This window comes from Thalassobaculum fulvum, from assembly GCF_014652915.1.
Lineage (GTDB): Bacteria > Pseudomonadota > Alphaproteobacteria > Thalassobaculales > Thalassobaculaceae > Thalassobaculum_A > Thalassobaculum_A fulvum.
On the sequence record NZ_BMZS01000003.1, the window covers coordinates 445,703 to 501,461 of the forward strand.

The window sequence follows — 55,759 nt, forward strand, 5'->3', positions numbered from 1 at the left end:
CGAGGCCCTCGAGAACCTCGATGTCCTTGGCGGAGTAGTCGTCGGCGCGCGCGGCGGAACTTGCGAAGAGGTCGGCCATATCCGGTCGTCTGCAGGTCGGAGAAGGGCTATCGGCCCGTGGGCGTCGAGTTTATCCTGTGGGTGCGCTCAGCGCGAGTGCAAGATATGGTGTGAAGATGGCAACAGCAGGACGAGACGATTCCGGGCGCCAGCCGCGCGGCGAGATGGAGATCCGGACGATCGCGATGCCGGCGGACACCAACCCGAACGGCGACATCTTCGGCGGCTGGGTGCTCAGCCAGATGGACATCGCCGGCGGCCTGACGGCGGCCCGGCGGGCCCAGGGCCGGGTGGCGACCGTCGGGATCGACGCCATGACCTTCGTCCGGCCGGTCGGCGTGGGCGACGTGATGTGCTGCTACGGGCATGTCGAGAAGGTCGGCACCACCTCCATCACGGTGGCGATCGAGGCCTGGAAGGTTCTCTGGTTCGAGCGTCGCGAGGTCCGCACGCTGGTGACGGAAGGCCGCTTCACCTACGTGGCGATCGACGACGACGGCCGCAAGCGGCCGGTCGACCGGTAGCGCGCCGTCACGATCCCGTGCGCCGGGGTCCGCCGGCCGCCGTGACCGCCTAGACTGGTCGCCATCGTTCGAACCGTGCGGCACGAGGCCGGTCATGCGTTTGCATATGGTTGCGGCAGCCCTGCTGGTGCAGGTTGCCGGGGCCTTCGGCGCCGTCGCTCCGGCCGCCGCCGGGGAGGCCGACGTGGTCGGGGTCGAGATCCGTCCGGACGGGCCGGGCCTATGGTGCTTCGACGTCGCGGTGCGACACGACGACACGGGCTGGGAGCACTACGCCGACAGGTGGGACGTGGTCGGGCCGGACGGCACCGTGCTCGGCACCCGGGTCCTGCTGCATCCGCACGAGACAGAGCAGCCGTTCACGCGCAACCTGTCGGGTGTCGCCATCCCGGACGGGGTGACCTGGGTGACGGTCCGGGCACACGACAAGGTGCACGGTTACGGGGGCCGCGAGGCGACCGTCAGCCTGGCGCGCTGACCGGGCCGGCGGCGACCCGGGGCGTCGCACGCCAGTGCAGCCATTCATTGACGGCCGCCTGTCGGAGGCGCTCGCCCGCCGGGGTGAAGCCGGCGCGCACGGCGTGCGGCAGGCGCTCGGCGATCCCGGGGCCGGTGACGTCGAAGTAGAGATGGATGCGGTCTTCGCCGGACAGATTGAAGACCCGGTGCGGGTATCCGTACTCGCCGTAGTACAGGCCGCCCACCGGCCAGTGGACGCGCTCGTGGCAGAACTCGGTCACCGCGTCGGGACCGGAGCGGATCGGCAGGTGAAGGCGATAGCTGAGGGCCGACGGCGGCACCGGGTCGTAGTGCCAGTCCAGCAGGTCGCCCGGTGCCAGCCGGGCGATCACCACCGACCCGACTGTGCCGCCGAACTCCTCGAACAGCGCCGTGAGCGCCGGGAGCCGGTCGAGCGCGGGGCAGGGCCGGCCGGACCGGCCGGGCCCGGTCGGCGGATACGACACCCAGATCGACGACCACGACCCGTCCCAGCAGTCGTGCTGCCGTTCGGCGTCCGGCGTATCGTCGATCAGGTCCAGGACCTGCTCGACGATCGGGGCGAGCGGGGTATCGACCCTGACCGGCCCGGATAGGGCGGGTGCGTCGGTCCGGGTGAGCGCCTGGAAGCTGGTTTCGGGGGCGATGGCCGCGGTTGCCGCGGGGGTGCTGCGCTGCTGTGGCATGCCACGACCGTAGCACGAAGAAGCAACGGGCCGTCCCGAAGGACGGCCCGTGCCGAGAACGATCCGGGGAGGGATCAGCTCGAGTAGTACATCTGGAACTCGATCGGATGCGGGGTGTGCTCGAACGCGTACACCTCCTCCATCTTGAGCTCGATGTAGCCGTCGATCTGGTCGTCGGTGAACACCCCGCCCTGGGTCAGGAACGCACGGTCCTTGTCCAGGTTCTCGAGCGCGTCACGCAGCGAGCCGCAGACGGTCGGGATGTCGGCCAGTTCCTCCGGCGGCAGGTCGTACAGGTTCTTGTCCATCGGGTCGCCCGGATGGATCTTGTTCTGGATGCCGTCGAGGCCGGCCATCAGCATCGCCGAGAAGCCGAGATAGGGGTTGCCCGCCGGATCCGGGAACCGGACCTCGACGCGCTTGCCCTTCGGGCTGTTGACGTGCGGGATACGGCAGGAAGCCGAACGGTTGCGCGACGAGTAGGCCAGCAGCACCGGCGCCTCGAAGCCCGGGATCAGCCGCTTGTAGCTGTTGGTCGTCGAGTTGGTGAAGGCGTTGATCGCGCGGGCGTGCTTGATGATGCCGCCGATGTAGTACAGCGCCATGTCCGACAGGTCGGCGTAGCCCGAGCCCGCGAACAGCGGCTTGCCGTCCTTCCAGATCGACTGGTGCACGTGCATGCCCGAGCCGTTGTCGCCGGAGATCGGCTTCGGCATGAAGGTCGCGGTCTTGCCGTAGGCGGCCGCGACCTGATGGATCACGTACTTGTAGATCTGCAGATGGTCGGCGGTCTGGATCAGCGTGCCGAACTCCATGCCGAGCTCGTGCTGCGAGGGCGCCACCTCGTGGTGGTGCTTCTCGACCTTCACGCCCATCTCGCCCATGACCGACAGCATCTCGCCGCGGATGTCCTGGCCGGAGTCGACCGGCGGGACCGGGAAGTAGCCGCCCTTGACGCCCGGGCGGTGGCCCAGGTTGCCCTCTTCATAGGCGCGGGCGGTGTTGTACGGGCCTTCCTCGCTGTCCAGCTCGTAGTAGCCCTTGTTGCCCTTGACGTCGTACTTGACGTCGTCGAACACGAAGAACTCGGCTTCCGGGCCGAAGTAGGCGGTGTCGCCGATGCCCAGGCTCTGCATGTACTTCAGCGCCGCCTTGGAGGTCGACCGCGGGTCGCGCTCGTAGGGCTGGCCGGTGGAGGGCTCCACGATGTCGCAGATGATCGCCAGGGTCGGCTGGGCGAAGAACGGATCCATGACCGCGGTCGACAGATCCAGCTTCAGACCCATGTCCGACTCGTTGATCGCCTTCCAGCCGGCGATGGACGACCCGTCGAACATGAAGCCCTCAACGAGCGAGTCCTCGTCGATCGTGCGCACGTGCTGGGTCACGTGCTGCATCTTGCCCCGCGGATCGGTGAACCGGAGATCGACGTAGCTGACGTCGTTCTCCTCGATCATTTCCATTACGCGCTTAACGTCGTCGGACATGGTTTCCTTCCTGTCTCCAAATTGCCGGTGCGGGTCCGCTCGCGGGTCCCGCCCCATGCGCCTCATCCCGGGAGGCCCGGGAAACTCCCACAGCGGGGCCGGGGCCCCGCCGCTTCCTCAGATCGCGTCCGAACCGGTCTCGCCGGTGCGGATGCGGATGATCTCGTCCACGGTGGACACGAAGATCTTGCCGTCACCGATACGGCCGGTGTGCGCGGCCGTCTGGATCGCTTCGACCGCGCGGGCGACCTGCGAATCCTCCATGACGATCTCGACCTTCACCTTGGGCAGGAAGTCCACGACGTACTCGGCGCCGCGATACAGTTCCGTGTGCCCCTTCTGCCGGCCGAAGCCCTTCGCCTCGGTGACCGTGATCCCCTGGATCCCGACCTCGTGCAGCGCTTCCTTCACCTCGTCCAGCTTGAACGGCTTGATGATCGCTTCGACCTTCTTCATTGGGCCCGTGCCTTCGGATTGCGTACGGATGGATGGCCGCGCGGCCTGTTCCATGGGCGCCTTAGCACGCGATATGCCAACCGCCGGAAACGCCGCTCGACCGCGGAAACCCTCGGTTTTGCCGAAACGCCACCGAGACATGTCTCGACCAGGATGCCCACTTCATGGGCGGGTGATCAAGATTTGTGCAGCGTTTCGCCTTCAGGACAGGCAGGCCTTGATGCGCCGGATCGCCTCCCGGATGTTGTCGGTCGAGTTCGCATAGGAGAACCGCAGGTAGCCTTCGCCATAGGCGCCGAAGCTGGTGCCGGAGATCACGGCGACGCCGGCCTCCTCCAGCAGCTTTGTCTGCAGCGCCTTCGAGGTCATGCCGGTGCCCTCGATGTTCGGGAACGCATAGAACGCGCCGCCCGGCTCGACGCACCGGAAGCCGGGGATCTGGTTCAGCTCGCTGACGATCACCCGGCGCCGTTCGTCGAACGCCTCGACCATCGAATGCACCGCGTCCTGCGGGCCGGTGAGGGCGGCCAGGCCGGCGAACTGGGTCGGGGCGTTGACGCAGGAATGGCAGTTGACCGCCAGCTTCTCGACGTGCGGGAACACCTCCTTCGGCCACAGCGAGTAGCCGAGCCGCCAGCCGGTCATCGCGTAGGTCTTCGACCAGCCGTCCAGCAGGATCAGCCGTTCGCGGATTTCCGGGTACGACAGCAGGGTGACGTGCTGGCGGCCGTCGTACAGCATCTGCCCGTAGATCTCGTCCGACATCACCATGACGTCCGGCCAGTTCGCCAGGCCGGCGACCAGGGCGTCGAACTCCTCCTTCGGGACCGCGCCGCCGGTCGGGTTGGCCGGGCTGTTCAGGATGATCAGCCGGGTCCGCGGGGTGATCTTGGCGAGCAGGTCCCGGGCCGAGAACGCGAAGCCGTTCTCCTCGCTCAGCCGGTACGGCACCGGCGTGGCGCCGGAGAACTTCACCGAGCTCTCGTAGATCGGGAAGCCCGGGTTCGGGTACATGATCTCGGTGCCCGGCTGCCCGAACATCAGGCAGGCGAAGAACATGGTCGGCTTGCCGCCCGGCATGATCATGATCAGGTTCGGGTCGACCTCGACGCCGTGGCGTTTCTTCAGGTCGGCGGCGACGCCCTCGCGCAGCTGCGGGATGCCGGCGGCCGGGGTGTAGCCGTGGTGGCCGTCGCGCATCGCCTTGATGCCGGCCTCGACGATGTGGTCCGGCGTCTTGAAGTCGGGCTGGCCGATGCCGAGGTTGATGATGCTCTTGCCGGCGGCCGCCAGGGCGTTGGCGCGGGCCAGCACCTCGAACGCGGTCTCGGTGCCGAGTTGGGACATCCGGTCGGCCAGGACGGGCATGGGTCGTTTCCTCTCGCGTGACGCGGCGGCGCTACGCGGCGCCTTGTTGAAGCGGCGGCATTCTAGCGACCCTTAGCGTCGGCGAAAGGGTTCTCCTGCCTCTTCTCGTGACGTCCTCAGGGGTCTGACAGCGGGCCGCCACACACCGGGCACTTGACCTCCGGCGAGATCGGGTTGATGCCGATGATCGTGTCCCCGCAGGAGTCGCAGAACTTAAAGAACCGGCCGGGAAAGATCATGAGGACCAAGAACAGCGCGCCCGCGACGACCTTGAAATGAAGCGGTGCCCCTGTCGTGAAGAGAAGCGCCGCGAACGCAACGCCATAGATCGGCCAAGCAGTTCGACCGACTCGACGCTTGAGAGCGACGTTCTTCGAGTACACCACGAAGAAAAGGCCGGGAATCCCGATCATCAGAAGCATCGTTATAAGGATCGGCTCGACCGTGTCGAATGCGTCCATCCTGCTTTCCTCGCGCCCCCGAGCCAGGCATCGACAAAGGGACAAGATGAGCGGCCGTCGCCACGAAACGCAATCCAAGATCAGCTTGGCTGGCGATGCGCTTCTTGCGCGCCGCCTGTCTCCGCGCTAATCGAGCCGTCCCCAGGTCCCCGCAGCGAGGGGCCGGGCCGGGAGAAGCGCCCCATGAAGCCAGCGAATTCCCTGCTGTCCAGCTACGGCACCACGGTGTTCGAGGTGATGTCGCGGCTGGCGATCCAGCACCAGGCGATCAACCTGGGGCAGGGGTTTCCCGACGACCGCGGCCCGGACCCCGTGCTCGACGCCGCCTCGAAGGCGCTCTACGACCCGCCGAACCAGTACCCGCCGATGCTCGGCGTGCCGGAGCTGCGGCAGGCCGTCGCCGCCCACAACAAGCGGTTCTACGGCATCGACGTCGACTGGCAGACCGAGACCATGGTGTCGACCGGCGCCACCGAGGGGCTGGCGGCCTGTTTCCTGGCGCTGATCGAGCCGGGCGACGAGGTCGTGCTGATCGAGCCGCTGTACGACTGCTACCTGCCGATGATCCGGCGTGCCGGCGGCATCCCCCGGCCGGTCCGGCTGACCCCGCCCGAATGGAAGCTCGACCTGGGCGCGCTGGAGGCGGCGTTCAGCGAGCGCACCAAGCTGATCGTGCTGAACAACCCGCAGAACCCGGCCTCCAAGGTGTTCGACCGCGCCGGGCTGGAGGCGATCGCCGAGCTGGTGAAGCGCTACGACGCCTACGCGGTGTGCGACGAGGTCTACGAGCACCTGTGCTTCGACGGCCGCAGGCACGTGCCCCTGATGACCCTGCCGGGCATGCGCGAGCGCTGCGTGCGCATCGGCTCGGCCGGCAAGACTTTCTCGCTGACCGGCTGGAAGGTCGGCTACCTGACCGGCCCGGAGCACCTGCTGCAGCCGATCGCCAAGGCGCACCAGTTCCTGGTGTTCACCACCGCGCCGAACCTGCAGCGCGCGGTCGCCTTCGGGCTGGGCCAGGACGACTCGTACTTCGACGGCCTGCGCGATTCCATGCAGGCCAAGCGCGACCGGCTGTCGACGGCACTGGCCGGCATCGGCCTGGAGCCGGCGGTCTGCCAGGGGACCTACTTCCTGTTCGTCGACGCCAAGCGCTTCCTGAAGCCGGGCGAGGACGACGAGGCGTTCTGCCGCAGGCTGGTCACCGAGGCCGGCGTGGCGGCGGTGCCGGTGTCGGCGTTCTACCTGGACCGGGCGTCGGCGCCGACCGACTTCATCCGGTTCTGCTTCGCCAAGCGCGACGAGGTGCTGGACGGCGCGGTCGAACGGCTGGCGGACTACCTCGGCTGACCGCATTTCGGTCGGCGCGGGCATTTCAGTTGACGAGACCGGGGCGCTGCGATAGCAAACCGGCCTCGCGCGGCGGTCGCCGCGCCGAGGGTATGGCGGGTGTAGCTCAGTAGGTTAGAGCGCCAGATTGTGGCTCTGGAGGTCGCCGGTTCGAAACCGGTCACTCGCCCCATCCCTCCCTCCCAAGTGTCCCCTCCCGAGGCTTTCCCGATCGTCCGCAGCCGGCTAGCGTCCTCGCAAGAGGACGAGGCGGACGATGGACGTTTTCCCGAGCGGTACCGAGCATCTGCTGACCTGCGCCGAGATGGCGCGGGCCGACGCGTACGCGGTCGAACACGGCGTGCCGGGCACCACCCTGATGGCGCATGCCGGTGCCGCCGTCGCCACCGCCATCCGCCGCCGCTATCGGCCGCGCCCGGTGCTGGTGCTGGCCGGACCCGGCAACAACGGCGGCGACGGCTGGGTGGTCGCGCGCGATCTCGCCGACCACGGCTGGGAGGTCCGGATCGCGTCCCTGGGCGACCCGGCGGCGTTGAAGGGCGACGCTGCCTGGGCGCGCAGCCTGTGGAACGGCCCGGTCGAATCGATCCACCCGCACACCCTCGACGGGGCCGGAATCGTGGTCGACGCGCTGTTCGGCGCGGGGCTGACGCGCGCGGTCGACGGTGTCGCGGCCGAGGCGCTCCGCGCACTCGCCGATCGGGTGGAAGCGGGGAGCGCCGTCTCGGTCGCGGTCGACGTGCCGAGCGGGGTCGACGGCAACACCGGCGTGGTGCGGGGCGTCGCGGCCCGCGCCGACCTGACGGTGACGTTCTTCCGCCGAAAACCGGGACACCTGCTGCTGCCGGGACGGGCGCTGTGCGGGACGGTCCGGGTCGCCGACATCGGCATTCCCGAGGCCGTGCTCGGACGGATACGGCCGTCGACGGCGGTCAACGGGCCGGCGGTCTGGCGGGCCGCGCTCGGCGAACGCCTGTCGTCCGACCACAAGTATCGGCGCGGCCACGTGGTGGTGGTCGGCGGGCCGATGAGCGGGGCCGCCCGGCTGGCGGTCGGCGCCGCCCGGCGGGCCGGCGTCGGGCTGGCGACCGCGGCGGTGCCGCACGGCGCGACGGCGCTGTTCGCCGGCGATTCCCCCGGCGTGATCGTGCGCGAGGCCGACGGCCCCCAGGCGCTCGCCCGGCTGCTGACCGACAAGCGGTACTCGGGGATCGTGATCGGGCCCGGTCTCGGCGGCGGCGACCGGCCGCACGCGCTGACCGCCGTCGCCCTGCACGCGAAGCGGCCGCTGGTGCTCGACGCCGACGGGCTCAACACCTTCGACGGTCGGGTCGGCGACCTGGCCGCGTCGATCGCCGCCCCGACGGTCCTGACGCCGCACGAGGGCGAGTTCCGGCGGCTGTTCCCGGCCGTCCACCCCAGCGTCGCCGGCAAGCTGGCGGCGGCCAGGCTGTCGGCCCACGAGACCGGCGCGGTCACGCTGCTGAAGGGGGCGGACACGGTGATCGCTTCGCCCGACGGCCGCTCCGTCATCGTCGAGAACGCGCCGCCGACCCTGGCGACCGCCGGCTCCGGCGATGTGCTGGCGGGGTTGATCGGCGGGTTGCTGGCCCGCGGCGTGCCGGCATTCGAGGCGGCGGCCGCCGGCGCCTGGATCCACGGCGAGGCGGCCCGGGCGGCCGGCAGCAGCGTGCTGGCCGAGGACCTGGTCGCCCGGATCGGGCCGATCGCCGAGGCGCTGTGAGCTAGGCTTCGACCCCGTCGAGGGCGGCGCGAATCCTGGCGACGCAGTCGTCCGGCGCGTCGCGGACGTCGACGACGATCGGCTGCTCGTCGGCGGTCGGCGGCTCCAGGGTGGCGAGCTGGCTGATCAGCAGGGTCGCCGGCATGTACTCGTGCCTGCGGGCGGCGATCCGGGCGCGGATCAGGGATTCCTCGCCGGTGAGCTGGACCAGACGGACGTCCGGGCGGTCGCCGATCAGGATGTCGCGATAGGCCCGCTTGAGGGCCGAGCAGGCCAGCACCATGCCCTTGCCCTCGGCTCGCCAGCGGTCGATGTCGGCGGCCATGGCGCGCAGCCACGGCCAGCGGTCGGCGTCCTCCAACGGCGTGCCGGAGCGCATCTTCTCGACGTTGGCGGCCGGGTGGTAGCTGTCGCCCTCGGCGTAGCCCCAGCCGAGCGTCTCGGCCAGCCGGCGGCCGACCGTGGTCTTGCCGACCCCGGACACCCCCATCATCACGATGACGGTCACGCGCCTCTCCAGTCGGCGTGGAAGCTGCCCGGCTGGTCGGTGCGCTCGAACCGGTGGGCGCCGAACCGATCGCGCAGACCCTGCAGGAAGTCGGCCGGCACCCGTTCCCGGGTCATGCCGTCGACCCAGGCCAGCGCCGAGCCCATGGCCGGCACCGCGTAGCCGCCCAGCGCCGCGGCGGCGACCGTCCGGCGCAGGCCAGGCAGCGCCTCGCGCATCTCGGCGGCGAGGGCGGGGGCCTGCAGCAGCAGGGCATCCGGCGGAACCCGGCGCGCGGCGTCGGCCAGCCGGTCCAGCAGGGCGGCCCGCAGGATGCAGCCGGCCCGCCAGACCTGGGCGACGGCGACCCGGTCGACCGACCAGCCTTCGGCGACGTCGGCCGCGGCGATCAGGTCGAAGCCCTGCACGAAGGCGGCGACCGTCGCGGCGCGGACGGCAGCCTCCAGGTCGGCGAGGTCCAGCCCGGTGACTGCGGCGCGTTCGGTCGCCAGAACCGCGCGCTCGTCGCCGCGCGCGGAGACCGCGCGGGCGAACACCGCCTCGGCGATGGTCGCGGCCGGCACGCCGTAGTCAAGCGCCGCCAGCGAGGCCCAGCGGCCGGTGCCCTTCTGGCCGGCCCGGTCCACCACCTTGTCGAGCAGCGCCGTACCGTCGTCGTCGCGGGTCCGGACCACGTCGGCGGCGATCTCCACCAGGTAGCTTTCCAGCGGGCCGTGGTTCCAGCGCCCGAACACGTCGCCGATGGCGTCCGGCGCCATGCCGAGGCCGTGGCGCATCAGGTCGTAGGCCTCGGCGAGCGCCTGCATCACGGCGTACTCGATGCCGTTGTGCACGGTCTTCACGAAATGCCCGGCGGCCCCCGCGCCTAGCCGGGCGCAGCACGGCGAGCCGTCGGGGGTACGGGCGGCGATCGCGGTCAGGGCCGGGGCCACACGCTCCCAGGTGGCGGCATCGCCGCCGGCCATCAGCGCCGGGCCGAAGCGCGCGCCTTCCTCGCCGCCCGAGACACCGAGGCCGATCAGCTCGATGCCGGTACCGGCGAGCGCGGCCTGACGGCGGGCGGTATCGCGGGCGTCGGCGTTGCCGCCGTCGATGATCGCGTCGCCCGGCGACAGGGCAGGCGACAGCGCGTCGATCACCGCGTCGACCGCAGGGCCGGCGGTGACCATCAGCAGGATGGCGCGTGGGGCGGGCAGGGCGGCGGCCAAGGCGGCCGGGCCGTCGGCCCAGACCGTCGACGCCGGCAGCGCCGCGCGGGCCGTCTCGGCCAGGGCCGGGTCGCGTTCCCAGACCACCAGCGCGGTGCCGTGGTCGACGAGATTGAGCGCCAGGTTGCGCCCCATGGTCCCGAGGCCGATCAGGCCGAACGGCGCGGCCCCGAGAGGCGCGGTCCTGTCAGACGACGTCACGGTCGATCTCGTCTTCCCAGTCGAAGGAGGCCACGGGTGTACCGTGCTCGCGCGCTTCCAGGCAAGACCGCACCCGGAAGCGCGACGCGTCGGCCGTCACGGTCTGGCGCGTAATGGTCTCGACCGCCGGGCCGCCGTCCCACGCCATGGCGATCCGCCAGGTGGACTCGTACGCGGCCGACGCCGGATCGCCGGGTATCAGGCGCCAGGTCTCGTCGCTGACCACGTGCTTGACCAGGCTCACCGACGGCAGGCGGGTGCGGCCGTGATCGTCGTGCACCGACACCGTCTCGCGGCCGTCCCGGCCGATGTCGCCCGACCGCACGGATGCCGGCGTTGACAGCAGCGACCGTGCCACCGGGGGCGAGACCTCCGGCTCCTCGAAGGCGCACGCCTCGCCGCGCGGCGCGGTCGGCAGCGCGAGCCGGCAACGGTCCAGGCGCACGGTCAGCCGGACCGGCTCCGGCGACGGCCAGATCAGCGGCCAGTAGGACGAGGACAGCACCAGCCGCAGCCGCTCGCCGATCCCGACGGTCTCGCCCAGCCCGTCCAGCCTGATCGTCACGTCGTACAGCCGGCCGGGCTCGAGCGGCGCGGGGCTGCCGGGATCGTCGCGGTGCGCCAGGTTGAGGCAGCCCCAGGACAGCCGCCGGACCACGCCGTCGGGCGCCACCGCGCACAGCCGGGCGACGAGCTGGGCGAGCGGCCGGTCGGAGGCCACGGCGACCCGAAGCTCCGGCCGGCCGAGCAGCGCCATCGGCTCGATCATCGCGCGGGATTCGAAAGTGGCTTGGCCGGAATCGTCCGGTGCCTGGTCGAGCGGCAGCTCCGGGCCGTCGCCGAAGGCCAGCCAGCGTCCGGCGGCGAAGGCGGTGCGGACAGGCCGGTCGAGCACGACGGTCTCGTCGGCCGGGCCCGGATCCGGCGCCAGGCGGCCGTCGGTCGGATACAGCACCCGGGTGACGGTGCCCGGCGCCGGCCAGGCCGGCACAGCCAGCCAGCGTCCGTCGCGGCGATCGGCCGAGGGCGACGGGACGTACGGCGCCTGGACGTAGGTCCGCAGGGCAGGGTCGTGCTCGACGCCGGTCGGCCGGTCCTTCAGCCAGCGGTCCCACCAGCGCAGCACTTCCTGCAGGAAGCCGATCGCCGGGCCCGGGCGGCCGATATGCGGATAGCGGTGCCCCCACGGGCCGAGCAGGGCCTTGACCGGCGCCTTGGCGTTCTCCAGCAGCTCGAACACCGGGTTGACGTAGCCGTCGACCCAGCCGCTGACCGACAGCACCGGCACCTGCACCGCGCTCCAGTCCTCGCAGATCGAGCCGTGCCGCCAGTACGCGTCGCGGGCCTGATGGGTCATCCAGGGCACGGTCAGCGGCTTGCGCGCCATCCGCTCCAGCCACATCGAGCGCCAGCGCTCACCGACGATCGCCGGGTCCGGCGAGCGCGCCTGGTACGCGAACATCCAGGACGCCCAGCTCGGGTTCTCGGTCAGCAGGCAGCCGCCCTTGTAGTGGACGTCCTCGGCGAACCGGTCGTGGGTGTGGCCGACGGCGACCACCGCACCCAGGCTGGGCGGGCGCAGGGCGGCGATCTGCAGGCCGGCGAAGCCGCCCCAGGAGATGCCGTAGATCCCGGTGCGGCCGCTGCACCAGGGCTGCGCCGCCGCCCATTCCAGCACCGCCAGGCCGTCCGCCTGCTCCTGCGCCAGGTACTCGTCCTCCATCACGCCGTCGCTGTCGCCGCTGCCGCGCAGGTCGACCCGGATCACCGCATAGCCGTGCCCGGCCATCCACGGGTGGGCGAGGGCGTCGCGCTCGACGGTGAAGTCGCGGCGGCGGTACGGGATCGGCTCGAGGATCGCCGGCACCGGATCGGCCGCGGCGTCGACCGGCATCCAGATCTTTGCCGCCAACCGGGTGCCGTCGGGCATCGCGATCCAGACCGGGTCGTGCTCGACGACGGCGCGCGGGAAGCGGTCGACGACGCGCATCAGCCGGCCCCCTGGCGCCACAGGTTCCAGGCGTCGCGGGCCTGGTAGCTCCAGTACACCGCCTGGGCGTACCAGGTGCCGAGCCGGCCGCCGGCCGGGATCAGGCCGAACGGCGCGAACAGCTTGTAGCGCTCGTCGCCCTCGGCGATCGCCGAAGCCACCAGCTCGCCGCCGAGCGTGGTCGTCGCCATGCCGTGGCCGCCATAGGCCTGGCTGTACCAGACCCCCGGGTACAGCTGGCCGATCTGCGGCATCTTGTGGACCGCGTAGCCCATGGTGCCGGGCCAGGCGACCGCCGCCTTCAGGTCGGAAAGCTGCGGGTACACCCGGCGCAGGTCTCCCATCATGGTGTCGACCAGCCCCTGCGGGTCGGTCCAGCGGCTGATCCGGCCGCCCCACAGCAGCCGGGTGTCCGGCAGCGGCCGATAGTAGTCGTTGGCGAAGCGGTCGTCGGACACGCCGTTCGGGGCGCCGACGATGTCCTTCAGGCGCTCGCCGACCGGCTCGGTCAGGACGACGTAGGTGCCGATCGGCAGGATGGCGCGCGACAGCGGCCCGACCAGCCCCTCGATGTAGCCGGAGCAGCAGAACACCACCTGATCGGCGGTCAGGGTGCCGCGGGCGGTGCGCAGGCGCTTCGGTTCGCCCTTCAGGTCGACCTCGACGACCGGCGAGTCCTCGTGGACGACGCCGCCGAGCGCCTCGATCATCGCCGCGTTGCCGCGACTGAAGTTGAGCGAGTGGAAGCTGAAGGCGTCGGGGTTGAAGACCGCGTCGTAGTAGCGCGGGCTGCGCCAGATCGAGCGGACCTTCTCGCGGTCCCAGACCTCGCGGCGCTCGCCGAAGGTCTCGTTCATGAAGCCGGCACGGCGCTCGACCGCCGCCCGGTCGTCGAACCAGGAGCAGCCGGCGATACCGTCGACGATCGGCGCGACCCCGCCGCCGATCGCCTCCGCCCGCTTGCGCACCAGCGCCACGCCCTCCTTGCTGAGGGCGTACAGTTCCTGCGCCCGGGGCTTGCCGAGCTTGCGGATCAGGTCGTCAGGGCCGAGCGCGTACCCGGCGGACACGAAGCCGCCGTTGCGGCCGGAGGCGCCCCAGCCGACGCGCCGGGCCTCCAGCAGGGTGACCTTGCGGCCGCGTTCGGCCAGCCCCAGGGCGGTGGCCAACCCGGCCATGCCGCCGCCGACCACGGCGATCTCCGTGGTCGCGGAGCCTTCGAGCGGCGGGCGCCGGCGGTCGTCGGCGCGGGTGCGGGCGTAGTAGCTGTCGACGTAGTCGGTCATGGTTTCGTTCCGGTCAGTCGGCGGCGCCGGGCATCGCCCCGGCGGGCGGGCGCAGCCGGGCCACGTCCTCGAAGGAGAGCTCCGGCTCGTCGAAGGCCTGCAGCAGGCCCTCGTGATAGGCCAGCTCCTCGCGGAACTCGGCCGCGGCGATCGCGTCGGCCAGCCGGTTGGCGCCGTCGCTGACCGCCGGGATGTCGCCGGAAACGTTGCCGTGGCTCATGGCCGCCGCGAAGGTGAAGGCGTGGATCCGTCGCAGCCAGGGCAACTCGCCCTCGGTCTTCGGCTGCAGCTCGAAGCCGGGCCCGAGGTCCGGGAAGTCGAGGAACTCGTGGTCGGTCTGATGAGGCGGCGGGGTGACCAGCCGGCGCCAGGTCGCGACCCGGTCGGCGATCGGTGCCAGAAGGCCGGAACCGGCGAGATCGATCCGGAAGCCGGTGCCGAGGATGACGTGATCGACGTCGAACCGGCCGGCGCCGGTCTCGAGGCGGAGGCGGCCGGCTTCCGGGGCGGCCGCCGTGACGTCGGCCCCGGTCGCCGCCGCGAACCGCGGATCGTCGCAGACCCGCAGGACGGCGGCGCGCGGCGGCGCTACGCGCTCGTCGAACAGGTAGGTCAGCAGCCGCCAGCGGTCCTGCGGGGCGAGCAGGGGGAAGCCGAGCGTGAACCCCGGATAGACCACGCCCTTGAACTTGTTGACCCTGGGCATCTCCCGCCGGCGTGCCAGCAGCACGACCGAGGCGGCACCGGCCTCCAGGGCTTCCGCGGCGTTGTCGAACGCCGACGCCCCGTACCCGACCACGGCCACCGACCTGCCGGCGAGCGCGGCGAAGTCGATGGCGTCGGAGGTGTGCGACACCCGGTCCGCAGGCAATCCGTCGGCCCAGGCCGGCAGGCGCGGCACCGCGATGCCCTCGCGGCCGGTCGCCAGCACCAGTCGGCGGGCATGGACGGTCTCGCCTCCGTTCGGGCCGTCGAGCCGGACCGCCAGGCCACCGGATACCGGGTCGACCGCCACCGCTTCGGTCCGGTTCTCGACCGGCAGGTCCAGGACCTTGCGGTACCAGCGCAGGTAATCCATCCACTGGGTGCGCGGTATCCGGTCGAGGGTTTCCCAGGCGTCCTCGCCCCACTGCGCCTCGAACCAGGCCCGGAAGGTGAGGGACGGGATGCCGAGCGCCGGTCCGGCCAGGTGCTTGGGCGACCGCAGCGTCCGCATCCGCGCATAGGTCACCCAAGGTCCCTCGCGTCCTTCGTCACTGCGGTCGACGATCCGCAGGCCGGTCAACCCGCGGCGGCGCAGCGCGGCGGCGGCGACCAGTCCGCACATGCCGCCGCCGACGACCAGGGCGTCCAGCATCGGATGCCCGTCGGGGCCGGTCACGGACCGGCTCCAGCGGGCCGGCGGCTCGTTCAGGCAGGCGAGGTCGTAGCCGAGGCGCCGCTCGAGGTCGGCCAAACTGCGGGACGGAGATCGCATTGTCGGAGGGCAAGCTGTTGGATTTGTCGCAGCTTAACCGCCCCGGAACGATACGGCCAGGGACCGGCTGCCGGCGATCTCGGGGACAGGTCCAGATCACATTCGTGCGATTCGCTTTCGGTTCACGATGCATAATATTGAATTTGCCTTAAGTTCTTGATCTGACGTTCGGCACTCCATATCATTCTTGAAGAGAGGGGGGCTCTGGTTCGCGGAGATCCAACCATGTCGCCGGCAAAGCGGCTGGAACGCAGACTGAAGCGCCTCGGGCAGAACGAGCTCGACTCCGTCCTCCGTCGTCATGCCCGATACCGGAACGGGCGGCTCGGCGGCGCCCGCGCGGTCCTGTCCTTCTTCGACCTCGGCTGGCTCGACTTCCACGGCAGCGACCTGACGGGTGCCGACCTGACCGGCGCGGTTCTCGCCCGGGCGCGGCTGGACCAGGCCGTGCTGAACAACGCCTCGCTGTTCGCGGCGGATCTGAGCGGTGCCAGCCTGAACGGCGCCAGCCTGGTCAAGAGCGACCTTCGCGGCGCCGGCCTGCGCGGCGCCAGCCTCGTCGAGGCGACCCTGACGGATGCCGACTTGCGCGAGAGTGCCCTTGCCGAACGAGGCGAGTTCGATCGCGACCTGCACTGGCTCGATGTCGGGTCGGTGCCGTCGGAGCTGCAGCAGGCGGACTTCGCCGGCGCCGACCTCTCGCGCGCCCGCTGCGCCGGCGCGGTTTGCGTCAACGCCAACTTCTCGGACGCAGTTCTCACCGGCACCCAACTCGTCCGCTGCAATCTCCGCGGGGCGAACTTCGCGGGGGCCGATCTCCGCGGCGCCGATCTCAGCTGGTCCAGGATGGAGAACGTCAACCTGCGCAACGCCCTGCTGTCCGGCGTGACGCTCAGGATGACCGAGCTCAGCGGGGTCGACACCCGCGGCGCCCTGACCGACCGCCCGGCGGCTCGTGCCCTGGACCAACTGGACGCGCCGCTGAATGTCCTGCTGGCCCGGCATTCGGAGTGGATCGAGAGTTCGAGTGCGGCCGGACAGCGCCTGGACATCGCCGGCTTCGACATGCGTGCCGCAGGCGACCTCTCGGGGGTCGACATGACCGCCGTGCTGGCTTCCGGGACCATCTGGTGCGGGCTGGACCTGAGCGCGGCCCGGTTCGCCGCCGGCCGGCTGATCGACGGCGACTTCCGGTTCGCTGTCCTGCGGAACGCCGATCTGCGCGGCGCGGACCTCAGGCAGGCAAAGCTTCGCAGCACCTGCCTCGCCGGTGCGGATCTGCGGCCGCTGGTGCTCGGCGAAGGCCGGATGGTCAGGACCCGGCTGTCCGGCTGCGACCTGCGGTATGCCGACCTTGCCGGCGCGAAGCTGCGCGACGTCGACCTTCGGGAGGCGGACCTGTCGAACGCCCGGCTCGACCGTGCCGATCTGCGCGGCGCCGACCTCGCCGGAGCATCGTTGCCGGACGACCTGACGGTGATCGCCCGAACCGCGCGGTCCGAATGACGAACCGGCCCCGGAACGGGTCCGGAAAGAAAGCGGGCCGACTTGGCGGGTCGGCCCGGGAGTTTGCTGCAGGGAGCTCGGGAGGCTTGCCCGACGGCGTGCCGGGCGGTCTCCGTCGGGCGCGATCAGGGGTCGCGGCCGACGGAATGCGGTTGGCCGACCGGTCCCCCGGCAGCGGTGGTACCGGCGTTCAGGGCCAGAGTCACCGTGTCGGGGGTCACCGTCTCGGTGTTCGTCGCGGACTCGGCGGGCGCCGAGGCCAGGCTTCGCGAAAGCTCGAGATTGGCGAGGACCTCCGGGTCGTCCGGGGTGACGGCCAGGGCGGCCCGGAAAGCGGCCTGGGCCTCGTCGTGCCGGCCGGCGAGGTCGAGCGCCTGGCCCTTGCCGTTCCAGGCACGACCGTCGCCGGCGTCCTGCGAGATCAGAATGTCGTAGACGGCCAGGGCGTCGTCCACCCGATCCAGGTCGACGAAGGCATCGGCGAGACCGCGCCGCGCCTCGCGACTGTCGCCTTCGATCGCCAGTGCCGCCCGGAAGAACTCGGCGGCCTCCTCGGCCGCGCCGATCCGCAGGGACAGCTTGCCGAGGGCGATCAACGGGGCAAGGTCGAAGGGGTCCAGCTGGTGCGCCTGACGAAGCAGTCGCGCCGCGTCGTCGTCATGCCGCGCGGATGCGGCCTGAAGCGCCCGGTTCAGCAACGAGTCCTCCGCGCCCGCATCGGCGATGGCGGCATCGGCTGACAGGATTCCGGCGGTCAGACCTGCGAGCAGGCCCATCGTGGCTAGTGCGTTCCGGACCATTCGGCGCTCCGTCCATGAAGGTCAACAGCGCAATATGCACGTCATATTGAAACTGAATATATCATCTGAGTTACGATTCGGTAAATCAATTTCCGATTCGCTGGTGGAATCCCTCAGATTGACCCGGCCATGCACAGTCACCGCTCCCTTGGCGCGTCTGGATCGGTCGCCTACCGTGCCGGCATCGTGGAGCGGATGAGGATCGCCATGCGGATCGTGGTCATGGGTGCCGGCGGCGTCGGTGGATATTTCGGGGCGCACCTGGCCCGGGCAGGCCACCGGGTCACGTTCGTCGCCCGCGGCGCGCACCTGGACGCCATACGCCGCAACGGCTTCCGCCTGGAGGGATCGCGCGGCGACATCGTTCTCGAGGATGTCGACGCGACCGATGACCCGGCGACGATCGGGCGCCCGGCCGACGTCGTGCTGTTCGCGGTCAAGCTGTACGACACCGAGGCGGCCGGAGAGAGGATCCGGCCGGTGGTCGGTCCGCAGACCATGGTGGTCAACCTGCAGAACGGCGTCGACGGCCCGGACCGGCTGGCCGGCGTCCTCGGCCCGGAAGCGGTGCTGGGCGGGGCCGCCTACGTCTCCGCCCTGATCGCGGAGCCGGGCGTCGTCCGATACACCTCGGACATGTCGCGGATCGTGTTCGGCGAACTCGACGGCCGGGTCTCGGACCGCGCGGTCGCATTTCGCGACGCCTGCCGGGAGGCCGGGTTCGAGGCCGAGGTGTCGCCGGATATCCGGGCCACGCTGTGGGACAAGTTCGTGCTGTTGGCGACCAATGCCGGCCTGACGACGCTGCTGCGCAAGCCGGCCGGCGAGGTCTACACCGACCCTGAGATCCTCGACCTCGCCGCGGCGATGATGCGCGAGGTCGTGGCGGTCGCGGCCGCCGAAGGGGTACGGACCTCGCCGGATATCGTCGACCGCTCGATCGCGCTGTCGAAGAGCTTTCCGCCGGGCATGTACGCGTCGATGTACCACGACCTGGCGCGCGGCCGCCGGCTGGAGGCCGCCGGGCTGTCCGGACTGGTGGCGCGGCGCGGCCGGGCCTTGGGGGTGCCGGTCCCGCACCACACCACGGTCTGGTGCGCCCTCAAGCCGTATGTGGAGGGCGGCTGAACCGGTCAGGACGGCTCCGGTTCCAGGGTCGTCGACCACAGCGACCGGTCGGCGATGTCCTTCAGGGTGACGGTCATCGCCTCGGTGGTGCCGTCGATCGCGACATGGCCGAAGAACTGCATGCCGTCCCAGGGCGGCAGGTTCACCTGGCCGGCGCCCGGGTGCGAGGCGAACACCACCTCGGGCCCGAACGTGTCGTCGAGCCGGTTCGGCCCGAAGCTGCCGGCGTGGATCGGTCCCGACACGAACTCCCAGAACGGCGCGAAGTCCTGGAACGCCGCGCGGTTCGGATCGTAGCGGTGCGCCGCCGTGTAGTGCACGTCGGCGGTCAGCCAGACCGTGTTGCGCACGTCGTTCAGCTTGATGAAGCGCAGCAGGTCGGCGATCTCCAGCTCGCGGCCGCGCGGCGGGCCGTCGCCGTTGGCGCCGTTCTCGAAACTGCTCCGGGTCCGCCAGTCGTCGTAGACGATCAGGCCGAGCGGCATGTCGGAGGCGATCACCTTCCAGGTCGCCCGCGAGGCCAACAGCGCCTGCTTCAGCCAGCGGATCTGGTCGCGGCCGAGAAAGGCGGTCGCGGCCGATGCCGCGTCCTGATCGTTGCGGCCGTTCGGCCCGCGGTAGCTCCGCAGGTCGAGGAAGAAGACGTCGAGCGACGGACCGTAGGCGATCCGGCGGTAAACCCGGGCGGCCTCCAGCGGGTTCGTGCGCAGCGGCAGGTACTCGTGGAAGGCGCGGGACGCACGGGCGGCCAGCAGGTCGACGCTCTTCACCGTGTAGCGGTCGTCTTCCTCGAGCATCTCGCCCGGGTACCAGTTGTCGACCACCTCGTGATCGTCCCACTGCGCGAGGATCGCCGTCGTCGCGTTGAACCGCCGGACATGCTCGTCGAGCAGGTTGTACCGGTAGTTGGCGCGGAACTCGTCGAGGGTCTCGGCGACCTTGGCGGTCGCTTCGGTGACCAGGTTCTTCCAGACCCGTCCGTCGGCGGTCTTCTGCTCGGACGGGATCGGGCCGTCGGCATAGACGACGTCGCCGGAGTGGATCAGGAAGTCGGCGTTCTGGTCCGCCATCGTGGCGTAGCCTCGCATGCCGCCCCATTCCGGGTTGATCCCCCAGCCCTGGCCGGCGGTGTCGCCGGTCCACAGGAACCGGATGTCGCGACGCGCCGCCGGGGCTGTGCGCAGGCGGCCGACAACCGGCGCCGAGACGGCGCCGGGATAGTCCAGACTCTCGAACGCGATGCGGTAGAAGACGTCCTCGCCGGCCGGCAGGCCGTCGATCGCCAGCTTGGCGGTGAAATCGCCGGCCGCGAGCGCTGCCGGGCCGGCGATCGTGCGCGGGTTCCGGAAGCTCTCGGTCGCCGCTAGCTCGACGCGCATCCTCGCCGGTCGGTCCGAGCGGGCCCACAGCACCGCACCGGAGGCATCCACGTCGCCCGCCTGGACGCCGTGCGTGACCGTGGGGCGGTCGCCGCGGGCGAAGGCTGGTCGCGGCGGACCGAGCAGGCGGCCACCGCCGAGGACGGCGGCTCCCAGCAGCAGCCGGCGGCGGGTGACCAGGGGAGACCGAAGGCGGCGGGCTCGGGACATGGCGACCTCATGCAAACGCGGGATGACGGTGCCGCGGCATCCTGGCGGACTCGGGTTGCCGTACCCGGACCTCCGGGTGACGGTGCCGTGACGCCCGTCTCGCTGTCCAGTGGCGCGAGTCTTGCTTGCGGTCGGAGAGGCCAATTGCCGAGAAGGAGGCGGCGATGAACGGGAACACTCCGAGCCTGGTCGAGCGCGAAGCGACGATCTCGGCGGCCGTGCTGAAGGCGCGGGCGGCCGGCGCCGATCCCTATGCGCCGGTGTTCATGGGATCCGGCAGGCGGGCGGGCCTCGTCGATCCGGTCGAGCGCGAATACCCCGCCTGGATGCTGTTCGCCGACCCGGTCGCGCTTCGCTAGGGCCGGCCACGCTTCGCTGGGGCCGGCAGCGGTCACCGCGGTCCGGTACCCGGTGCCTCCCGCGCCGGGATGGCGAGCCGCGGCAGCCATCGCCCCAGGTCGATCGGGAACCGCCGAAGGTGCCGCCGCGGCATGTCGAGCGGCGCCGGTTCGGGAACGGCGATCGGCGGGTCGAGCCGGAGCGTATCCGGCTGCGGTTGATCCTCGGGCATTGCGCTCTCCTGTACGGGCCGTCTCGGTCCGTTGAACCTTCGACCGGCGCCGGCGGTTCCGCCGGGGCGGCGACGGCGGACCGGGGCGGGCGGAACCGGCATCCCCGCGGACGGTTTCGGGAACGGACCGGCGGCAGTCACGCCGGGTCGGCGACCACCGGCCGCGACGGGAAAGGGGAATGCCACGATCCGAAAACCCGCCACCCGACCTGAGCGGGACGGTGCGCCCAGTCGGGGTGCGTCGGCTGTTCGTCGCGGCACTGTTCGCCGGGCTGGTGCTCGCGACGGCGGTCGTCGCCGTGCTCGGGTTCCGCGAGTTCCTGGCGGCGGGGCGTCCGCATCTTCTGGATGCGCCGCTACAGCTGCTGTTCGCCGTCCTGGTCGCCTGGCTGGCGGCCAACTTCTGGATCGCCGCCTTCGGGGCGGCGGCCATGGCGTGGCGGCGGATGGCCGGAGACCACGGGTGCCGCCCCGTCCCGACCCGCCCGATCGGCCGGCGGCTGGTGGTGCTGATGCCGATCTGCGGCGAGGATGTGGACCGGGTGTTCGCCGGGTTGCGGGCGATGTATCGGTCGCTGGAAGCCGAACCCCGGCTGTCGGGCTTCCACCTGTTCGTGCTGAGCGACAGCCGTGACGTGGCGGTGGCACGGCGCGAGGAACTGGCCTGCAGCGCGCTGACCGCCGAGGTCGCCGGCGTCGGACGGGTGTTCTACCGGCGCCGGCGCGACAACCGCGGCCGCAAGGCCGGGAACATCCAGGATTTCTGCGAGCGCTGGGGCGGTCACTACGACTACATGCTGGTGCTCGACGCCGACAGCCTGATGGACGGACGGACCGTCCTGCGGCTGGCCGACCGCATGGACGCCGACCCGCTGCTGGGGCTGCTGCAGACCTGGCCGCGTCCGGTGCGGGCCAGGTCGCTGTTCGGCCGCCTCCAGCAGTTCGCGGCTTCGGTGCACGGACGGGTGTCCGCCGAGGGGCTCGGGGTGCTGATGGGCGATTCCTGCAGCTACTGGGGGCACAACGCGCTGATCCGCGTAAGCGCCTTCGCCGGCAGCTGCGGCCTGCCGGTGCTTCCGGGCCGGCCGCCGATCGGCGGGGAGATCCTCAGCCACGACTTCGTCGAAGCCGCGCTGCTGGTCGCCGACGGCTGGAAGGTGCGGATCATCGCGGACCGCGCCGGCAGCTTCGAGGAACCGCCGCCGAGCCTGATCGCCAGCGCCCGGCGCGACCGCCGCTGGTGCCAGGGCAACCTGCAGCACCTGCAGCTGGTGGCGGCCCCCGGGCTCGCCGGCATCAGCCGCTTCCACTTCTTGATGGGGGTGATGGCCTATCTGGCGTCGCCGCTGTGGCTGCTGTTCCTGACGCTCGGGGTCGTGCGCCTGGCGATCGGGGAATGGCCGGCGGGACCGGACGGCGGGGGGCTATGGATCGCGGTCGGGCTGCCGCTGCTGCTCCTGCTGCTGCCGCGGGCGTTCGGGCTGGTCGGGGTCCTCGCCGTTCCGCATCTTCGGCGTGGGCACGGCGGTGCCGTCGGCCTGATGGCCGGATCCGCCCTCGAACTGCTGCTGACCACGCTGACGGCGCCGGTGATGATGCTGCTGCACAGCCGCTTCGTGGCCGAGGTGATGCTGGGACGGAACTCCGGCTGGGGGCCGCAGCGCCGCGCCGGCGACGGCGAGCCGTTCGCCGACGTGCTGCGGGCGCACGGGGTGCACACCGTCGTCGGCATACTCCTCGCGGGCATCGTCGGCTGGAATTCTCCGGCGGCGCTGGCGTGGCTGGCGCCGGTGGTTGTCGGCCTCGTCCTGGCCGCGCCGCTGTCCTGGCTCGGCGGCCTCGAAGCGGCGGGCGCCGCGCTCCGCCGCCGCGGCCTGCTTCGGGTGCCGGAGGAGGGCGATCCGCCGGCGGTCGTGAGGGCCGTCGGATTGCCCCGTTGCGACGCCGAGCGCTCGCGCGGTGGTCGGAGCTAACCTGGCGGCGCTCAACCGGTCAGATGCCTGGCGAAGAACTCCAGCGTCCGGCTCCACGCCAGCTTCGCCGCCGCTTCGTCGTAACGCGGCGTGGTGTCGTTGTGGAAGCCGTGGTTCACGCCCGGGTAGATGTGCGCGGTGTAGGTCTTGCCGTTCGCCTTCAGGGCAGCCTCGTAGGCTGGCCAGCCGGCGTTGATGCGCTCGTCGAGCTCGGCGTAGTGCAGCAGCAGCGGCGCCTGGATCGCCGGCACGTCCTCGGCCCTGGCCTGGCGGCCGTAGAACGGCACCGAGGCGGCCAGGTTCGGGTAGGCGACCGCCAGGGCATTGCAGACGCCGCCGCCGTAGCAGAAGCCGACGCACCCGACCTTGCCGGTGCCGTCCGCATGCCCGGCCAGGAACTCGAAGCCGGCGAAGAAGTCCTCCATCAGCTTCACCGGGTCCAGCTGCCGCTGCATGGTGCGGCCATCGTCATCGTTCCCGGGATAGCCGCCGAGCGAGGTCAGCCCGTCCGGCCCGAGCGCGAGGTAGCCGGCCTTGGCGGTCCGCCGCACCACGTCCTCGATGTAGGGGTTCAGGCCGCGGTTCTCGTGCACCACCAGCACCGCCGGCAGCTTGCCGGCGGCGTTCGCCGGTCGCGCCATCAGTCCGCGCACCGTGCCGTGGCCCTTGGGCGAGGCGTATTCCACCACCTCGGTGCGGATCGCCGGGTCGTCCGGCGCCACCTGGGCGGCCAGGGCGTAGTTCGGCTGCAGGGCCTCGAGGGCGGCCACCGCCGCGGCGGTGCCGACGGTGAACTGGGCGGCGCGGTCGACGAACTGCCGACGCGACAGGGTTCCGTGAACGTAGCCGTCGTACAGTTCCAACAGGCGCGGATCGAAATCGCTGGCTCGCTTGCGTTGCATGCTGCTCGCTCCGTGGCTCGTCGTTGTCGGGCCCCGGTCTGATCGTAAGACAAGCCGTCTGCCGACGCTTCAACGATCTCGTGAGCATCCCGGCCTGGCCGGCCGCGGCGTGCCGCAGGCCAAGCTGGCGTTGATCGGCGCCGGGGGCTGTCCGCTCGGTTCGTGCACGCGGCCGGCTCGCCTGCGACCGCCCGATCGCCGTCGTCGACGGGCGGCAACGGCGAGCCCGGCCGACCGGGTCACCCCGGGCCCAGCGGCTCCAGCCGTTCCTCGATGATCAGCCCGATCAGCATGTCCACCGTCTCGCCGTCCGAGGCCAGCGGCAGAACGAGGCGGCGGGTCGCGGCGTATTCGTTGCTCTCGATCATCATCGGCCGGCGCCAGAAGTGCGGCCGCCGTTCCACCGTGCAGCTCCGGAGCGCGTGCTCGATGTCGGCCAGGGTGCCGGGGGCGGCGATGTCCTCGAGCCAGCAGCCGGTGTGGTCGTGGCCGAAGATGCCCCGGATCCGGCTGCCCCACAGCCGGAAGCGGAAGCGCAGTCGACCGTCGCGGCGCACCACCTCGACCAGGTAGATCCGGCCGAGCAGGTGCGGGAAGTCGATCGGGTCGATGCCGCTGCGGGCCGGCAGGCGGCCGTCGCGATGGCGGTCGCGCCAGTACCCGAACAGCCAGCGGAACCGCTCGTCGTCGAGATCGGCGGGTACCGGATATGGCTGGCCGGGACAGTCGGACGGCACGGACGCTCCGCTCCCTGGTCGGTCGGCGCCGTGTCGGTCACTGAACGCCCCGCAATACGATGGACGTCCGGCCCACCGCTCCCCGCTGCAGGATAGACCGAGGACACGCCGCGCGAAAACCCGTTCGGCCGGGCGCGCGGGAAGCGGGCCGCGGGACTGGCGGACGGGGTGGGATTCGAACCCACGGGAGGCTTGCACCCCCGGCGGTTTTCAAGACCGCTGCCTTAAACCACTCGGCCACCCGTCCATGCCGGTCGACGCGCGCGCATCGCATCGATACGCAAGGCCGGGCGCTCCCGCAAGCCGCGACGTGGCGGTTCCGCCGGTCGGCCGGGCCGGCCGTCGACGCGGACTTGCGGCGCGTGGCGGTTCCGGTCAGCATTCTTCCCGCCGCACGGCAGCACGCCGCCGAAGGGAGCGCTGGAGCATGGACGAGACGGGCCGCACGGAAGCGCGCGCCACGGCACCGGATGCGTGAGCTGGCGGACAGCGAGATCCGCGATTCCCGGCTGCAGCGTCTGTACGCGTACTGGCGGGAGCGGCATGTCGGGACGCGGCCGCCGGGCCGGGCCGACCTGGACCCCCTGGACTTTCCCTATGCCGTCGGCTTCGTCACCCTGGTCGACGTCGAGCACGGGCCGCTCCGGTTCCGGTTCCGGCTGGTCGCCAGTCCGGTCACCCGGCACCTGGGATACGAACTGACCGGCAAGTATCTCGACGAGGTCCCGGAGCCCGCCATGCGCGGCTATCTCGAGGAGTCCTACCGCCGCGTCGTGGCGGCGTGCGGCGCGCTGCACGAGCGCGGCGAGCGGGTGCTCGACCGGCGCATATGGCGGCACGAGTCGATGCTTCTGCCGTGCTGCGACGCCGACGGCTCCGTGAACATGATCATCAGTGCGCGGGTGACCGAGACCCCGCGGTCCCTGGCCGACCCTGCGCTTCCGGGGTGACCGGGCAGGCGGGGCAGGCGGGCGGTCGGCACGCGCCGTTGATGACGCACGCCGGCCGTGCGAGACAGGGGGCGGGGGAGCGTCCGTCGCAACTCAGGAGTGGCTCGTGCTTCGCACCGTCGTCGACCGCCGCATCGCCGGGGCGCTGTGCGCCGCGGTCGTTCTCGCCGGAACCTGCCTGTTCGGCGCGGCGAGCGCCTCGGCATCGCCGTCGCAACCGTTCGACCAGTGGCTCGCCGAAGTCCGGGCCGAGGCGCGGACGCAGGGCGTCTCCGACAAGACGCTGGACGCCGCGTTCGACGGCGTGCAGCCGATCCCCCGGGTCGTCGAGCTCGACCGCAACCAGCCGGAGTTCCGGCTGAAGTTCGACGAGTACCTGGGCCGGGTGGTGACCCAGGGGCGGATCGCCACCGGGCGCCGGCTGATGCAGGAGCACGCCGCCCTGCTCGACGAGGTGTCGGCGAAGTACGGTGTCCAGAAGCGGTTCATCGTCGCGCTGTGGGGCATCGAGACCGATTTCGGGCGGATCACCGGCGGCTTCCCGGTGATCGCGGCGCTCGCCACCCTGGCCTATGACGGCCGGCGCAGCGCGTTCTTCCGCAAGGAGCTGATGCTGGCGCTGCAGATCCTGGAGCAGGGCCACATCGCGGCGTCGGAGATGAAGGGCTCGTGGGCCGGGGCCATGGGCCAGAGCCAGTTCATGCCGTCCAGCTTCCATCGCTTTGCGGTCGACTACGACGGCGACGGCCACAAGGACATCTGGGGCACGCTGCCGGACGTCTTCGGCTCGATCGCCCGCTACCTGTCGCAGTCCGGCTGGCGCGACGACATCACCTGGGGCCGCGAGGTCGCGCTGCCGCAGGACTTCGAGCGCCGGCTGATCGGCCTGGAGACCAAGAAGCCGCTGTCGGCGTGGCAGGACCTCGGTGTCCGCAGGCCCGGCGGCGGCGACCTGCCGGGACGCGACCTGCGGGCCTCGATCGTCGAGGTCACCGAGCGCAGCGGGCGGGCCCGCCACTTCCTCGCCTACGACGACTTCGAGGTGATCTTGAAGTGGAACCGGTCGACCTACTTCGCAATTGCGGTCGGTACGCTTGCCGATGCCCTGGATGCACGGTAGTCTGCGAGATATAGCGATCTACGGCAGCGACACCACAAAATCCATGGGTCAGGGGAGTTGCATGCGCCATCCGCGCGCGGGAGTCGGCATCGTGCTCGCGTTGGTCTCGGCGCTCGGCCTCGCCGGTTGCGCCGAGACCGAGTTCCTGGTCAACACGGCCAAGCAGGCCAAGGGCGCCGACCGCGCCGGATCGGTCGGCGCCTACAAGGTCGGCAGCCCGTATCAGATCAGCGGCGTCTGGTACTACCCGAAGGAAGAGTGGGACTACGTCGAGACCGGCATCGCCTCGTGGTACGGGCCGGGCTTCCATGGTCGCAGCACGGCCAATGGCGAGCTGTTTGACGAGAACGACGTGACCGCCGCGCACCGCACCCTGCCGCTGCCCAGCATCGTCCGGGTCACCAACCTGGGCAACGGCCGTTCGCTGGTCGTGCGGGTCAACGACCGCGGCCCGTTCGCGCACGGCAGGATCATCGACATGAGCCGGCGGTCGGCCCAGCTGCTGGGCTTCGAACGTCAGGGCACCGCCAAGGTGAAGGTCGAAATCCTGCCCGAGGATAGCCGGCGCGAGCAGGCGGTCGCCCGCGGCGGTGCGCCCGGCCCGGTGCTGGCGTCGGCCAGCCCGACGGAGCCGGCCGCACCGGCTCCGCAGGCCGTTCCGTCGCCGCCGGTCCAGGTCTCGCGGCTGGATGCTCCGTCCGGGGCCGCGGCCGCACCGGCACCGCGCCCGGCCGCCGCGACCGCGAGCCGTTCCCCGGGCGCCGGCGGCACCGCGGCGGTCGTGGCCGGCGGCCCTCCGCCCGGAACCGTCGAGACCGTCCCGGTGTCGCCCACCGACATCTGGGTCCAGGTCGGCTCCTTCGAGAACCGCGACAACGCCCAGCGCCTGTCGGTCCGGATGCGGAGCTTCGGCCCGGCCGGCGTGCAGCGCGCCGAGGTGGCGGGGCGCACCTTCCACCGCGTCCGCATCGGCCCGCTGACCGAGGTCGCGTCCGCCGACCGGGTGCTCGAGCGGGTGATCGCCGCCGGCTATCCGGGGGCACGCATCGTCGTCGACTGAGGTCTTGCTCCGTGCCTCGGAATCTCCGCAAACCGGGGCTACGGAGGTCGGACACCGCAAGGTCCTGGAGGTTCGGAACAGTGTTGCGCCGTCATTCGCCGATCGCCACCGTCCTGGTCGCCGTGGCCGTCGCCGCCGTCATGGCGTTGGCCCGGCCGGTCGCCGCGATGGACACGAACGCCCGCGAAGCCATCCTGATGGACTACGACACCGGCCAGATCCTGTTCGCAAAGGATGCCGACAAGCCGATGCCGCCGGCGTCGATGACCAAGATCATGACGGTGTTCCTGGCCTTCGAGCGCCTCAAGGACGGCCGGCTGAAGGAAACCGACGAGATCCCGATCTCCGAGACCGCCTGGCGCAAGGGCGGGTCGAAGATGTTCGTCGAGGTCGGCACCCGGGTGCCGTTGTCGGACATCCTGCAGGGCATCATCGTGCAGTCCGGCAACGACGCCACGATCGCCCTGGCCGAGGCGATCTCCGGCTCGGAGGAGGCGTTCGCCGAGCTCATGACCCGGCGGGCGCACGAGCTCGGGCTGGTCGACTCGACCTTCCGCAATTCCACCGGATGGCCCGATCCGGAGCACCGGACCACCGCCCACGACCTGGCCCGGCTGGCGGCCGAGGTGATCCGGCGGTTCCCCGAGCACTACGCGTTGTTCTCGGAGACGTCGTACACCTACAACAACATCAAGCAGGGCAACCGGAACCCGCTGCTGTACAAGAACATGGGCGCCGACGGCCTGAAGACCGGCCACACCGAGAACGCCGGATACGGGCTGACCGCCAGCGCCAAGCGCGGCGACCGGCGCCTGATCCTGGTGGTCAACGGCCTGAAGAGCGTGCGCGAGCGTTCCGACGAGGCGGAACGCCTGCTGGAGTGGGGGTTTCGCGAGTTCGAGCACGTGAACCTGGCCAGGCAGGGAATGCCGGTCGAGACCGCCGAGGTCTGGCTCGGCGACAGCCCGAAGGTGCCGCTGGTGTCCGACCGCGACATCAGCCTCTCGGTGCGCCGCACGGCGCGCAAGGACATGACCGTGACGGTCGAGTACACCGGCCCGATCCCGGCCCCGATCGTGGCCGGCCAGCCGATCGCCATGCTGCGGGTCTCGGTCCCGGACATGGAAGACCGGAGCTTCCCGCTGTATGCCGGGGCCGATGTCGGACGGCTCGGCCCGGTGGGGCGGATCACGTCGGCGCTCGGCCACCTGATCTGGGGGGCCGGTGGCTGATCCCGTACCGCCCGGGCGCTTCGTCACCCTGGAAGGCGGCGAAGGGGCCGGCAAGTCGACCCAGGCCCGCCGGCTGTCCTCCTGGCTCGCCGAGCGCGGCATCGACTGCCTGCTGACGCGCGAGCCCGGCGGTTCGCCCGGGGCCGAGGACATCCGCACGCTGCTGGTCACCGGCGAGCCGGGTCGCTGGGACGCGGTCACCGAGGCGCTGCTGATGAACGCCGCCCGGCGCGACCACGTGGTCCGCACCATCCGGCCGGCGCTGGCCGCCGGCAGGTGGGTGATCTGCGACCGGTTCCTCGACTCGACGCTGGCCTACCAGGGCTATGCCGGCGGGGTGCCGCTCGCGACCCTGCGCGCGCTGATCGACGCCGCCGTCGGCGACACCCGCCCCGACCTGACCCTGGTCCTCGACCTCAGCCCGGAGACGGGCCTTGCCCGGGCCCAGGGCGGCGGGCTGGGGGCCGAGACCCGTTTCGAGCGCAAGGGCGCAGCGTTCCACGCCGCCGTGCGCGACGGCTTCCGGGCGATCGTCGCCGACGACCCAGGCCGCTGCGCCGTGATCGATGCCGGCCGGTCGGCCGACGAGGTCGCTGCCGCCATCGCCGAGACGGTGTCCGGCCGCCTGGGGGTGGCGGCATGAGCGACGACGGCGATACCGCACCCGGCCTGCCGGCCCCGTCGGCCAATCCCGACCTGCTCGGGCACGGATGGGCCGAGCGGCTGGTGCTGGACGCCTGGAACGCCGGCCGGATGCCGCATGCCTGGCTGATCGCCGGCCCGCCGGGCATCGGCAAGGCCACTTTCGCCTACCGGATCGCCCGCTTCGTGCTGTCCGGCGGCGGGGCGCAGGGGGCAGGGGGGCTGTTCGGGGCCGCCGACGCGCCGCCGGCCTCGCTGGCGATCGATCCCGAGGGCAGGGTAGCCCGGATGGTGGCGGCCGAAAGCCACCCGGACCTCAAGGTGCTGCGCCGGCAGTTGACCGACCGCGGGACCCTGAGCGCGGTCGTCCGGGTCGACGAGGTCCGGAGCTTCGAGGCCTCGCTGCGGCTGCGCAGCTCCGAGGGCGGCTGGCGTGTGGCGATCGTCGACGAGGCCGACCGGATGAACCGGAACGCCGAGAACGCACTTCTGAAGATACTTGAAGAACCACCACCTAATTCGTTGATAATTCTTGTTTCGAACGCACTGAACGCCATGCTGCCGACAACCCGCTCGCGGTGTCGCCGGCTGGTGCTGAAACCGCTGGCCGACAGCGTGGTGTCCGACCTGCTGCAGCGGGGACGCCCGGGACTCGGCCCCGACGACGCGGCCGTCCTGGTCCGGCTTTCGGAAGGCAGCATCGGCCGCGCGCTGACCCTGGCGGACGCCGGCGGGGCCGACCTGTACCGCGCGGTGTCCGGCCTGATGGCGGCGCTGCCGACCGACCGGCGCGGCCAGGTGCCGGGCGAGGCGGTGCATGTGCTGGCTGGCGCCTGGAGCCGGCGCCCGAAGGAAGGCGAAGCCGATGCCTTCAGCGCCGGCATGGAGCTGCTGCTGTGGTGGATCGACCGCGCGGTGCGGGCCGCCGCCGGCGCCGGCGGCCTGCAGGAGATCGTGCCGGGCGATTTGGAGGCCGGCCGCCGCTGGGTCTCGGCGATCGGCCCGGAGGCGGTGTTCCGGCGGCGCGCCGAGGTGGTCCGGCTGGCGCGCCTGGAGCCCGCGCTCAACCTCGACCGCCGCCAGGTCGTCCTGGACTCTATCCACACCCTCGCGCTCGGCGACGGGCTTGATCGGGGGCTGGCAGCGGAGTAGGCAGGGGGCCCGCCGGCCGGAGGTCTCGGATGAGCCGCAGCTACTACGTCACGACACCGATCTACTACGTCAACGACAAGCCGCACATCGGGCACGCGTACACCACGCTGGCCTGCGACGTGCTGGCGCGCTTCAAGCGCCTGGACGGCTACGACGTGATGTTCCTGACCGGCACCGACGAGCACGGCCAGAAGGTCGAGGCCGCGGCGGCCGCCGCCGGCGTCGACCCGCAGAGCTTCACCGACAAGGTCTCGCAGAACTTCCGCGACCTGCTCGGGGTGATGAACTACTCGAACGACGACTTCATCCGCACCACCGAGCAGCGCCACGTCGTCTCGGTGCAGGATCTCTGGCGGCGGCTGAAGGACAACGGGCACATCTACCTCGGCTCCTACGCCGGCTGGTACTCGGTGCGCGACGAGGCCTTCTATACCGAGACCGAGCTGACCAAGGGACCGAACGGCCAGAAGATCGCGCCGAGCGGCGCGCCGGTCGAGTGGGTCGAGGAACCGTCGTACTTCTTCGACCTGTCGAAGTGGCAGGACCGGCTGCTGGAATTCTACGAGGCCAACCCGGACTTCATCGCGCCGGAGAGCCGGCGCAACGAGGTGCTGTCGTTCGTGCGCGGCGGCCTCAAGGACCTGTCGGTCAGCCGGACCAGCTTCAAGTGGGGCATCCCGGTGCCCGGCGACGACGCCCACATCATGTATGTGTGGCTGGACGCGCTCACCAACTACATCACCGCCGTCGGCTATCCCGACACCGAGGGGGCGTATGCCCGGTGGTGGCCGGCCGACCTGCACATGGTCGGCAAGGACATCCTGCGGTTCCACGCGGTGTACTGGCCGGCATTCCTGATGGGAGCCGGGCTGGCGCCGCCGAAGCGGGTGTTCGCCCACGGCTGGTGGACCAACGAGGGCCAGAAGATCTCGAAGTCGCTCGGCAACGTCATCGACCCGCTGCAGCTGGTCGAGACCTACGGGCTCGACCAGGTCCGCTACTTTCTGCTGCGCGAGGTGCCGTTCGGCAACGACGGCGACTTCTCGCACAAGGCGATGGTCGCCCGGATGAATTCCGAGCTGGCCAACGACCTCGGCAACCTGTCGCAGCGCGTGCTGTCGATGATCGCCAAGAACTGCGAGGCCAAGGTGCCGCAGCCGGGGGCGTTGACGCCGGCGGACGAGGCGTTGCTGGAGGCCGCCGAAGGGCTGCTGGACGCGCTGCGGGCGGCCTACGACGCCCAGGCCTTCCACCGGGCGCTCGACGCGGTGTTCGACGTGGTCGGCCGGGCGAACCGCTATGTCGACGAGCAGGCGCCGTGGGCGTTGCGCAAGACCGACCCGGCGCGCATGGCGACGGTGCTGTACACCCTCGCCGAAACCATCCGGCACGTCGCGATCCTGCTGCAGCCGGTGATGCCGGGATCCTGCGCGCGAATGCTCGACCAGCTCGCCCTGGCCGAGGACGCCCGGACCTTCGACCGGCTGGGCGCCGCGCACCGCCTGGTGCCGGGCACGCCCCTGCCGAAGCCGCAGGGCGTGTTCCCGCGCTGGGTCGCACCGGAGGCGGAGGCGACGTCGTGACCCGGCCGCCGCCGCTCGTCGACTCCCACTGCCACTTGGACTTCCCGGACTTCGCCGACGAGCTCGACGAGGTGGTGGCGCGCGCCCGCCGCGCCGGCCTGGTCCGGCTGGTCACCATCGGCACGCGGGTCCGCCAGTTCGACAAGGTCCTGGCGATCGCCGAGCGGTTCGAGGACGTCTACTGCACGGTCGGCACCCACCCGCACAACGCCGGCGAGGAGACCGACGTCACCGCCGACCAGCTGGTCGCGCTGGCGGAGTCCAGCCCCAAAGTGGTCGGGATCGGCGAGTGCGGCCTCGACTATTTCTACGACCACGGCCCGCGCGAGGCCCAGGCCGCCGGGTTCCGGACCCACATCGAGGCGGCCCGCCGCACCGGCCTGCCGGTGATCGTGCACACCCGCGACGCCGACGAGGACACCTGGAAGATCCTCGAGGCGTGCTACGCCGAGGGCCCGTTCACCGGTGTCCTGCACTGCTTCAGCTCCGGCCGCGAGCTGGCGATGCGGGCGGTCGACATCGGCTTCTACGTCTCGCTGTCCGGCATCGTGACCTTCAAGAAGTCGGAGGACATCCGGGCCACCGTCGCCGACCTGCCGGCCGACCGGCTGCTGGTCGAGACCGACGCCCCGTACCTGGCGCCGCCGCCATATCGCGGCAAGCGCAACGAGCCGGCCTACGTCGTCCACACCCACCAGGTGGTCGCCGAGGTGAAGGGGATGAGCGTCGAGGCCTCGGCCGAGCAGACCACGCGCAACTTCTTCCGGCTGTTCTCCAAGGTGCCGCCGCCGGCGCACCTAGCGCTCGACGCGGCATAGGGGCCGCGCCATGCGGGTGACCATGCTGGGCTGCGGCGCGTCGGTCGGCGTGCCCAGCCTGTCCGGCGGCTGGGGCCAGTGCGACCCGTCGGAGCCGCGCAACCGCCGGCGCCGCAGCTCGATCCTGGTCGAGAAGAACGACCGCCGGGTCCTGGTCGACGCCTCGCCCGACTTGCGCGAACAGCTGCTGGACGCGGAGGTCCGGTCGATCGACGCGGTGCTGTTCACCCACATCCATGCCGACCACACCCACGGCATCGACGATCTGCGGCCGCTCTACTGGTCGACCCGCGAGCGGATCCCGGCCTATGCCGACGCGGCGACCTATGCGGACCTGCACGCGCGCTTCGGCTACATGTTCGAGGCGGCCCCGCAGTCGCCGCCGCACCATTCGCCGCCGCTGATCCATTTCCCACTCGAGGAGGGGCTGCACGAGATCGCCGGCCTGTCGGTCGAGGTGTTCCGGCAGGACCACGGCAACTCCGGCGACAGCCTCGGCCTGATCTTCGACGGCCGGTTCGCGTACTCGACCGACGTGAACGCGTTCACAGAGAGACAGCTCGACCGGCTGGCGGCGCTGCGGCTCGACACCTGGATCGTCGACTGCCTGCGCGAGGAGCCGACCGCGGCGCACGCATCCTTCGACGAGGCCTTGGGCTGGATCGCCCGGGTCGGGCCGCGCCGTGCCTACCTGACCCACATGAACGCCCGGCTCGACTACCGTAGGACCCTGGCCAAGTGCCCGCCCGGAGTCGAGCCGGGCTACGACGGCCTGGTGCTGGATATCCCCGGACCGGAGATCGAGGGGTGAGCCGGCTCGACACGATCCGTCCGCAGCGCTGGGAGCGCGCGGGCAGGGTGGTGAGCACCGATCCGGCCCTGATCGATGCCGATGCGGTGCAGCGCTACCTGGCGGCCGGTCAGCAGTCGCCGGGCATCCCGATCGAGGTGGTCCGCGAATTCGTCGCCAACAGCGTCAATTTCGGGCTGTTCGACGGCGCGCCGGAGGCGGGGGCCTCGATGATCGGCTACGCCCGCGTGGTCACCGATTTCGCCGCCTTCGCCTATATCGGCGACGTGTTCCTGACCGACGACGCCGAGCGCGGGCAGGGCTGGGGAAGCTGGCTGATGGACTGCATCTTCGCGCATCCCGACCTGCAGGACCTGCGGCGCTGGATGCTGATGTGCGGCGAGCGGCCGGTCGCCTGGTACAGGCGCTACGGCTTCGAGGAACCCGGTCGACCGGGCTTCGCCCTGCACCGCACCGATCGCGGGATCTACCTGCGCAAGGCCGATCCGGAATCCCGGTAGCCGGCCGGCAGCAGCCCGGGCAACGGCGCCGACCCGGGGCGCCGCCGCAGCATGGTGCGGAAGCCGTCGCGCACGGTCTCCAGGTCGAGGACCAGGTCGTGGCGCCGGGCCACCCCGTCGCAGCGGTCGAGCAGGTCGTCGAAGGCCGCCGCACAGCGCTCGGCCGAGCGCACGTGCGGGCTTGCCAGGATCAGCCAGCGCGGCTCCGGCGACCGGCGGAACGGGTCGGTCGGCGGAGCGGCGTGCTGGGTGACATAGAACTCCAGGCAGCCCTGGAAGTAGCCGCGGATCTCGAACAGGACGGCGCCCGCGGGCATGCGCGGAACCAGCGGGTCGTCGGCGTGCAGGGCGTCGAACTCGGCTTCCTCGACCGCCAGGTCGTGCAGCATGTCGTCCAGGAACAGTTCGAGAACTTCCGGCTCGGTGATGTCGGAGCCGAAGCGGTGGAGGAACGCCGCCAGTTCCGGCGGCAGCACCGTGTAGTAGTCCTCGCGGTCGGAGGTCCGGTGCGACCGGCAGCCGGCGCCGGCATGCCAGGTCAGGACCCGACCCGGTTTCTTGAGCGCGCGTTCCAGTGCTACCCTGGCCATGCTCGAAGCCTACAGGGACCGCGGACCTCCGTCATGATCGATCCGAAGCTGCTGGGCGATCTCGCCAAGGATCACCAGAAGAACCTGCTGACCCGCGACGAGGCCAAGGCCTTCCTGCGCGACCTGATGGAGGTCTGCCGGCGGCACCGGGTGTTCCTGCGGACCGGCGACCAGACGATCAGGTTTTCCAAGGTGTTCGCCGACAGCGAGCAGCGCACCGTGCTGCGGGCGATGATCGACCGCGACGGCCGCTGTCCGGCCGCCCAGATCGACTACAAATGAGCCTGTCGCAGCGGCCGGCCGTGAATTGGCGCCGGCCCGGCTACGAAGCGTCGACCGATCCGGCCCGTCTGGACCGGGCGAGCGTGCTGGCGGCGCTGCGGGCGACGTACTGGGCGGAGACGCTCACGCCGGACGTTCTCGACCGGGCGATCGAGAACTCGATCTGCATCGGGGTGTACGAGGTGCCGTCGGGCCGGCAGATCGGCTTCGCCCGGGCGGTGAGCGACCTCGCGACCTTCGCATGGCTCGCCGATGTCGTGATACTGCCGTCGGTCCGCGGGCGGGGGCTCGGCCACTGGATGACCGCGTGCCTGCTGAGCCACCCTGACCTGCAGGGGCTGCGGCGCTGGCAGTTGGCGACGCGGGACGCCCACGCGATGTACCGACGGTTCGGCTTCGAGGATCCGGCGCCGGGCCGCATTCTCACGAGGCCGGGGGCGCAGCCGGCACCGGACCCCGACCGGTTCCTGGATCCATCCGGGTAGGGCCGCCCTCCCGGGACCGGCTCGACCGCCTCGATCACTCGGCGGGCAGGTTGTCGAACGCGTTCACGCCCACCAATCGGGTGACCCGCCCGTTCTGACCGTAGGGCAGCACCAGGACCGTGTAGGTCCGGTAGTGATAGCGGTCGTGCTCGATCGCCGTCTTCACCCAGTACGGCTTGCCGTTGGCGGCGGCCCAGGTCAATCGCCCCAGATGGGCCTGGGTTCCCGATTGCTGGCCGACAATGCCGCCACGGCGGCTGCGGCCGAGGATCCGGACGATCTCCGACCCCTCCAATCGGATCTTGATGACGTCGGGGCGTTCGCCGATCTCGTAGAGGACGATGAAGGGCAGTGCAGCAGGCGGCAGAAGCGTGGGGTCGATGCACCGGTCGGGCGGGTAGGCGTCGTCGGCCCGTGCCGATTGCCAGATCGACCACATCTCGGATTGATACGGCAGACGGAACAACTCGGGATGGACCGGGTGGACCAATCCAGAGGGCAACCGGGCGTTCGGGCTGGTGTGGGTGTCGGTCACGCCTGAAAGCACACGGCTGATGGTCTCCGGAATCGCCAAGTCGACGACCAAGCGTCTCGATCTGCCGGACGGCAGTGACGATCGTCGGCCGTCGAGATTTTACGGCTGCCTCGGTCGATCCGATGATAGACGTGCGGGGTGTCGGGACGCCAGGGGGCAAGGTCGCGGACCCGAGTACAACGGACGTCACGGTCGGTGCATGCCGGCAATGCAGTCCGGACATCGCGTTTGCCGCAGATGCGGATATTATTTCCCATAATATACATTATGCGCATTATGGTTCGGCTTCCTCACCACCTCGCGCCGGCTGTCGGTACGTTCAGTCGGCCCGAGACGCCGCCGGCTCTGCCGACCCGGATCCACCGAATACGATCACGACCCGATTGCCCGGTTCCGGCTTCTCGTCGTCGGTCCGGACCGGCAGCGCATCCTCACCGTATCCGTCGACCGAATGGAACTGCCAGGTCGGAACCCGCTGATCGATCAGCGCCAGCTGGACGGCGATCGCCCGGCGCAGCGAGAGCGCCTGGTTGAAGACCGGGTTCCCGACCCGGTCGGCGTATCCGCGGATGACGATCCGCCGGTTCGTGCTGATCGCCACCTCGGCAATCGCCGAAACCTCGTCCAGTGCCGACGGTCCGAGCGCGAAACCGCCACTGGCGAAGCGGATCTCGCCCAGGACGGTCCAGCTTCCCTCCGCCGGTCCCCCCGATGCTCGGACCTCTCCGGCGGGCGATGCGGTCGGTTCGCCCGGAGATGCGCCGGCCGAAGCGCTATCGCTGACCCGCGCCGCCTCCAGTTCGGAAACCCGGCCCGACAATTCGCTCAGCCCCGTCCCGACCGCTTCGATCTCGGCCGGGTCGCTCCGCGGCAGCGCTTCCAGTGCGGCGATCCGGCCGGTCGCCGCCTCCAGGCCCGCAGTCAGCAATTCCAGGGCTGCCGGATCGCCGGGCGGCCGGGCTTCCAGGGCGACGGTCCGGCCCGACAGGGCCGTCACCCGGGCATCGACGGCGGCGAGCACTTCCGGGTCGGCGCGCGGTGCCGCTTCCAGCGCCGCGATCCTCGCGGCGGAGCTGTCCAAGCCGGCGGCCAATGCCTTCAGGGCTGCCGGGTCGCCGGACGGCCGGGCTTCCAGGGCGCCGGTCCGACCCGACAGCGACGTCACCCGGTCGCCGAGCGCGGCGAGCACATCGGGGTCGGCGCGCGGTGCCGCTTCCAGCGCCGCGATCCTCGCGGCGGAGCTGTCCAAGCCGGCGGCCAATGCCTTCAGGGCTGCCGGGTCGCCGGACGGCCGGGCCTCCAGGGCATCGGTCCGGCCCGACAGGGCCGTCACCCGGGCATCGACGGCGGCGAGCGCTTCCGGGTCGGCGCGCGGTGCCGCTTCCAGCGCCGCGATCCTCGTGGCGGAGCTGTCCAAGCCGGCGGTCAGGTCACGGATGGCCTGCGGATCGCCGGGCTGCCGGGCATCCAGTTCGGCCACGCGGGTCTGAAGGCTGGCCTGCGCGTCGGTCAGCCGCTCGATCCTCAGCCCGAGATAGACGACAACGGCCAGGAGCAGGATGGACATGGCGAACGCCAGCACCGCGGCGGTCGTCTGAACCGGGACGCCCTGCAAGGACGGCAGTGCCGTCCCCCTCTTCCAGCCGGCTCCGTTGTCCCTGGGCAATATCGGTTCCGCCCTCAGCCAGTCCTGTGTCGAACTCTAGACGAATTCCGCCGCCGCGGCGCGCCCTTCCGTTCGATGCGCGCCGATTCGGGGTTCACGGCGGCCCCGTTTTGCGCGAGACTGTTTGGGTGCGATGTCGATCATCGTCACGCCCGTCACTCGAACAAGGGAGGTGCGCACGCATGGAACCACCGGCGCAGCACCGCCCCGTCCTGTCGACGTGATCGGACGGGGCTTCAAGAGATCCACAATCTGGAAACTTTCTCACTCTTGCGAGTGACTTAAGCGCATTGCCAGTGCGCAAGGCGGCGCCCGGGCCGACGGCTCGCGGCGCCGCAGTCACGCCGTCGACGCGCCGCCCGCCGCGCTTTCCCCGCCCCGTCTCGCTCGCTAGTCTCCGGCCGTCGGCAACCGAGCATCACGAGGGCCTGAACGGCATGAGCGATCCGTCCCACGACGACCTCCCCGGCCACGACGGCCTTCCTGACGGCCCGCCGATCGCCCGTCTGCGGGCCGTCATGGCGCGCCTGCGCGACCCCGACGGCGGCTGCCCCTGGGATCTCGAGCAGAGTTTCGAGACGATCGCACCCTACACCATCGAGGAAGCCTACGAGGTCGCCGAGGCGATAACCCTGGGCGACCGGACTGCCCTCAAGGACGAGCTCGGCGACCTCCTGCTGCAGGTCGTCTATCACGCCCAGATGGCGGAAGAGGAAGGCAGTTTCGGCTTCGACGACGTCGCCGCCGCGATCGCCGACAAGATGATCCGCCGGCACCCGCACGTGTTCGGCGACGACAGCGTGGCCGACGCCGCCGCCCAGTCCGGCGCCTGGGAACGCCAGAAGGCCGAGGAGCGGGCCCGCAAGGCCGAGGCCGAAGGCCGGACGGCCAGCGTGCTGGAGGGCGTGTCGGGCGCCCTGCCCGCGCTGATGCGCTCGGTGAAGCTGCAGCGCCGCGCCGCCCGGGTCGGGTTCGACTGGCCGGAGACCGGCCAGGTGCTCGACAAGATCGTCGAGGAGCTCGGCGAGCTGAAGACCGAGATCGCCGGCGGCGACGCCGACCGGCTGGAGGACGAGATGGGCGACGTGCTGTTCGCGGTCGTCAACCTCGCCCGCCACCTCGGGGTCGACCCGGAGACCGCGCTGCGGCGCTGCAACGCCAAGTTCGAGCGCCGGTTCCGCGGGGTCGAGGACCGGCTGGCCGCGCAGGGGCGGTCGCCGGACCAGGCGTCGCTCGACGCGATGGAGGCGTTGTGGGTCGAGATAAAGCTCGAGGAAAACGGAAGAAAGTTCGATAACTAACGGATAATTCAAATTAATTTTACCATTGTGAAAGCCGTGTTCAACGCCGGAGCGACCTCCGGATTCGGCATGACGACGGCCCGCCGCGTCGCCGCCGCGGGCTGGCGGACCGTGATCACCGGCCGGCGCGGCGAGCGCCTCGAGACGCTGAAGTCGGAGCTCCCGACCCCCTGCCACGCCGCGGTGCTGGACGTCACCGACAGGAAAGCGGTCGACGCGCGGTCGCCGGGCTGCCGCAGGCGTTCTCGCCGCTGAACGTGGTGCGGGAACTGAAATGGCGTCTTGCGCCGGCCGGAACGGCGAGGCGTGTTATTCGCTCAACAGGGAAGGCGGTTTGCAGTATGGTCCGCGTTCCCTCAACCACTGTCACTCGGACCCGGAGGCGGTCATGGCGGCACGGATCTTCATCGACGGCGAGGCTGGCACGACGGGTCTGCAGATCCGCGAGCGTCTGGCCGCGCGCCGCGATGTCGAGCTGATCTCGCTGGACGACGCCAGCCGCAAGGACCCGAAGGCGCGGCGCGACGCGCTGCATGCCGCCGACGTGGCCATCCTGTGCCTGCCGGACGACGCCGCGCGCGAGGCCGCGGCGCTGGCCGAGGGCTCCGAGGTCAAGTTGATCGACGCCTCGACGGCGCACCGGACCGTCGACGGCTGGGCCTACGGCTTTCCGGAGTTCCGGCCCGGCCAGCGCGAGGCGATCGCGACCGCGACCCGGGTGTCGAACCCCGGCTGCTATCCGACCGGCGCCATCGCCATCCTGGCGCCGCTGGTGACCGCAGGGATGATCCCGGCCGAGTTCCCGGTCACGGTCAACGCGGTCTCCGGCTACACCGGCGGCGGCAAGTCGCTGATCCAGCGCTACGAGGCCGAGGGCCAGGACGGCTACAAGCCGGACGCCTACTGGAGCTACGGGCTGACCCTGCAGCACAAGCACGTGCCGGAGATGACTCGCTGGTCCGCCCTCGCCCACCCGCCGATCTTCCAGCCGGCAGTGGCGCGGTATGCCCAGGGCATGCTGGTCAGCGTGCCGCTGGCGCTGTGGGCGCTGCCGAAGAAGCCGGTCCCGGCCGATCTCCATGCGGTTCTGGCCGAGCGCTATGCCGACGCCCGCTTCGTCCGCGTGGCGCCGCTCGGCGAGGCCCAGGGCCTGAAGGAACTGGACCCGCAGGCGCTGAACGGCACCAACCTGATGGAGCTGTTCGTGTTCGCCGACGCCGCGACCGGCCGCGCGGTGCTCACCGCCCGGCTCGACAACCTCGGCAAGGGCGCGTCGGGCGCGGCGGTGCAGAACATGAACCTGCTGCTCGGCCTGCCCGAGGACGCCGGCCTGGAGATGCAGCGGGCGGCTTGACGGTCTGAGCGCCGCCCGCCCCTACCCGATCGGCCCCAGCACGGCTTCGCGCAGTTCGTGCCAGCTGTCGGCGTCGGGCGCCGCCAGCAGGCCGCCGGCCAGTTCGCTCGGGCGGTAGGCCCGGCCGTCGAGCCGGGCCGCGTGGCCGCCGGCCTCGGCGTGGATCAGCAGGCCGGGCGCGTGGTCCCAGGGCATGTTCTTCCAGTAGAACGCGAAGTGCCACTGGCCGGTGGCCAGCATGCGGTAGTCGAAGGCGGCGCAGCCGCGGCGATGGTGACGCTTCGGCAGCACCGCGTCGGCGCGCGCCCGCACCGCCTTGCGGGTCTCCTCGTCCGGAATGAACCGGAAGTTCAGCGAGCCCTCCATGACGTCGAGGCCGGCTGCCTCGGCCGCCCGCAGGCGGCTGCGCCCGGTTTCCCGTTCGACCATCTCGGCGCCGCCGCCGTGCTCGGCCAGCAGCACCCGGCCGGTCACCGGCTCGTAAATCGCCGCGGCGACCGTGGCGTCGTGCTGGACCAGCGCCACCATGACGGCGAAGCGGTCGCTGCCCTCGGTAAAGTTCTTGGTGCCGTCGACCGGGTCGACGATCCATACCGGCCGGTGCTCGGTCAGGAGGTCGAGCAGGCTGCGGTCGTGCTCGACCGACTCCTCGCCGATCAGGACCGAGCCCGGAACCAGGCCGGGCAGCCGGGCCGCCAGGGCACGCTCGGCCGCCTCGTCGGCGATCGTGACCAGGTCGTTCGGTCCGGTCTTCTCGCGGATGTCGCCGGACGCCAGGTTGCGCCAGCGCGGCAGGATCTCCTCGTCCGCCACCTCGGCGAGCACCCGCGCCACGCGGTCGAGATCGACGGTCGTCATTGCAGGCTCCGGATGGGGCTACGGAAAAGGGCCGCGGGGTTGCCGCGGCCCTTCCCTATCACGGCCCGGGTCGGGCCGGAAGTCGATGCGGGACGGATCAGAAGTCCATGCCGCCCATGCCGCCCATGCCCCCCATGTCGGGCATGCCGCCGCCGGCCGGCTTCGGCTCCGGCTTCTCGGCGACCATGGCCTCGGTGGTGATCAGCAGGCCGGCGATCGAGGCCGCATCCTGCAGGGCGGTGCGGACGACCTTGGTCGGGTCGATGACGCCGGCCTTGATCAGGTCCTCGTACGTGCCGGTCTGGGCGTTGTAGCCGAAGGTCGCCGACTTCTGCTCCAGCAGCTTGCCGACCACGATCGAGCCGTCGGCACCGGCGTTGCTGGCGATCTGTCGGACCGGCGCCTGCAGGGCCCGGCGGACGATGTCGATGCCGGTGCGCTGGTCGTCGTTGGCACCCTTGAGCTTCTCGAGCGCCTTGCCGGCGTACAGCAGCGCGGTGCCGCCGCCCGGGACGATGCCCTCCTCGACCGCAGCGCGGGTCGCGTGCATCGCGTCGTCGACGCGATCCTTGCGCTCCTTCACCTCGACCTCGGTGGCGCCGCCGACACGGATCACCGCCACGCCGCCGGCCAGCTTCGCCAGACGCTCCTGCAGCTTCTCGCGATCGTAGTCGGACGTGGTCTCCTCGATCTGCGCGCGGATCTGCGTGCAGCGGCCCTCGATGTCCTTCTTCTTGCCGGAGCCGTCGACGACCGTGGTCTCGTCCTTGGTGATACCGACCTTCTTGGCCTTGCCCAGCATGTCGAGGGTTACGGTCTCGAGCTGGATGCCGAGATCCTCGGAGACGACGGTGCCGCCGGTCAGGATCGCGATGTCCTCGAGCATCGCCTTGCGGCGATCGCCGAAGCCCGGGGCCTTCACGGCCGCGACCTTCAGGCCGCCGCGCAGCTTGTTGACGACCAGGGTCGCCAGCGCCTCGCCCTCGATGTCCTCGGCGATGATCAGCAGCGGACGCTGGCCGCGGGCGACCTGCTCGAGCAGCGGCAGCATCGGCTGCAGGCTCGACAGCTTCTTCTCGTGGATCAGGATCAGCGGGCTCTCGAGCTCGCAGGTCATCTTGTCGGCGTTGGTGACGAAGTACGGCGACAGGTAGCCACGGTCGAACTGCATGCCCTCGACGACGTCGAGCTCGGTATGCAGCGACTTGGCCTCCTCGACGGTGATCACGCCCTCGCGGCCGACCTTCTCCATCGCCTCGGCGATCATGTCGCCGATCTCGCTCTCGCCGTTCGCCGAGATCGTGCCGACCTGGGCGATCTCGCCGGAGGTCTTGATCTTCTTGGTGCGGCCCTTGACGTCGGCGACGACCGCCTCGACGGCCAGGTCGATGCCGCGCTTCAGGTCCATCGGGTTCATGCCGGCCGCGACCGCGCGGACGCCGTCGCGCACGATCGCCTGGGCCAGCACGGTCGCGGTGGTGGTGCCGTCGCCGGCCACGTCGGAGGTCTTGGAGGCGACCTCCTTGACCATCTGCGCGCCCATGTTCTCGAACTTGTCGGCCAGTTCGATGTCCTTGGCGACCGTCACACCGTCCTTGGTGATCCGCGGTGCGCCGAACGACTTCTGCAGCACCACGTTGCGGCCCTTCGGGCCGAGCGTGACCTTGACGGCGTCGGCGAGCGTGTCCACGCCCCGCAGCATGCGGTCGCGGGCATCGACGTCGAACTTAACGTCCTTGGCTGCCATGTCTTCCTCCGTTTGGTGTCTCGAGAGACGCGTCGGTTCAGCCGACGACGCCCATGATGTCGCTCTCCCGCATGATCAGGAGCGTCTTGCCGTCGAGCTTGACCTCGGTGCCCGACCACTTGCCGTACAGCACCGTGTCGCCGGCCTTCACGTCGAGCTTCTGGACCTTGCCGGTCTCGTCCCGCGCGCCGGGGCCGACCGCGATCACCTTGCCCTGGGACGGCTTCTCCTTGGCGGTGTCCGGAATGATGATGCCGCCGGCGGTCTTGGTCTCGGACTCGATCGGCTCGACCACGACCCGGTCGTGCAGCGGACGAAACTTCATGGGTGCCTCCGTTATGATGGCCCCCGGCCGTTCGGTTTCGGGGGCGAGGCGAGGCATTGGCACTCGCCGACGTTGAGTGCCAACGGGTATAGGAGGGCCGCTCGGGCGCTGTCAACCGCAGCCTGCGAACGATTCGCGCGGAGAGGTCAGTCCGCCGGTCGCCGGATCGCCCCGGCGAACCGCTTCTCGAACCGGGCGGCATCGGCGGCGCTCAGCCGCACCTTCACCGCGGTCGTTCCTTCGGCGTCGTCGCTGCGCTCGACCACGTCGCCATGGGCGTACAGCCACGCCACGGCGGCGCCGTCGGACAGGTCGAGGACGAAGCCGCACAGCCGGTCGTCGACGCCGAGCAGCTGGGCGATCGCCGCGGTCAGCCGGTCGATCCCCTCGCCGGTGACCGCCGATACCGCTACCACCGGCTCGTTGCCGGCTTCGGTGCGCTGCTTCAGGGCGATCCGCTGGTCGTCGGGCAGCCGGTCGATCTTGTTCAGGACCTCGAGCATCCGGCCCGGCCGGGTGGTCTCGTCGATCCCGAGGTCGGCCAGCACCCCGAGAACGTCGGCCTTCTGGGCCGCGGTATCCGGATGCGCGATGTCACGGACATGGACCACCACGTCGGCCTCGGTCACCTCTTCCAAGGTCGCCCGGAACGCCGCCACCAGATGGGTCGGCAGCTCGCTGATGAAGCCGACGGTGTCCGACAGGATGATGGTCCGCCCGCCCGGCAGCCCGATCCGGCGCATGGTCGGGTCGAGGGTCGCGAACAGCAGGTCCTCGGCCATCACCGAGGCGCCCGAAAGCCGGTTGAACAGGGTCGACTTGCCGGCGTTGGTGTAGCCGACCAGCGCGACGATCGGATACGGCACGCGCTTGCGGGCGCCGCGATGCAGCTCGCGGGTCCGCTTAACCTCCTCCAGTTCGCGGCGGATCTTGGTGATCCGGTCGCCGATCAGGCGGCGGTCGATCTCGAGCTGGCTCTCGCCCGGCCCGCCCATGAAGCCGGTGCCGCCGCGCTGGCGCTCCAGGTGGGTCCAGGACCGGACAAGCCTGGAACGCTGGAAGGTGAGCGACGCCAGGTCGACCTGCAGCCGGCCCTCGTGGGTGCGCGCCCGTGCCCCGAAGATCTCCAGGATCAGCTGGGTGCGGTCCAGGACCTTGGCCTTCAGGGCCTTCTCGAGATTGCGCTGCTGGACCGGCGTCAGCGGCCGGTCGACGACGACGACCTCGATCTCCATCGCCTCGACCAGCTGGGCGAGCCGCTCGATCTGGCCGCTGCCGAGCAGCGAGCCGGGGCGCGGCCTGGCAACCGCGACCACCTCGGAATGCACGGTGATCAGGTCGATCGCCGAGGTCAGGCCGACCGCCTCTTCCAGGCGTGCCTCGGGATCGCGAACGCCCTCCCCCGTCTCTTCCTCGGTCTTCAGACGGGGGTGGACGACTAGGGCGCGGGTGCCCATGGCGGCCTCGTCAGCCGTCCGCGTCCTCTTTGGCCTCGAACAGCTGCACCGGGTGCTGCGGCATGATGGTCGACACCGCGTGCTTGTACACCAGCTGCGAATGCGCGTCCCGGCGCAGCAGGAGGCAGAAGTTGTCGAACCAGGTCACGATGCCCTGCAGCTTGACGCCGTTGACCAGGAACACCGTCACGGGTGTCTTGTCCTTGCGGATCTTGTTCAGAAACACGTCCTGAACGCTTTGGCTCTTCTCTGCGGCCATCTTGCATTCCTTATCGTTAGAGCCCTGGGGCTCGCCGGCAGGTATCGCGGGGGGCGATCCTCGCCGATCTATCTCGCACCTGCGAGATGCAAGCTAAACATATAACGCAGTCGCACGCTCACTCAATCGTGCAACTGCATCAAAAGTGCGAGACAGCCGGGTAAGTGGATCGCCGGCGGGTGCCGGGTCAGGTCCTCGGGGTGCGGGTCGTCGGGGTGAACGAGCACCGGGATGCAGCCGGCGGCATGCGCACAGGCGAGGTCGACCGCCGAGTCGCCGACGAACCAGACGTCCGGGCCGGCAGCGATACCGCTGCCGTCGAGCGCCATGAACACCGGATCCGGAGCCGGCTTGTCGCGCGGCGCGTCGGTCGCGCCGATCACCCGGTGGAAGTAGCGGTCCCAGCCGAGATGCGTAGCCTCCCGGCGCAGATAGCCGCCGTTCTTGTTGCTCACGATCGCGGTCGGGATGCCGCGGGCGGCCAGCCCTTCGAGGAGGTCGCCCGCTCCCTCCAGCGGCCGCAGGGTCTCCAGGTGGACCGCCTCGAAGCCGTCGTAGAACAGCCGGGTCGCCTCGTCCGACCGGTCGCCGAACAGGTCGGGGAACGTGTCCCGCAGCGATTTCTTGGCGCCCGCGCGAACCTCGTCCTCGGTCCACGGCACATGCCCCATGGTGAGGAAGGTTCGCTCGAGGGCCCGCGTGATCGCGCCCCAGTTGTCGACCAGGGTCGAGTCCCAGTCGAAGACGACCGCCCGCGGCCGCGGCAGAGCGATCACGTCCGGCCCTCGCCTTCGGCGTAGTCGAGATAGGCCCGGCGCAGGCCGAGGCCGACCGAGCCGGCCTTGCCGTTGCCGATCACCGCGTCGTCGATCTGGGTGACCGGCGTGACGAACGAGGTGGCCGACGAGATGAACGCCTCGCGCGCCCGCTTGGCCTCCTCGATGGTGAAGCCGCGCTCGACCAGGCGAAGGTTCTCCCGTTCGGCCAGCTTCAGCAGGGTCAGTCGGGTGATACCGTTCAGGATGGCCTGGTTGGCGTTGCGGGTCACCAGTTCGCCGTCCTTGGTGACGATCCAGGCATTGGTCGAGGTGCCTTCGGTCACGTAGCCGTCCCTGTCGACCTGCCAGGCCTCGTAGGCGCCGGCCTCCTTGGCCTGCTGCTTGCCGAGCACGTTCGGCAGCAGGGCGACGGTCTTGATGTCGCAGCGCTCCCAGCGGATGTCCGGGATCGAGATCACCCGGACGCCGTTCTCGACCGCGGCGCCGGTCGGCAGGGCGATGCGCTTTGCGGTCATCACCAGCGACGGCTGGGCGTTCTTGGGGAACGGGTGGTCGCGGCGCGCCACGCCGCGGGTGACCTGCATGTAGATCAGGCCGGTGTGGATGCGGTTGCGGCGAAGCAGCTCGCGCATGACCGACCGCAGGGCCGGCCGGCTCATCGGCGACGGGATCCGCAGCTCGCCGAGCGAACGGTCTAGGCGATCCAGGTGCGGGATCTCGTCGACCATCCTGCCGTTGTAGACCAGCACCACCTCGTAGACCCCGTCGGCGAACTGGTAGCCGCGGTCCTCGACATGAACGGCGGCGTCCGCGTGCGGCACATAGCGGCCGTTGACATAGGCGATGCGTGACATGCTCGGGCTCCGGACTGCAGGGGAACTGGCCTTGCCTTACACCGCGATGCGGCTCAGAAAAAGTCCAGTCGGACGGCGAACATCTTTTCGACCTTCTTGACCGCCTCGTAGGTCGCGAACACCACCACCCGGTCCTTCGCGGCGATCACGGTGTCGCCACGCGGCACAATGACCTCGCCGTCGCGCACGACCGCCCCGATGATCACCCCGGCCGGCAGCCGCGCGTCCTTCAGGGGGCGCCCGACCAGCGGCGAGGTTTCCAGCGCCTCCGCCTCGATCACCTCGCCGAAGTCCTCGCGCACCGAGTAGACGCTGCGGATCCGGCCGCGGCGGACGTGCTGCAGGATCGACGACACCGTGATCGCCCGCGGGTTCACGACCGCGTCGATGCCGAGCTGGGTGATCAGCGGTGCGTAGGTCAGGGTGTTGATCAGCGTCACGGTGCGGCCGCAGCCCGACCGCTTGGCCAGCAGCGAGCTGAGGATGTTGACCTCGTCGTCGTTCGAGACCGCGACGAAGGTCTCGGTGCGGGCGATGTTGGCCTCCTCGAGGATCTCGGGATCGAGGACGTCGCCGTTCAGCACCATGGTCCGGTTCAGCGCCTGCGCCACGAACCGCGCGCGGTCGCGCGAGAACTCGATGACCTTGGCGTCGACGCCGGGATGGTCGCGCTCGATCTCCTCGGCCAAGGTCAGGCCGATGTTGCCGCCGCCGGCGATCACCACGCTGCGGGCCTCGGCCTCCTCGTGGCCGAAGCTGGCGAGCGCGCGCGACAGGTGGGCGCTGCTGCACACGAAGTAGACCTCGTCGCCCGGCAGCATCTGGTCCTCGGGCTTCGGTACGATCGCCCGCTCGTTGCGCAGGATGCCGACGATCACGATGGCCAGGTCGGTGAACAGGCTGGTCAGCTGCCGCAGCGGCGTGTTCACGATCGGCGTGCTCTCCTCGCACCGCACCCCGACGACCCGGACCTTGCCGTCGACCATCGGCACCACGTCGAGTGCTCCCGGCACCTGCAGGCGGCGGCCGATGGCCCGCGCCACCTCGCGCTCCGGCGAGATGATCACGTCGATCGGCATGTGCTCGCGGCTGAACAGGTCGGCCCAGATCGGCAGCAGGTAGTTCTGGTTGCGCACCCGCGCGATCTTGGTGGGCACGTTGAACAGCGAGTGGCCGACCTGGCAGGCCACCATGTTGACCTCGTCCGAATAGGTGACGGCGATCAGCATGTCGGCGTCGCGGGCGCCGGCCTGCTCCAGGATTCCCGGGTGCGAGGCGAAACCGTTGATGGCACGGACGTCCAGGGTGTCGCTGATCTTCTGGATCAGCGTCGGCTCCTGGTCGATCACGGTCACGTCGTTGTTCTCGCCGGCCAGATGGCGGGCGATGCTGGTGCCGACTTGGCCGGCGCCGCAGATGATGACTTTCATCGGTCGTCCTCAGCCGGCCGGGCGGACCAGCTTCTCCCCCTGGAAAACCCCGAGCGACTTCAACTTGCGGTGCAGGGCCGACCGCTCCATGCCGATGAACGCCGCCGTCCGCGAGATGTTACCGCCGAACCGGTTGACCTGCGAGATCAGGTACTCGCGCTCGAAGGTCTCGCGCGCCTCGCGCAGCGCCATGCCCATGATCTCGCCGCCCTTCTCCCATTTCAGGGTGGCGGGGGTCGCCGAGCCGATCTCCGGCGGCAGCTGGTCGGCCCGGATCGACTCCCGCGGGTCGCCCGACGCCATGATCAGGATCCAGTCGATCACGTTGCGCAGCTGACGGACGTTGCCCGGCCAGTCGTAGGCCTGCAGCGCCGCGATCGCGTCCTCACCGAGGGCCCGCACCGCCATGCCGCCGCTCTCCGCGGTCTGGCGCACGAAGTGGCGGGCCAGCATCGGCACGTCCTCGCGGCGCTCGCGCAGCGGCGGCACCCGGATCGGCACGACGTTCAGCCGGTAGAACAGGTCCTCCCGGAACCGCCCGGCCCCCATCTCCTGCTGCAGGTCGCGGTTGGTCGCGGCGATCACCCGGACGTCGACCTCGACCTCGGTATCGCCGCCGATCCGGCGGAACGCCTGCTCCTGCAGGACCCGCAGGATCTTGCCCTGGGTCTCGATCGGCATGTCGGCGACTTCGTCGAGCAGCAGCGTGCCCTTGTGGGCCAGTTCCAGGGTGCCGACGGTGCGTGGCTCGCGGCCGCCGGGCTCGGTGCCGAACAGCTCCGACTCCAGCCTTTCGGGTGTCAGCGTGGCGCAGTTGAGGACCACGAAAGGTCCCCCCGCCCGCCGCGACCGCTCGTGGATGCGCCGCGCCACCACTTCCTTGCCGGCACCGGCCGGTCCGGTTATCAGCACCCGGCTGCCGGTCGGCGCGACCTTCTCGATGGCGCTGCGGACGGCATTGACCCCCGGCGAAATCCCGATCAGCTCGGTCGAGGAGCCGGCCCGGCGCCGCAGTTCGCTGTTCTCGCGCCGCAGCCGGGCCGCCTCCACCGCCCGCTCGATCATGAACAGCAGCCGGTCGGCCTTGAACGGCTTCTCGATGAAGTCGTAAGCGCCCTTCTTGATGGCGGTCACGGCGGTCTCGATGGTGCCGTGGCCGGAGATCATGATCACCGGCAGATCCGGATGGTCGCGGTGGATCTCGTCGAGGATGCCGATGCCGTCGAGATGGCTGTTCTGCAGCCAGATGTCGAGGATCACCAGCGACGGCATGCGCCGCCGGATGGCGTCGAGCGCTTCGCGGGCGTTCGCGGCCGAGCGCGAATCGTAACCCTCGTCCTCGAGGATTCCCGCGATCAACATCCGGATATCGGCTTCGTCGTCGACGATCAGAATGTCATTCGCCATGGGACACAGGTGCCGGGTCGGTTTCGGTCGGCACCGGGCCTTCCGCCTCGAACAAGAGGCTGACGATGGCGCCGCCGCCGGGACGATCACGCAGCTCGACCGAGCCTCCGTGATCTTCCATGATTTTCTTCACGATGGCCAGACCGAGCCCGGTGCCCTTGTCGCGCGTGGTCACGTAGGGCTCGGTCAGCCGGTCGCGATCGGTCTCCGGCAGCCCCCGCCCGTTGTCGGCGACCGTCACGCTAACCCGCGGCCCCTGCCGCCGCACCTCCACCTCGATCCGGCCGTCCGGGACCGCGGCGGCGTCCGGCGCCTCCTGCCGGCGGCCCTCGATCGCGTCGACCGCGTTCTGCAGCAGGTTGGTCAGCGCCTGGCGAACCTGTCGCGAATCGCATGCAACCGTAACCGGCTCCGGCGGGGTCGTGACCTGGAAGTCGACCTCGGTCCGGCCGGCGCGCTGCAGGTCGACGGCACCCGAGACCAGGTCGCCGATCGACTCCGGGTGCATGACCGGCGTCGGCATCCGCGCGAAGGCGGAGAACTCGTCGACCATCCGGCCGATGTCGCCGACCTGCCGGACGATGGTCTCGGTCATCCGCTCGAAGGTCTCGGGGTCGGAGCTGATCTGGCCGAGGTACTTGCGCTTCAGGCGCTCCGCCGAGAGCTGGATCGGGGTCAGCGGGTTCTTGATCTCGTGGGCGATCCGGCGGGCGATGTCGGCCCACGCCGCCTTGCGCTGGGCCGACAGCAGCTCGGTCACGTCGTCGAAGGTCACGACGTAGCCGGCGATCTCGCCGTCGTCGCGCTCGGCGGCGATCCGGGCCAGGAAAGTCTTGCGCACGTCGTCCGCTCCCTGGACCACCACCTGGTCCTCGGACTCGCGCCACGGCCGGCGCTTGGCCTCGGCGATCAGCGGGCCGAACTCGGGCACGAGATCCTGCAGCGGCTGGCCGATCGCCTCCTCCAGGTCGAGGCCGAGGAGCCGGCCGGCCGAGCGGTTCGGCAGGTTGACGTTGCCGGCGGCGTCGAGGCCGATGACGCCGGCCGAGACGCCCCCGAGCACCGCCTCGGTAAACCGGCGCCGGTCGTCGAGCTGCTGGTTGGCGTCGATCAGCTCCGAGCGCTGCGACTCGAGCTGGGCGGTCATGCGGTTGAAGGCGCGGCTGAGGGTCGCCAGCTCGTCGACCGCGTCGCTCGGCGACACCCGGGTACTCAGGTCGCCGGCGCGGACCCGTTCGGCGACGGCGATCAGCGCGCTCACCGGGCGCGCCAGCCGGTCGGCCAGCAGCAGCCCGACCCAGCTGGCCGCCAGCAGCAGCAGCAGCGCGACCAGCGCGAACACGATCGCGAAGGTCAGCTGGAAGTCGAAGCGCTTGCCCTCCAGCGCCTGGTACTGCGAGACCGCCTCCTGGGTGCGCTCGACATATGCCAGAAGGGCCGGATCGACGAACCGTCCGACGTAGAGGAAGGCGTCGACGAACTGGTTGAGGGCCACCAGGGCCCGGATGCGGTCGTCGTTCTCGCTGGTCAGGATGACCACCTCGCCGTCCCGGGCCTGCGCCATGGCGCGTTCCGGCAGCGGCTCGAAGTCGAACGAGAACGACAGCTTGGACCGGGCGAGCACCCGGCCGGACCCGTCGAACACCACCGCCTCGGTGAGGTTTCGGACCGCCGCCTGGGCCGACATCACCTGGTCGAATCGGCGCGGGTCCGACAACAGGAAGGGCGCGTCGCGGTTCAGGTCGTTGGCCATCGCCAGGGCGTCGCCCCGAATGGTCTGGCGGTGCTCCTCCAGATACGCCTCGGCGACCGCGGTCGCACTGTTCACCGCCGTCGCCACGCGTTCGCTGAACCAGCCGCGCAGCCCGAAATCGAAGAACACCGCCGAGAAGATCGACACGATCAGGGTCGGGGTGATGGCGACCGCGGCGAACATGACGGCGAGCCGGACATGCAGCCGGGAGCCCGCCTGCCCGCGCCGCCGCTCCACCCAGATCCGTACCAGCTGCCGGGTGACCAGCGCGCCCAGCGCCAGCAGGAAGGCGATGTTCAGGTAGACCGCCGCCAGCACCATGTCCGGTTCCGGGCCGAGCGGGCCGGAACCGGTCAGCACCACCGCGGTGCCGACGCCCGACGCGATCGCCAGGATCGCCAGTGCCAAGGCGAGCCGCCGCTCGAGGTCGTGGCGGCGGGCCCATCGCAGAAAACCGTTGAGCCACGGCGGTCCGGCAGTCGCCGACGCGATCGGTTCCGGCGGTCGGTCGTCCGCCGGCGTTGCGTTCGGGCGTGGGGCGGCGGCGTCGGTCATCGGGTCCGGGACAGCTGGTCGCCCGGCCGCGCGCCCGGAGCGCGCGTGGCCGGGCGCGAGGCCGCGTCAGGGCTCCGAACGTACGCCACGCACCACCGGGATGTCCAACTCGCGGATCTTCTTGCGCAGGGTGTTCCGGTTCAGGCCGAGCAGCTCGGCGGCCTTGATCTGGTTGCCGCGGGTGGCGTTCAGGCAGAGCGTGACGAGCGGGCGCTCGACCTCGCGCAGGACCCGGTCGTACAGGCCGGCGGCCGGCAGGCCGTCCTGATGGGCGCCGAAATAGGCGACCAGATGCCGTTCGACCGCGCCGGACAGGCTGTCCGGGCCGGTGTCGCTGTCGGCCGTGGCGGCGTCGGAGGAGTCGGCGAGCTCGGCCTCGACCACGTCCTCGCCGATGGTCTCCTCGGCGTACAGGGCCGACAGCCGTCGGCACAGGTTCTCCAGCTCGCGCACGTTGCCCGGCCACGGATAGCGTTGCAGCCGCAGCAGGGCCGACTTGTCCAGGTGCTTGATCGGCAGGCCTTCCTGCGGCATCTGCGCGAAGAAGTGCCGGGCCAGGTCGGGGACGTCCTCGATCCGCTCGCGCAGCGCCGGCAGCCGGATCGGCACCACGTTCAGGCGGTAGAACAGGTCCTCGCGGAACAACCCCTGGCGGATCAGCTGGCGCAGGTCGCGGTGGGTCGCCGCCACGATCCGGACGTCGGCGCGGATCGGGGTGCGGCCGCCGACCGTCGTGTACTCGCCTTCCTGCAGCACCCGCAGCAGCCGGGTCTGGGCCTCCAGCGGCATGTCGCCGATCTCGTCGAGGAACAGGGTCCCGCCCTGGGCCTGCTCGAACCGGCCGGTCGCCCGCATGGTGGCGCCGGTGAACGCGCCCTTCTCGTGGCCGAACAGCTCGGACTCGATCAGCTCGCGCGGGATCGCGGCCATGTTGATGGCGACGAACGGCCCGTCGCGCCGCTTGCCGTAGTCGTGCAGGGCGCGCGCCACCAGCTCCTTGCCGGTGCCGGACTCGCCGGTGATCATCACCGTCAGGTCGGTCCCCATCAGCCGCGCCAGAACCCGGTAGATGTCCTGCATGGCGGCCGAGCGCCCGATCAGCGGCAGCGGCTCGTCGGACGCCGGCGGCGGTGCCTCGTCCTCGGGTGCGGGGACCGGAGCGGCGGTCGGGGTCGACAGTGCCTTGCGCACGGTGGCGACCAGCTCGTTCAGGTCGAACGGCTTCGGCAGGTAGTCGAAGGCGCCGCGCTCGCTGGCTTTGACCGCGGTCAGCAGCGTGTTCTGCGCGCTCATCACGATGACCCGCAGGTCCGGCCGGGCCTTGCGGATGCGCGGCAGCATGTCGAGGCCGTTCTCGTCCGGCATCACCACGTCGGTGATCACCAGGTCGCCCTCGCCGTCCTCCACCCACTGCCACAGGCCGGCGGCGGTACCGGTGCTCTTCACGTCGTGGCCGAGCCGGGTGAGCGCCTGGCTCAGGACCGTCCGGATCGCCCGGTCGTCGTCGGCGATCAGGATCGAGGCGCGCGGGTCGCTCACAGCGCGCCCTCCATCTCGGCGCTCCCTCGGCGCCGCACCCGCCGCGGCTTCGGCTCCTCGGCGATCGGGAAGGTCAGCCGGAATATCGTGCGGCGGGCGACCGAGTCGACCTCGATCACGCCGCCATGGTCGGCGATGGTCTTGGCGACGAAGGCCAGGCCGAGCCCGCTGCCGTTGATCTTGGTGGTGACAAACGGCTCGAACAGGTTGCCGCGCAGCTCCTCCGGGATCCCCGGGCCGTTGTCCTGCACCGTGACCTGCAGCGGCAGGTGCAGCCGCTCGCGCGAGCCGGCGACCGCCACCCGCATGCCGTGGCGGTAGCTGGTTGTCAGGGTGATCTCTCCGGCTTCCTTCGGCACCGCCTCGCAGGCGTTCTTGACCAGGTTCAGGAACACCTGCACCAGCAGGTCGCGGTTGCCGAGGACCGGCGGCAGCGACGGGTCGTAGCGCTCGACGAAGGTGACGTGCTTGCCGAAGCCGTTCTGGGCGATCCGCCGGCAGCGCTCCAGCACCTCGTGGATGTTCACCGGGCCGCGCTGGATCGGCCGCTCGTCGGAGAACACCTCCATCCGGTCGACCAACGCGCAGATCCGGTCGGTCTCGTCGCAGATCAGCCGGGTCAGGGTCGCGTCGTCCGGCCCGACCGACTGCTCAAGCAGCTGGGCCGCGCCACGTATACCGGAGAGCGGATTCTTGACCTCGTGCGCCAGCATCGACGCCATCGCCGTGACCGAGCGGGCGGCCCCCCGGTAGGTAAGCTGGCGGTGCATCTTGAAGGCGATCGAGCGCTCCTGGAGGCTGAGCGCAACGTGATCCGGCGCCTCCGGGATCGGCGAGATCTGCAGGTTGACGGTTCGCTGGCCGAGTTTCGGGGATTCGATCACCAGGTCGTAGTCGGACAGGCTGGCCTGGGTCTCGCGCGCCTGCTCGATCATCCCGGTCACCGGGCTGTCCTCGGGAATCCACTCCGACAGCGGGCGACCGGCGGCGTAGGCCGCACTGGCGCCGATCAGGTCCTCGCCGGCCATGTTCAGCGAGACCACCCGGTTGTCGCCGTCCAGCACGACGACCGCCGACGGCAGGGCATTGAGGATCAGGCTGCCGTCGATCGCCGGAGATCCGCCGCCGCGGCGGCGTCGCGCCGCCCGGGCCGTTGCACTGCTCACGCCGCTCTCCGTTCGATCAGGGGGTCGAAGTACCGGTCGATCGCCGCGAACACCCGCGACGGCTCCACCGTGTTGTTGACGGTCTGGCGGAATCCCGCCGAGTCCGGCAGGCCCTGGCTGTACCAGCCGACATGTTTGCGGGCGTTGCGCAACCCGGCGTTCACGCCGTAGTGGCTCAGCATCGCGTCGAGGTGCTCGACCAGGATGGCCTTCAGCTCGGCCAGCGACGGCGCCGCCGGGTCGCCTCGTCCGGCCAGCCGGTCGGCGACCTGACGCAGAATCCACGGCCGCCCGTAGGCGCCGCGGCCGATCATCACCCCGTCGGCGCCTGACAGCGCCAGGCACTCGACCGCGTCGTCCGGCGTGGCGATGTCGCCGTTCGCGACCACCGGCAGATCGACCGCATCCTTGACCCGGCGGATGAACGCCCAGTCGGCCCGTCCGCCGTACATCTGGCAGCGGGTGCGGCCGTGCACCGTGATCATCTTCACCCCGGCCCGCTCGGCGATCCGCGCCAGGCGCGGGGCGTTGCGGTCGCTGTCGTCCCAGCCGGTGCGCATCTTCAGGGTGACCGGCACCGGAACCGCCCCGACGACCGCCTCGATGATCCGCCCGGCCAGCGCCTCGTCGCGCATCAGCGCCGAGCCGGCCAGCCTGTTGACCACCTTCTTCACAGGGCAGCCCATGTTGATGTCGACCACCGCGGCGCCGCCATCGACGGCGAGGCGCGCAGCCTCCGCCATGACCGCCGGGTCCCAACCGGCGAGCTGGACGACCGCCGGGGCGTCGTCGGCGTCGATCTCCGCCTTGCGCAGCTCGTCGCGGACCTCGCGCAGCATGGCGTCGCTGGCGATCATCTCGGAGACCACCAGCCCGGCTCCGAACCGCCGGACGATCCGTCGGAACGGCCGGTCCGACACCCCGGACATGGGCGCCAGCATCACGGGGTCCCGGAGGCTGACTGGGCCGATTGATATGCTCATATTTTGGGCAGACCGACTGCTTGATGAAAAGTTGGGCAATGTTAGCGTCGCCGACG

55 protein-coding genes and 2 tRNA genes (1 of these 57 only partly in view) are annotated in these 55,759 nt (G+C 70.7%); 24 read left to right on the top strand and 33 right to left on the bottom strand.

Translation table 11 applies throughout. The features are described 5' to 3' along the window. On the bottom strand, positions 1-79 hold the 5' end (the start) of the coding sequence (gene parE / locus IE246_RS08545; RefSeq protein WP_189988532.1) for a DNA topoisomerase IV subunit B. It extends 1,931 nt beyond the left edge of the window; 79 of the gene's 2,010 nt are visible here — the first part of the coding sequence; its start codon is at positions 77-79; its stop codon lies beyond the left edge, outside the window. A gap of 97 nt (positions 80-176) precedes the next feature. On the opposite strand from parE, the gene IE246_RS08550 reads away from it, so the two are divergent. Next, positions 177-584 (top strand): acyl-CoA thioesterase, encoded by a 408-nt coding sequence (locus IE246_RS08550; protein ID WP_189988533.1) that lies wholly within the window; start codon positions 177-179, stop codon positions 582-584. A gap of 94 nt (positions 585-678) precedes the next feature. Further along, positions 679-1,062: a hypothetical protein gene (locus IE246_RS08555; protein ID WP_229836694.1), complete on the top strand. Its 384-nt coding sequence runs from the start codon at positions 679-681 to the stop codon at positions 1,060-1,062. Here the strand turns inward: IE246_RS08555 and IE246_RS08560 are convergent. From IE246_RS08560 to IE246_RS08580, 5 genes are all read right to left on the bottom strand, one after another. Next, positions 1,046-1,768: an aspartyl/asparaginyl beta-hydroxylase domain-containing protein gene (locus IE246_RS08560; RefSeq protein WP_189988534.1), complete on the bottom strand. Its 723-nt coding sequence runs from the start codon at positions 1,766-1,768 to the stop codon at positions 1,046-1,048. The two genes, IE246_RS08555 and IE246_RS08560, sit on opposite strands and share 17 nt — an antisense overlap. A 74-nt stretch (positions 1,769-1,842) precedes the next feature. Beyond that, entirely contained in the window at positions 1,843-3,255 is a 1,413-nt protein-coding gene (glnA, locus tag IE246_RS08565; RefSeq protein ID WP_189988535.1) for a type I glutamate--ammonia ligase, read from the bottom strand. A 117-nt stretch (positions 3,256-3,372) separates the two neighbouring features. After that, positions 3,373-3,711, bottom strand: a complete 339-nt coding sequence (locus IE246_RS08570; protein ID WP_189988702.1) for a P-II family nitrogen regulator — start codon at positions 3,709-3,711, stop codon at positions 3,373-3,375. A gap of 201 nt (positions 3,712-3,912) precedes the next feature. Beyond that, positions 3,913-5,079 carry a pyridoxal phosphate-dependent aminotransferase gene (locus IE246_RS08575; protein ID WP_189988536.1) on the bottom strand — a complete coding sequence of 389 codons (1,167 nt, stop codon included), beginning with the start codon at positions 5,077-5,079 and terminating at the stop codon, positions 3,913-3,915. Between the two features lie 116 nt (positions 5,080-5,195). Continuing rightward, positions 5,196-5,540, bottom strand: a complete 345-nt coding sequence (locus IE246_RS08580) for a hypothetical protein (protein ID WP_189988537.1) — start codon at positions 5,538-5,540, stop codon at positions 5,196-5,198. A gap of 183 nt (positions 5,541-5,723) precedes the next feature. Here IE246_RS08580 and IE246_RS08585 point away from each other — a divergent pair, with 183 nt between their 5' ends. The 3 genes from IE246_RS08585 to IE246_RS08595 all read left to right on the top strand — a co-directional run bounded on the left by IE246_RS08585 (position 5,724) and on the right by IE246_RS08595 (position 8,634). Further along, positions 5,724-6,890, top strand: coding sequence for an aminotransferase (locus IE246_RS08585; protein WP_189988538.1), 1,167 nt, complete (start codon positions 5,724-5,726; stop codon positions 6,888-6,890). 95 nt (positions 6,891-6,985) lie between these two features. Further along, positions 6,986-7,062, top strand: a tRNA-His gene (locus IE246_RS08590). 84 nt (positions 7,063-7,146) lie between these two features. After that, positions 7,147-8,634 (top strand): NAD(P)H-hydrate dehydratase, encoded by a 1,488-nt coding sequence (locus IE246_RS08595; RefSeq protein ID WP_189988539.1) that lies wholly within the window; start codon positions 7,147-7,149, stop codon positions 8,632-8,634. Between the two features lies 1 nt (position 8,635). On the opposite strand, the gene IE246_RS08600 is transcribed toward IE246_RS08595, so the two are convergent. From IE246_RS08600 to IE246_RS08620, 5 genes are read right to left on the bottom strand one after another with little or no spacing between them, the layout of a single operon-like run. Then, a complete protein-coding gene (locus IE246_RS08600; protein ID WP_189988540.1) occupies positions 8,636-9,142 on the bottom strand; it encodes a gluconokinase in 507 nt (168 codons plus the stop codon). Beyond that, positions 9,139-10,551 carry an NADP-dependent phosphogluconate dehydrogenase gene (gnd, locus tag IE246_RS08605; RefSeq protein ID WP_229836705.1) on the bottom strand — a complete coding sequence of 471 codons (1,413 nt, stop codon included), beginning with the start codon at positions 10,549-10,551 and terminating at the stop codon, positions 9,139-9,141. The genes IE246_RS08600 and gnd overlap by 4 nt, the downstream gene beginning before the upstream one ends. Beyond that, positions 10,538-12,541 carry a CocE/NonD family hydrolase gene (locus IE246_RS08610; protein ID WP_189988541.1) on the bottom strand — a complete coding sequence of 668 codons (2,004 nt, stop codon included), beginning with the start codon at positions 12,539-12,541 and terminating at the stop codon, positions 10,538-10,540. The genes gnd and IE246_RS08610 overlap by 14 nt, the downstream gene beginning before the upstream one ends. Beyond that, positions 12,541-13,827, bottom strand: a complete 1,287-nt coding sequence (locus tag IE246_RS08615) for an NAD(P)/FAD-dependent oxidoreductase (protein ID WP_189988542.1) — start codon at positions 13,825-13,827, stop codon at positions 12,541-12,543. Before IE246_RS08615 ends, IE246_RS08610 begins: the two co-directional genes overlap by 1 nt. Before the next feature lie 13 nt (positions 13,828-13,840). Then, a complete protein-coding gene (locus tag IE246_RS08620; protein WP_229836708.1) occupies positions 13,841-15,283 on the bottom strand; it encodes an NAD(P)-binding domain-containing protein in 1,443 nt (480 codons plus the stop codon). A 246-nt stretch (positions 15,284-15,529) separates the two neighbouring features. Between IE246_RS08620 and IE246_RS08625 the strand changes: the two genes are divergently transcribed. Continuing rightward, the gene (locus IE246_RS08625; protein ID WP_189988544.1) at positions 15,530-16,810 is read left to right on the top strand and encodes a pentapeptide repeat-containing protein; all 1,281 of its coding nucleotides are present in this window, start codon (positions 15,530-15,532) and stop codon (positions 16,808-16,810) included. A gap of 125 nt (positions 16,811-16,935) precedes the next feature. Here the strand turns inward: IE246_RS08625 and IE246_RS08630 are convergent, their stop codons facing one another. Beyond that, complete coding sequence (locus IE246_RS08630) at positions 16,936-17,586, bottom strand: tetratricopeptide repeat protein (RefSeq protein WP_189988545.1); 651 nt, start codon at positions 17,584-17,586, stop codon at positions 16,936-16,938. A 231-nt stretch (positions 17,587-17,817) separates the two neighbouring features. On the opposite strand from IE246_RS08630, the gene IE246_RS08635 reads away from it, so the two are divergent. Next, positions 17,818-18,738 (top strand): ketopantoate reductase family protein, encoded by a 921-nt coding sequence (locus IE246_RS08635; protein WP_189988546.1) that lies wholly within the window; start codon positions 17,818-17,820, stop codon positions 18,736-18,738. Between the two features lie 5 nt (positions 18,739-18,743). Here IE246_RS08635 and IE246_RS08640 read toward each other — a convergent pair whose 3' ends face one another. Next, positions 18,744-20,327 carry an alkaline phosphatase D family protein gene (locus IE246_RS08640; protein WP_189988547.1) on the bottom strand — a complete coding sequence of 528 codons (1,584 nt, stop codon included), beginning with the start codon at positions 20,325-20,327 and terminating at the stop codon, positions 18,744-18,746. A 164-nt stretch (positions 20,328-20,491) separates the two neighbouring features. Here IE246_RS08640 and IE246_RS08645 point away from each other — a divergent pair, with 164 nt between their 5' ends. Further along, complete coding sequence (locus IE246_RS08645; RefSeq protein ID WP_189988548.1) at positions 20,492-20,686, top strand: hypothetical protein; 195 nt, start codon at positions 20,492-20,494, stop codon at positions 20,684-20,686. Between the two features lie 32 nt (positions 20,687-20,718). Here the strand turns inward: IE246_RS08645 and IE246_RS08650 are convergent, their stop codons facing one another. Beyond that, positions 20,719-20,898, bottom strand: a complete 180-nt coding sequence (locus IE246_RS08650; RefSeq protein ID WP_189988549.1) for a hypothetical protein — start codon at positions 20,896-20,898, stop codon at positions 20,719-20,721. Positions 20,899-21,077: 179 nt separating this feature from the next. Here IE246_RS08650 and mdoH point away from each other — a divergent pair, with 179 nt between their 5' ends. Further along, positions 21,078-22,871 (top strand): glucans biosynthesis glucosyltransferase MdoH, encoded by a 1,794-nt coding sequence (gene mdoH / locus IE246_RS08655; RefSeq protein ID WP_189988550.1) that lies wholly within the window; start codon positions 21,078-21,080, stop codon positions 22,869-22,871. A gap of 11 nt (positions 22,872-22,882) precedes the next feature. Here the strand turns inward: mdoH and yghX are convergent, their stop codons facing one another. From yghX to IE246_RS08670, 3 genes are all read right to left on the bottom strand, one after another. Beyond that, positions 22,883-23,773 carry a YghX family hydrolase gene (gene yghX / locus IE246_RS08660; RefSeq protein WP_189988551.1) on the bottom strand — a complete coding sequence of 297 codons (891 nt, stop codon included), beginning with the start codon at positions 23,771-23,773 and terminating at the stop codon, positions 22,883-22,885. Between the two features lie 239 nt (positions 23,774-24,012). Next, positions 24,013-24,510 carry a PAS domain-containing protein gene (locus IE246_RS08665; RefSeq protein ID WP_189988552.1) on the bottom strand — a complete coding sequence of 166 codons (498 nt, stop codon included), beginning with the start codon at positions 24,508-24,510 and terminating at the stop codon, positions 24,013-24,015. A 157-nt stretch (positions 24,511-24,667) separates the two neighbouring features. Continuing rightward, positions 24,668-24,757 (bottom strand) — tRNA-Ser (locus tag IE246_RS08670). 223 nt (positions 24,758-24,980) lie between these two features. On the opposite strand from IE246_RS08670, the gene IE246_RS08675 reads away from it, so the two are divergent. From IE246_RS08675 to IE246_RS08720, 10 genes are all read left to right on the top strand, one after another. After that, the gene (locus IE246_RS08675; RefSeq protein ID WP_189988553.1) at positions 24,981-25,460 is read left to right on the top strand and encodes a PAS domain-containing protein; all 480 of its coding nucleotides are present in this window, start codon (positions 24,981-24,983) and stop codon (positions 25,458-25,460) included. Positions 25,461-25,566: 106 nt separating this feature from the next. Then, entirely contained in the window at positions 25,567-26,580 is a 1,014-nt protein-coding gene (locus IE246_RS08680; protein WP_229836711.1) for a lytic murein transglycosylase, read from the top strand. A 61-nt stretch (positions 26,581-26,641) separates the two neighbouring features. Then, positions 26,642-27,640 (top strand): septal ring lytic transglycosylase RlpA family protein, encoded by a 999-nt coding sequence (locus IE246_RS08685; RefSeq protein ID WP_189988554.1) that lies wholly within the window; start codon positions 26,642-26,644, stop codon positions 27,638-27,640. 80 nt (positions 27,641-27,720) lie between these two features. Then, a complete protein-coding gene (locus IE246_RS08690) occupies positions 27,721-28,872 on the top strand; it encodes a D-alanyl-D-alanine carboxypeptidase family protein (protein ID WP_229836714.1) in 1,152 nt (383 codons plus the stop codon). Further along, entirely contained in the window at positions 28,865-29,515 is a 651-nt protein-coding gene (gene tmk / locus IE246_RS08695) for a dTMP kinase (RefSeq protein WP_189988555.1), read from the top strand. The genes IE246_RS08690 and tmk overlap by 8 nt, the downstream gene beginning before the upstream one ends. Further along, positions 29,512-30,666, top strand: a complete 1,155-nt coding sequence (locus IE246_RS08700) for a DNA polymerase III subunit delta' (RefSeq protein ID WP_189988556.1) — start codon at positions 29,512-29,514, stop codon at positions 30,664-30,666. Before tmk ends, IE246_RS08700 begins: the two co-directional genes overlap by 4 nt. 29 nt (positions 30,667-30,695) lie before the next feature. Next, positions 30,696-32,249, top strand: coding sequence for a methionine--tRNA ligase (gene metG / locus IE246_RS08705; protein WP_189988557.1), 1,554 nt, complete (start codon positions 30,696-30,698; stop codon positions 32,247-32,249). Next, positions 32,246-33,067, top strand: a complete 822-nt coding sequence (locus IE246_RS08710) for a TatD family hydrolase (protein ID WP_189988558.1) — start codon at positions 32,246-32,248, stop codon at positions 33,065-33,067. Before metG ends, IE246_RS08710 begins: the two co-directional genes overlap by 4 nt. A 10-nt stretch (positions 33,068-33,077) precedes the next feature. After that, positions 33,078-33,878 (top strand): MBL fold metallo-hydrolase, encoded by an 801-nt coding sequence (locus IE246_RS08715; protein WP_189988559.1) that lies wholly within the window; start codon positions 33,078-33,080, stop codon positions 33,876-33,878. After that, positions 33,875-34,378, top strand: coding sequence for a GNAT family N-acetyltransferase (locus IE246_RS08720; protein ID WP_189988560.1), 504 nt, complete (start codon positions 33,875-33,877; stop codon positions 34,376-34,378). The genes IE246_RS08715 and IE246_RS08720 overlap by 4 nt, the downstream gene beginning before the upstream one ends. Here IE246_RS08720 and IE246_RS08725 read toward each other — a convergent pair. Continuing rightward, the gene (locus IE246_RS08725) at positions 34,345-34,968 is read right to left on the bottom strand and encodes a hypothetical protein (RefSeq protein ID WP_189988561.1); all 624 of its coding nucleotides are present in this window, start codon (positions 34,966-34,968) and stop codon (positions 34,345-34,347) included. The genes IE246_RS08720 and IE246_RS08725 overlap by 34 nt on opposite strands. 33 nt (positions 34,969-35,001) lie before the next feature. Between IE246_RS08725 and IE246_RS08730 the strand changes: the two genes are divergently transcribed. Then, positions 35,002-35,250: a hypothetical protein gene (locus IE246_RS08730; RefSeq protein WP_189988562.1), complete on the top strand. Its 249-nt coding sequence runs from the start codon at positions 35,002-35,004 to the stop codon at positions 35,248-35,250. Beyond that, on the top strand, positions 35,247-35,735 hold the full coding sequence (locus IE246_RS08735; RefSeq protein WP_229836717.1) for a GNAT family N-acetyltransferase: 489 nt from the start codon (positions 35,247-35,249) through the stop codon (positions 35,733-35,735). Before IE246_RS08730 ends, IE246_RS08735 begins: the two co-directional genes overlap by 4 nt. Before the next feature lie 34 nt (positions 35,736-35,769). Here IE246_RS08735 and IE246_RS08740 read toward each other — a convergent pair whose 3' ends face one another. Both IE246_RS08740 and IE246_RS08745 read right to left on the bottom strand, forming a co-directional pair. Continuing rightward, a complete protein-coding gene (locus IE246_RS08740) occupies positions 35,770-36,321 on the bottom strand; it encodes a PAS domain-containing protein (RefSeq protein ID WP_189988563.1) in 552 nt (183 codons plus the stop codon). A 268-nt stretch (positions 36,322-36,589) separates the two neighbouring features. After that, positions 36,590-37,837, bottom strand: coding sequence for an OmpA family protein (locus IE246_RS08745; protein ID WP_189988564.1), 1,248 nt, complete (start codon positions 37,835-37,837; stop codon positions 36,590-36,592). A gap of 536 nt (positions 37,838-38,373) precedes the next feature. On the opposite strand from IE246_RS08745, the gene mazG reads away from it, so the two are divergent. The 3 genes from mazG (at position 38,374) to argC (ending at position 40,591) form a co-directional block, all read left to right on the top strand. Further along, a complete protein-coding gene (mazG, locus tag IE246_RS08750) occupies positions 38,374-39,237 on the top strand; it encodes a nucleoside triphosphate pyrophosphohydrolase (protein WP_189988565.1) in 864 nt (287 codons plus the stop codon). 36 nt (positions 39,238-39,273) lie between these two features. Further along, positions 39,274-39,492 carry an SDR family NAD(P)-dependent oxidoreductase gene (locus IE246_RS27870; RefSeq protein WP_373297864.1) on the top strand — a complete coding sequence of 73 codons (219 nt, stop codon included), beginning with the start codon at positions 39,274-39,276 and terminating at the stop codon, positions 39,490-39,492. 133 nt (positions 39,493-39,625) lie between these two features. After that, complete coding sequence (gene argC / locus IE246_RS08760) at positions 39,626-40,591, top strand: N-acetyl-gamma-glutamyl-phosphate reductase (RefSeq protein WP_189988566.1); 966 nt, start codon at positions 39,626-39,628, stop codon at positions 40,589-40,591. A gap of 21 nt (positions 40,592-40,612) precedes the next feature. Here the strand turns inward: argC and IE246_RS08765 are convergent, their stop codons facing one another. From IE246_RS08765 to dusB, 13 genes are all read right to left on the bottom strand, one after another. Next, positions 40,613-41,449: an inositol monophosphatase family protein gene (locus tag IE246_RS08765; RefSeq protein WP_189988567.1), complete on the bottom strand. Its 837-nt coding sequence runs from the start codon at positions 41,447-41,449 to the stop codon at positions 40,613-40,615. Between the two features lie 97 nt (positions 41,450-41,546). Continuing rightward, positions 41,547-43,196: a chaperonin GroEL gene (gene groL, locus IE246_RS08770; RefSeq protein ID WP_189988568.1), complete on the bottom strand. Its 1,650-nt coding sequence runs from the start codon at positions 43,194-43,196 to the stop codon at positions 41,547-41,549. 37 nt (positions 43,197-43,233) lie between these two features. Next, a complete protein-coding gene (gene groES / locus IE246_RS08775) occupies positions 43,234-43,521 on the bottom strand; it encodes a co-chaperone GroES (protein WP_189988569.1) in 288 nt (95 codons plus the stop codon). 146 nt (positions 43,522-43,667) lie between these two features. Further along, positions 43,668-44,978: a GTPase HflX gene (gene hflX, locus IE246_RS08780; RefSeq protein ID WP_189988570.1), complete on the bottom strand. Its 1,311-nt coding sequence runs from the start codon at positions 44,976-44,978 to the stop codon at positions 43,668-43,670. A gap of 10 nt (positions 44,979-44,988) precedes the next feature. Then, positions 44,989-45,237 carry an RNA chaperone Hfq gene (gene hfq, locus IE246_RS08785; RefSeq protein WP_189988571.1) on the bottom strand — a complete coding sequence of 83 codons (249 nt, stop codon included), beginning with the start codon at positions 45,235-45,237 and terminating at the stop codon, positions 44,989-44,991. 122 nt (positions 45,238-45,359) lie between these two features. Next, the gene (locus IE246_RS08790; RefSeq protein WP_229836723.1) at positions 45,360-46,013 is read right to left on the bottom strand and encodes an HAD family hydrolase; all 654 of its coding nucleotides are present in this window, start codon (positions 46,011-46,013) and stop codon (positions 45,360-45,362) included. Next, complete coding sequence (locus IE246_RS08795) at positions 46,010-46,870, bottom strand: D-amino-acid transaminase (RefSeq protein WP_189988572.1); 861 nt, start codon at positions 46,868-46,870, stop codon at positions 46,010-46,012. Before IE246_RS08795 ends, IE246_RS08790 begins: the two co-directional genes overlap by 4 nt. A gap of 53 nt (positions 46,871-46,923) precedes the next feature. After that, a complete protein-coding gene (trkA, locus tag IE246_RS08800; RefSeq protein ID WP_189988573.1) occupies positions 46,924-48,300 on the bottom strand; it encodes a Trk system potassium transporter TrkA in 1,377 nt (458 codons plus the stop codon). A gap of 9 nt (positions 48,301-48,309) precedes the next feature. Continuing rightward, the gene (ntrX, locus tag IE246_RS08805; protein ID WP_189988574.1) at positions 48,310-49,707 is read right to left on the bottom strand and encodes a nitrogen assimilation response regulator NtrX; all 1,398 of its coding nucleotides are present in this window, start codon (positions 49,705-49,707) and stop codon (positions 48,310-48,312) included. Further along, entirely contained in the window at positions 49,697-51,868 is a 2,172-nt protein-coding gene (locus IE246_RS08810) for a sensor histidine kinase NtrY-like (protein WP_229836725.1), read from the bottom strand. The genes ntrX and IE246_RS08810 overlap by 11 nt, the downstream gene beginning before the upstream one ends. Positions 51,869-52,081: 213 nt before the next feature. Further along, positions 52,082-53,554 (bottom strand): nitrogen regulation protein NR(I), encoded by a 1,473-nt coding sequence (gene ntrC / locus IE246_RS08815; RefSeq protein WP_189988576.1) that lies wholly within the window; start codon positions 53,552-53,554, stop codon positions 52,082-52,084. Then, a complete protein-coding gene (locus IE246_RS08820) occupies positions 53,551-54,720 on the bottom strand; it encodes a two-component system sensor histidine kinase NtrB (RefSeq protein WP_229836730.1) in 1,170 nt (389 codons plus the stop codon). The genes ntrC and IE246_RS08820 overlap by 4 nt, the downstream gene beginning before the upstream one ends. Beyond that, positions 54,717-55,703 carry a tRNA dihydrouridine synthase DusB gene (dusB, locus tag IE246_RS08825; protein ID WP_189988577.1) on the bottom strand — a complete coding sequence of 329 codons (987 nt, stop codon included), beginning with the start codon at positions 55,701-55,703 and terminating at the stop codon, positions 54,717-54,719. The genes IE246_RS08820 and dusB overlap by 4 nt, the downstream gene beginning before the upstream one ends. Between the last annotated feature and the right edge of the window lie 56 nt (positions 55,704-55,759).

Bases quoted from the DNA above. Each gene is read 5' to 3' on its own strand.
- IE246_RS08725 (WP_189988561.1), bottom strand. From the start codon at position 34,968: ATGGCCAGGGTAGCACTGGAACGCGCGCTCAAGAAACCGGGTCGGGTC.
- IE246_RS08610 (WP_189988541.1), bottom strand. From the start codon at position 12,541: ATGCGCGTCGTCGACCGCTTCCCGCGCGCCGTCGTCGAGCACGACCCG.
- IE246_RS08685 (WP_189988554.1), top strand. From the start codon at position 26,642: ATGCGCCATCCGCGCGCGGGAGTCGGCATCGTGCTCGCGTTGGTCTCG.
- IE246_RS08730 (WP_189988562.1), top strand. From the start codon at position 35,002: ATGATCGATCCGAAGCTGCTGGGCGATCTCGCCAAGGATCACCAGAAG.
- IE246_RS08585 (WP_189988538.1), top strand. From the start codon at position 5,724: ATGAAGCCAGCGAATTCCCTGCTGTCCAGCTACGGCACCACGGTGTTC.
- IE246_RS08580 (WP_189988537.1), bottom strand. From the start codon at position 5,540: ATGGACGCATTCGACACGGTCGAGCCGATCCTTATAACGATGCTTCTG.
- glnA (WP_189988535.1), bottom strand. From the start codon at position 3,255: ATGTCCGACGACGTTAAGCGCGTAATGGAAATGATCGAGGAGAACGAC.
- IE246_RS08650 (WP_189988549.1), bottom strand. From the start codon at position 20,898: ATGCCCGAGGATCAACCGCAGCCGGATACGCTCCGGCTCGACCCGCCG.
- IE246_RS08640 (WP_189988547.1), bottom strand. From the start codon at position 20,327: ATGTCCCGAGCCCGCCGCCTTCGGTCTCCCCTGGTCACCCGCCGCCGG.
- IE246_RS08560 (WP_189988534.1), bottom strand. From the start codon at position 1,768: ATGCCACAGCAGCGCAGCACCCCCGCGGCAACCGCGGCCATCGCCCCC.
- IE246_RS08765 (WP_189988567.1), bottom strand. From the start codon at position 41,449: ATGACGACCGTCGATCTCGACCGCGTGGCGCGGGTGCTCGCCGAGGTG.
- IE246_RS08735 (WP_229836717.1), top strand. From the start codon at position 35,247: ATGAGCCTGTCGCAGCGGCCGGCCGTGAATTGGCGCCGGCCCGGCTAC.
- hflX (WP_189988570.1), bottom strand. From the start codon at position 44,978: ATGGGCACCCGCGCCCTAGTCGTCCACCCCCGTCTGAAGACCGAGGAA.
- ntrX (WP_189988574.1), bottom strand. From the start codon at position 49,707: ATGGCGAATGACATTCTGATCGTCGACGACGAAGCCGATATCCGGATG.
- yghX (WP_189988551.1), bottom strand. From the start codon at position 23,773: ATGCAACGCAAGCGAGCCAGCGATTTCGATCCGCGCCTGTTGGAACTG.
- mdoH (WP_189988550.1), top strand. From the start codon at position 21,078: ATGCCACGATCCGAAAACCCGCCACCCGACCTGAGCGGGACGGTGCGC.
- argC (WP_189988566.1), top strand. From the start codon at position 39,626: ATGGCGGCACGGATCTTCATCGACGGCGAGGCTGGCACGACGGGTCTG.
- IE246_RS08700 (WP_189988556.1), top strand. From the start codon at position 29,512: ATGAGCGACGACGGCGATACCGCACCCGGCCTGCCGGCCCCGTCGGCC.
- IE246_RS08555 (WP_229836694.1), top strand. From the start codon at position 679: ATGCGTTTGCATATGGTTGCGGCAGCCCTGCTGGTGCAGGTTGCCGGG.
- dusB (WP_189988577.1), bottom strand. From the start codon at position 55,703: ATGAGCATATCAATCGGCCCAGTCAGCCTCCGGGACCCCGTGATGCTG.
- metG (WP_189988557.1), top strand. From the start codon at position 30,696: ATGAGCCGCAGCTACTACGTCACGACACCGATCTACTACGTCAACGAC.
- IE246_RS08575 (WP_189988536.1), bottom strand. From the start codon at position 5,079: ATGCCCGTCCTGGCCGACCGGATGTCCCAACTCGGCACCGAGACCGCG.
- IE246_RS08630 (WP_189988545.1), bottom strand. From the start codon at position 17,586: ATGGGCCTGCTCGCAGGTCTGACCGCCGGAATCCTGTCAGCCGATGCC.
- IE246_RS08550 (WP_189988533.1), top strand. From the start codon at position 177: ATGGCAACAGCAGGACGAGACGATTCCGGGCGCCAGCCGCGCGGCGAG.
- IE246_RS08745 (WP_189988564.1), bottom strand. From the start codon at position 37,837: ATGTCCATCCTGCTCCTGGCCGTTGTCGTCTATCTCGGGCTGAGGATC.
- hfq (WP_189988571.1), bottom strand. From the start codon at position 45,237: ATGGCCGCAGAGAAGAGCCAAAGCGTTCAGGACGTGTTTCTGAACAAG.
- trkA (WP_189988573.1), bottom strand. From the start codon at position 48,300: ATGAAAGTCATCATCTGCGGCGCCGGCCAAGTCGGCACCAGCATCGCC.
- IE246_RS08715 (WP_189988559.1), top strand. From the start codon at position 33,078: ATGCGGGTGACCATGCTGGGCTGCGGCGCGTCGGTCGGCGTGCCCAGC.
- IE246_RS08635 (WP_189988546.1), top strand. From the start codon at position 17,818: ATGCGGATCGTGGTCATGGGTGCCGGCGGCGTCGGTGGATATTTCGGG.
- IE246_RS08595 (WP_189988539.1), top strand. From the start codon at position 7,147: ATGGACGTTTTCCCGAGCGGTACCGAGCATCTGCTGACCTGCGCCGAG.
- IE246_RS08795 (WP_189988572.1), bottom strand. From the start codon at position 46,870: ATGTCACGCATCGCCTATGTCAACGGCCGCTATGTGCCGCACGCGGAC.
- IE246_RS08675 (WP_189988553.1), top strand. From the start codon at position 24,981: ATGCGTGAGCTGGCGGACAGCGAGATCCGCGATTCCCGGCTGCAGCGT.
- IE246_RS08625 (WP_189988544.1), top strand. From the start codon at position 15,530: ATGTCGCCGGCAAAGCGGCTGGAACGCAGACTGAAGCGCCTCGGGCAG.
- IE246_RS08615 (WP_189988542.1), bottom strand. From the start codon at position 13,827: ATGACCGACTACGTCGACAGCTACTACGCCCGCACCCGCGCCGACGAC.
- groES (WP_189988569.1), bottom strand. From the start codon at position 43,521: ATGAAGTTTCGTCCGCTGCACGACCGGGTCGTGGTCGAGCCGATCGAG.
- IE246_RS08570 (WP_189988702.1), bottom strand. From the start codon at position 3,711: ATGAAGAAGGTCGAAGCGATCATCAAGCCGTTCAAGCTGGACGAGGTG.
- mazG (WP_189988565.1), top strand. From the start codon at position 38,374: ATGAGCGATCCGTCCCACGACGACCTCCCCGGCCACGACGGCCTTCCT.
- IE246_RS08645 (WP_189988548.1), top strand. From the start codon at position 20,492: ATGAACGGGAACACTCCGAGCCTGGTCGAGCGCGAAGCGACGATCTCG.
- groL (WP_189988568.1), bottom strand. From the start codon at position 43,196: ATGGCAGCCAAGGACGTTAAGTTCGACGTCGATGCCCGCGACCGCATG.